The following is a 57,671-nucleotide window of genomic DNA, read 5'->3' as shown; positions in this document are numbered from 1 at the left end:
TGTTGAATACGCCTCCCACTACCGATTGGAGGTTGGTAATGCGGATCGGCTTGCCGATATTGGGGATATTGAGCCACATGTTGTCGCCGACACGCAGCGTGCTTCTGCCTTTTTCACTGGCCGGCGCCAGAAATAAAGAGGCAATTTTATCAACGCCTTTTTTGACGGTGAAAAGCGTGAACTCTTTTTTCCTCCCATCCGGTTCGATATTGATGAGTTTCCGGTAGGATTCGTAGGATTCAGGAGAAAGGTTGCGGTCCACCTGTTCCAGAAGCTTCCTGCCGTCAACGGCAAATGCGGGACAGGCGACCAATACGATCAACAGGCAAATCAAGAATAATTTTTTCATGATATTCTCCTTTGAATTAGACGTGCCGCAAGGCCTCAATCGGTTCCATTTTAGATGCCTTAATGGCGGGTTGCAGACTGGCTGCCGCAGCCACGGCGATGACGATGATCGATACAACCACCAGGTCGGATGGCTGGACGTACGGCTGCAGAAGGAGGCCTTCCTGCTGGGCAAAGTCAATGCGGATGTGGAGCAGATTAATGATAAAAATAATAGCGCACCCCAGAAGGTCACCAATAACGGCGCCGATGATACCGAGGCAGAAGCCCTCGATGATAAACATGGAACGGATTCGGCCCGGCAGGGTGCCGATGGCAGCGATCGTGCCGATTTCCCGGATCCGCTCATAGACGGCCATAATCATGACATTCATGATGCTGATGAGAACGATGGCAATGAGCATGATCTTGATAAAGAAAGTCATGACGTCGATCATGCGGGCAATATGAAAGAAAGGCGAAAGCTTTTCCCAGGCATGAACTTCAAAAGCAGGCTTCTTTTCTTTGTTGACTTCACCGGCCAGTTTATTCTCCAGGTGTTTAACCGTCTTAGGCAGCAGACTGAAATTCTTCAAACGGACAGCCACTTCGCTTACCTCCGCTTCCGGCATGCGGAGGACTTCGGCGGCATCCTCAATGTGAATATACCCATCGCGTCCGCCGGGGCCGGTGGCGCTCTCCAGGATGCCGGAAACCCTAAACTGCTTGCCATTGACGGAACCATCCGAGTTTGTCGCGATAATGACAATGGTGTCGCCCAGTTTGACCTTCAAACCTTTGGCGAGAAGTATGGGAACCAGTATTTCACCCCGGCCGAGGGTTTTTTTGCCTTGCGATATGCGTGATGTTAGTAAAGGGACGGTGCGAAATTCCTGATCGGGATTTATACCATTCAAGCGAATGTTGGTCGTCTCTACAAAGTTGCTGAACATGCCGCCGAATTTAAGTCGGGGTGAAAAAGACTCCACAGCCGGTTCCGTCTTGAGCGTTGCAGCCACTTTTGAATAGGCTTGTGGTTTCATGTTCATATTCAGGGGCAGATTATCAATAGAAGCAACATATCCTTTGCTGTGGATCTGGAGATGCCCAAGCATGGAATCGGTGATCTGCCCGATCATCATGGCCTTGAAAGAGCCGGTGACGGAGACAAAAACAATGACGAAAACAACGCCGATTGTGATCAGCGATGCCGTCAGCAAAGTTCGTCTTTTATAGCGGATAAGATTGCGGACAGCGATTTTAAAAAGGTTAAACATGGCTTTGTCCCCCCTTGATCTCTTTTCCGGTCAGACGCCCGTCTTCCAAACGGAAGATGACTTCCGCCTCGCCGACAATCTTCGTGTCATGGGTGGAGAAGATAAAGGTTGTTCCAAAATCATTGCGCATTTTCTTCATCAGACCGATGACGGCATAGGCCGTGTGAGAATCCAGATTAGCCGTGGGTTCGTCGGCAAGAACTAGGGCGGGATTGGTCACCAGTGCGCGGGCAACAGCCACGCGCTGTTTCTGCCCGCCGGAAATCTGATGGGGATACTTGTGAGCCTGGTCTGTCATATCCACAGCAGCCAGCAGGCGGGCGATTCTTTCTTTGCGCTCCTGTTGTGCAATGTTTTGGACCATGATCAGGGGATATTCGATATTTTCATAAACCGTCAGCACGGGAATCAGATTAAAATCCTGAAAGATAAAACCGAGATGCTTACCCCGGAAAGCCGCACTCTCTTTGCGTCCAAGACCTGCGACCTGAGTATCGGCAATACAGAGGTTTCCCGCCGTTGGCTTATCCAGGCAGCCAATGAGATTGAGAATGGTCGTCTTGCCGCTTCCCGAAGGTCCTACAAAAGAAACAAACGAGGCGGGTTCTATTTCAAAATCCAACTCCTGAAGCGCGTGAACCACCACGTCTTCCGTCTGATAATCCTTGGTGATGCCCCGTGCTTTAATCAAACCCATTTTCTTCTCCTCCCTGTGCCAATTTATAATATTCCAGCATACCTATAATACTCATTAAAAAATAATAAACAATTGCCACCATGACCATTAAATTTACTAAAAAATATCGACGGCACTGGCTTGCGGGATTGGAGTTTAAGCCGTCGTTTTGTAATTACTGTAACATATAATACCATAACCGGCATAAGGGGCCGTAACGTAATGGATAGAAATGTAACAGTCTTGCCACCCGCATGGGTGGTTATTTCTTAACGGCCCCTAACTAAAAAAAGGGGAGCTTTGGGCTCCCCTTTCAAAGGAGGAATGGTGCATTGGCTATTGACACATACCCATTCCTAAACCGGGTCCGGGTCCATGGCCGGGTCCAAATTCACCCTGGCCTCTCATGCCGCCGCGGGGGCCGAATCCGGGGCCTCTGCCCCAGCGGGAATTCGCCAATTTTTCATTCTGCTCCGGCGTCAGAATCTTGCGGATTTCCAATCTCATGGCTGTTGCTTTATCCTGCATGTCATCACGCAATGCTCGAACTTCTTTCTGAGTGGCAGTAATCTTTTCCTTATCAGGATTGGCCGCAAGCCAGAGCCTGCGTAATTGAACGGACTTATCAAACATCTGTTCCCGTACTGATTTTGTTGCCTTGTAGTTGGCATCTTGCAGAGCTTCAATCCGGGCTTTCTGTTCGGCAGTTAAATTGAGCTTCTCGAAACCTGCATCGCGACAATACCCGTTCCCTCTGCCGGGACCAAAGCCTGGTCCCCAGGCGAAAACCTGAGACGTTAAAAGCAGGCTCACGACAACGGCCATTAGTGTTAATGTTAACTTCTTCATAATCAATCTCCTTTCCAGAGTCTTATTGAAATATTTCTTGTACAGTTATTAAATTACCCACATTATTGTTTGTTAATTTGCTCAATCCGAAGGTCATGCATGCAGCCAGTAAATAATCCAGCAGCAACTTTTTCGGAACAAGCGAATCGTAACGACCCAATAGCAATCCTGCGACGACGCTCAACAATATCAAGGCTATTTTTTTCATAATCAATCTCCCGGTGGAGCGGTTTCCTGAATCTCTTTTGCCTTGGTTCTGAGCAAGGCCTGTGCCATTGTATGTAAGTATATGTAATTAATATAATAGTTGCCATGCAAAGGAAATATTGTTTGCGTTTTACACACGTTGCGTGGATAATATATATCCATTTGATGTATCCAGATGGTCAGAATGTAACCAATTTATGAATGGAGCGAAAAAACATGGCAGATAAGGCTAAGAAAAAGTTCCGTTTTGACATCTCCGTCTGGGTGGCGATCAGCGCGATTGCTGTTTTAGCCGTCATTCTGAGTCTGATGATTTTCATGCAGTTCCAGCAGGGAAAAAATCAGGCGGTAACGCTTTTTGTCGAAAAAGGCGCGACGCTGATCCGGTCCTTTGAGGCAGGGCTTACCGACCGTTTGGACCGGGATGAGGATATGTTTTTTCTTCAGAAATTGCTCATGGAAACCGCGCAGCAGCCGGATATTGATTATATGATTGTGACGGACAGCAAGGGACAGATTCTGGCCGACAGCGATCCTTCCATGCTGGGAAGATCTTACGGGTTGGATCTGGATATGAAAAAGATCGCCGGGAACCTGGAAATTCGCTGGCGGCAGACGGCCAATCCCGAGGGGGCCGATACTTTTGAGGTTTACCGGGGATTTTCCCCCGGGCAGGGAAACGGTGGAAAAGGAGAGCGCCGTCCAGCGATTGTTTTCGTCGGTTTTCACATGGGGAAAATCGAAAAGGCATCGCGCGAAGATACGGTTCGGACGGTAACGAGGGCGCTGATTTTAATTCTGATCGGGTCGCTGGCTATTGTGTCGCTTTTCCTGGTGCAGGCGTATCGTCTGGCGCGTTCTTCACTCTCACGCATGACCGTTTTTTCAGAAGCGTTGGTGAAACACATGCCCATTGGACTTCTGGCGGTGGACAAGACCGGCAGAATTATTGCCTGCAATGAGCAGGCAAGCGGGTTTCTCACCGTTTCCTGTTCCGACGCGTTAGGAAAAGAAGCGGGGCATTTGCTGCCTGCGGCATTTTCCAGGGTGCTGGGCGGAATTAATGAACAAACCGGCCTTATGGAAGAGGACATCGTTCTTTCATCGGAAAAAGACGGTGACCGGATGTGGGAAGTTGTAGCGGCGGCCTTTGCCGACGATGATGTTCAGGAGGGGAAAATCCTGCTGGCCCGCAACGTGACAATGATCAGGCAACTGGAGCAGGAAGTCGCCCGCAGCCGGCACTTGAACGCCATCGGATCGCTCGCGGCGGGCGTGGCGCATGAAATCCGTAATCCGCTCAGTTCTATCAAAGGCTTTGCGGTTTATTTCAAACAAAGGCTTTCCGGCAATAAAGAAGACGAAGAGACGGCGGACATTATGATTGCCGAAACCGAAAGACTGAACCGGGTCATCAGTCAGCTCATTGAATTTGCCCGGCCGCTCGCCTTAAAAAGAGAACCGGCGAACCTGGCGGAGCTCGTGCGGCATACGGTCAGGCTGGTTGAGACTGAAGCCCGGAAGAATGCGGTCGAGATTGACATTAAAGCCGGCGAAACCTTGCCGCAGGCGGATATTGATCCGGACAGGGTAAAGCAGGTGCTGCTCAATATCTTTCTCAATGCCTTGTCGGCCATGCCGGCAGGCGGCAGACTATCAGTGGAGCTGTCGGCGCAAAAAGATTTGATGGACGTGACGGTTTCCGATACCGGTTCAGGCATCAAAGAAGAGGACCTGCCGCGGATTTACGATCCGTATTTTACGTCCAAACCGGCGGGCACGGGACTTGGGCTGGCGGTTGTGCAAAAAATTATGGACGCGCACGGCGGCCTGATTCAAATGGAGAGCAAAGCGGGAGTCGGCACAAAAGTCATGCTGCGCTTTCCTTTATCGGCCAAGGAGGGGATGAAAAAATGAAAAAAGGACTGGAAATTTTAATTGTGGATGACGATCCGGCCCACCGCGTCATGCTGAAAAAACTGCTGGGCGGCTGGGGCTATCATGTGGCCTGCGCGGATGACGGCTCCGTCGCCATTGACGAAGTCCGCAGACGGTCTTTTGATCTGATCCTGATGGATATCCGCATGATGAAAGTTTCGGGTATTGAGGCGCTGGATCAAATAAAAAAAATCAGTCCCGCCATTCCGGTAATTATCATGACGGCTTACGCGTCCGTGGAGACTGCGGTCAGCGCGCTGAAAAAAGGCGCTTACGATTATCTGACCAAGCCGCTGGATTTTGATGAACTGCAAATCGTGATGAAACGGGCGACCGAGCATAGTTTGCTGAAAAAAGAAAATGAATATCTCAAGGAAAGACTGGGTGAAAAATTTGACCGGCAAAACATGATCGGCCGGAGTCCTTCCATGATTAAACTTTTGGAAATTGTGGAACAGGTGGCCCCGACGCAGGCGACGGTTTTAATTACCGGGGAATCGGGGACCGGCAAGGAAGTGATCGCCAACGCCATTCATGCCAACAGCAACCGCAAGAACGAGCCTTTTGTGAAGATCAACTGCGCAGCGCTTACCGAGACGCTGCTGGAATCGGAATTGTTCGGGCATGAAAAAGGCGCGTTCACCGGCGCGGACCGCAAACGGGAAGGGAAGTTTCTGCAGGCCGACGGCGGCAGCATTTTTCTGGACGAGGTAAGCGAGATGTCACCCGCGATGCAGGTTAAACTTTTGCGGGTTATACAGGAACGGGAGCTGACGCGCGTGGGCGGGCAGGAAGTGCTCAAAGTCGATGTCCGCGTGATTGCCGCCTCCAATAAAGATCTGAAAAAAGAAATACAGCAGGGGCGCTTTCGTGAAGATTTGTTCTACCGGCTCAATGTGGTGGCTTTAAATGTGCCGTCGCTTCGGGACCGGAAGGAAGACATTCCGCTTCTGGCACAGCATTTTCTGCGGGTATTTGCCGAGAAGAATTCCAAAAACGTGAAAAACTTCACGCCGCGGGCCCTGGCAAAGCTTGTGCAATATCCATGGCCGGGCAACGTCCGGGAACTGATGAATGCCATCGAACGGGCTGTGGTGCTGTCGCGAAATACCTATCTGGACGAAGACGAGTTAACCCTTTTGATGGCGGATGACGGAGATCCAAACGGCAGGGTTCAAAGCGGCGTCTGCGACCGATCGGCAGGGACTTCCGGCAACCTGCCGCTGGAAGAGGTTGAAAAAAGAAGCATCCTGGAGGCGCTTAACGACTGCAGCGGCAACAAAAGCGAAGCGGCGCGACGCCTGGGCATTACCCGCAAAACATTGCGCAAGAAGCTGGAAAAGTATGAAACTAAATGATAATTTAATGGCAAAAATAATAAGGATCCTTACGTACTTGCCAGTAAATGGATACAATTACAAAGTAATTTAATGTTGTATTTCCTGAATTTTCTATAGGAGTCGACCATGAGCGATGGCTTGGAAAAAAGAAAATTTCAGCGCCTTGAATGCCCTCTGGACGTTGCCATTGGGATCGTACCGGTTTTGGGAGCGCCGGAGGGTCCGCCGCCACTCCATGTTAAAAGCCGGAATATTTCGAAAGGCGGCATCTGTCTCGAGACGAAGTCTATCGAGATTGCCGGCATCAATTTGCTGGCAGGACACCCTTTTGCACGGAAGAACCGTTTATACATGAGCATGGAACTCATCGAGCATGAACAGCTGTTTGAAGCAACCGGAGAAGCCCGCTGGTACGACATATCCAGTGATATCCCGGAATCCATCTATCGGGTGGGCGTCGAATTTATCGATATTAAGGACAACGGAAAAGAACAGCTTTTAAGATTTTTAAAAAAACATAAAAGCGGCCGGGGGTATTTTTTTAAATTGTTTAAATAAATTTAATCCTTGATATTTTGTGATCATGAAAACCAAAAGCCAGGCCGGTATATCATAGAATAATCATCTCACTGCAAAGAACCGTATCCACAGCGGCAGATTATCACCACACCGGTTTTGCAGATATCCATCGCAGGCCGGCTGCGGCAGGGAAAGGGCCTAACGCTTTCCGCCTTGCGCCATCTTTAATGCCTTGCGGGTCGTTTCGTAATCAGGGTTCAGGTCAATCGCCCGGCGGAAATGCAAAATAGCAAAGTCTGTATTTTCTGAAGCCATCGTTATTTACCCTGACGTCCGGATCCCGCAGTTTATCGCTTGCCTTTCTGGCAGGTACTTGGCGGTTACCGGATTTTGCCGTCTCTCTCAGATCATTAACCGGCGGGTTGAAAAAAATAACAAAGGGCCGCTCCCATTGGAGAGCGGCCCTTTGTTGATAGCTGAAAAATCAGGGGCTAGAAGGAATATTGGAGGCCGGCGTTCCAGACAGTGTGTGAATTGCCGCTATAGTCAGGAACAAAGGCTGCACCGGCTTTGACCAGAAAGTTGTCCCGGATGCGGGCGCTCAAGCCGCCGGCCAGGGAAACCGTTGACATATAACCACCGGTGCCGATGCCGATGGCGAATTTTTTGCCTGCGTCCACCTGGGGCAGTGCGGCCAAACCGGCTACCATGGCCAGGCCTGCGCTCAGTTGGCGAACATTGACGGCGTCATATGGGGCCGTGCCGTCATCAACTCCATGCACCCGCACCGGCTGGCCATTCGTACTGTTCGCGAATGTGGCGCCGTCGTCGTGCAGAGTCATTGAGGTGGAATTTCGTCCGCCCGACATGGTCGTTTGAGTTTCCGTCACCACGATACCATGGGTGTTGCCGTCGCCGTTGGTGAGGGTCAGTGCTGCGGTGGACTGGGCGGCGCCTGCCGTCACGATATTGGACAGCTTACCGTTGGCATCGACGACTGTCTGGGTTCCGGCAGAGCCCTTCATCACAATGGCGGTGCCGGCGGTGGTCCCTTGCGCGCTGCTCAGGTTGCTGGTGCCCGTCGCCCCGACAACGGTTGTATTGGCCGAGTTGCTGGATACATAGTCCAACGTGCCGTTAATGTAGACATTGCCGTCCACGAACAAGTTGCCATTTACTTTGTTCTGGTAGGTTTTTCCATTCAAAATACCGGTCGGCGACAAGGCTGTCTGGATGGTTGTGTTAGCGCCAATGGTTTGTGCGGTGTTGTACACCGTCATTCCACCGGAGTTGGCGCCGGACGTCGTGCCGGTGGTGCCATTGGTGCCTAAAACCGCGCCAGCCTTCAGACTGGCCTGGGTATTGGCGATGGACAGTGTGCTGTTGCCGCTGATGGCCGTGACGGTGTTGGTTGTGCCGATCGTTGAATTGCCGATGGTGACCGCACCTGAACTCGTGCCGGCATTGATGCTGGTTGCGTTGGTGTTAGCGCCGCCATTAATGCTGGTGATGCCGGTGATGGCAGTAGTGGCGCCGCTTATTGAAACACTCCCTGCGGTGAGGCTGGCGGCGTCGGTCCCCGCATCGACGACGATAACCTGGCCGTTATTGCCGTATGTCGTGGAATTAGCCAATGCGGGGGTTGCCATAAACGGTCCCGCCAACATAATCATCGCCAAAACCGCAGCCGCCGCATTATGAATCACTTTCTTTTTTATCATCTAGTATCCCCTTTTCTTATGTAAAAATTATTTAAATGTGACATTTTGTTCTGCATCGTTTCGCATGGTCGGCTGAAGCTGGAAACCTCTTATAAGGTGCGACCGGCCCTGCGCAGGCCGGGATCAAGTTTTCCGGCGAGGTTTTCAAAGGCATGCATGTCGAGACGCACCACCATGTTCAATTCACCCTCCGTCAGGTTATAACCCTCCTGGCGGCAAAGCTTTTCCAACGAGGCGGCAGCCTCGGTCCGGAAACGGTCATCCGTAATAAGGCGGCCCAGTAATTTCTCGACGGAATCTTGCGACATGAATTTTCCTCATCATCATAACAGTCCTGTCCCCAGCGGGACATTTGTGCCGGATTTAACCCTGCTGTTCCGGATAGAAGGGCATAGGACGTGCCAAAGCAAAAATTTCAGTAATAACGGTAATTAATGATCAAAGATGTCGGGAAGGAAGTGTCCGATATTGGACAGGTTGTCCGAAATGGGACATGCGGAAGAAGCTGGGATTGCCTGTCACCCATCACGGGTATGGGAGTCAGTAGAATATCTTGCGGGTGGTCTTCAGCAGTCGGGCGGCAGCGGACTTGTTTTGGTTGGTGCGGTCCATCGCCCAGGCAGTCAGCCGCCCGTGGACGGCGTCGAGGGAGAATTCATCGGCGGCAAAATCAAAGTGGACGACGATGCGGTCGCCGGCAGGCATTTTGTCATGGGAGACCAGCCCCAGATTCAAATGTTCCGGCTGAATCAGTTCGCCGTTGGTGACGATGGCCGCATATTCGAGGCGATTGCGCAGTTCGCGGATATTGCCGGGCCAGTCGTAGGCACAGAGGTCATTCAACGCCGCGCTGGAAAGTCCCGGCAGATGCTTCCCCTGCTGGTTGCGGAAGATCCCGAGGAAGTGCTCGGACAGCTGGGGAATATCCTCCCGCCGTTCCCGAAGGGGGGGAAGGGCCAGAGGAAAGGTATTGAGGCGGTGAAAGAGATCCAGGCGAAAGGCGCCTTCACGGCAGCGCTCTTCGAGATTGCGATGGGTGGCAATGATGACGCGGAAATCAGCGGCAAGCGGCGTATCGGCGCCGACTTTTTCATAGACCCGCTCTTCCAGCAGACGCAAGAGTTTGGTCTGGAGCGCCAGGGGCATATCGCCGATCTCATCGAGAAACAGGGTGCCGGTGCGGGCGCGTGCGCATTTTCCTTCCCGTTCCCGGTCGGCGCCGGTGAAGGCCCCCTTGACATGCCCGAACAACTCGCTTTCCAGCAAAGTTTCCGGAATAGCCGCGCAGTTAACCGGAATGAAAGTGGTCAGATCCTGGCCGGAAGCCAGGTGAATGGCCCGGGCCAGCACTTCTTTTCCGACACCGCTTTCACCGTAAATGGCAACGGTGGTGCGGGGATGGGCCGCCACCTGCTCGGCTGACTTCAGGACGATCCCCATTGCCGGCGAAACGCTGCGGATGTTCTGAAAGCTGAACTTTTCCTTTTGGGCCGCGAGCATCCGCGCGTGACCGGCCCGTATCCTGGTATTTTCCAGCAATCGGCCGACCACGACCAGCAACTCTTCGCGATTGAGCGGTTTAAGCAAATAGTCGTCGGCTCCTTCTTTCATGGCCGCTACGGCGCTCTCCACGCTGCCGTGAGCGGTGATCAATATGAAAGGCAGCTCCGGCCACCGGCGATGAACAGTCCGCAACAGCTCGATGCCGTCCGCATCCGGCATGACCAGATCGGAAATAATCAGGTCATAGGGCAGGCGGGCCAATTCCTGCAGGGCCTCATCGGCTGATCCTGCGCCTGCGGACTGGTAACCGGCGTCGGCAAGAAATTCCGTTACCAGGAACCGAAAGCTTGCTTTATCATCGACGACCAGTATCCGCAGTTCGCTGTTCATATCATCCCCTGTACCCGTGACTTAACGTTCCTTATGTCTTATCCATATCCTGTAAGGCCGGATCCGTCAATCCTCTCCCTTGTCGGAAGGGGAGGCATCCTTCATGACGGTCTGTAAATGTTTTATCACCGACCGCAGCTGTTCCGGGCGGGCAGCCCGGGCATTTTGCTGCAGCCAGGCTGCCAGATCGGCCGGTTCCCGGTTTGCCAGATATCCGCACAGTCCTTTCAGGGTGTGGGCAGCCCGGGCAAGCTCCAGGCGATTGTCACATTCCAGGGCGGTTTGCAGACAAAGCAGTTCCTCATCAATATCCCCAAGCAGCATCGCGCGGTATTGGCGGACGCGCCCAGGATTGTCGCCCAGATCGCCGCAGGTCTTCATGTTCAGCAGCGGTTCCTTTCCGCATGACGCGGTCAGGGCCGGTCCGCCGTATGCGGCGATGACTCTGGCCAACTGCTCGGGGATGACCGGTTTGGTCAGCACCGCGTTGATGCCGGCATTCAGGCAGGTCTCCCGGGTGGCGGCATCGGTATCTGCCGTGATGGCGACAATCGGTACGGGCGGTTCCGATAATTTCTGTTCCCGGAGCCGGATCTGCCGGGCCACTTCGATGCCGTCGATTCCGGGCATACGGATGTCCATCAGGATCATGCTGAATCGCCGCTGTTGCGTCAGCTGAAGGGCCTGGAAGCCGCTTTCCGCCAGGGTCACCTGATGCCCGCAGGCCGTCAGGATATCCTCCAGCAGACGGAGGTTATAGGTGTTGTCTTCAACCACCAGGATTGATCCGGGAGTCATTGCCATGACCTTGGCCGGAGCAGGGTCATCCGGCGCTGCCTGGGTTTCGTGAAGCGGCAATTCAATGGTGAAGCAGGAGCCGATTCCTTCCCGGCTGTCCAAGGTGATGTTGCCCTTCATCAATTCCGTCAGACTCCGGACGATGGCGAGCCCCAGGCCGGTGCCGCCGAAGGTACGGCTGATCGTCGGATCCAGCTGGCGGAAGGGCTGGAAGAGTTGGGCGCGGTTATTTTCCGGAATGCCGATACCGGTATCCCGGACCTCAAAGCGGACCAGCGGATTTCCGGCGACGGCGGGACCGGACAAGCAGACGGTGCAGGTGACCGAACCGCTTTGGGTAAACTTGACGGCATTGGACAACAGATTGACGAGAATCTGACGCAGTCGGACCGGATCCCCGAGAACCCAGACCGGCACATTTTCCGCGATAACGATTTCAAAGGTCAGATTTTTCTGGCCTGCAAGCGTTCTGTACGGCTCTTCCAGACCCGTGACAAGTTGTCGCAGGTTGAACGGCACGGTTTCCATCTCCATCCTCCCTGCCTCAATCTTACTCATGTCCAGGATATTGTTGACCAGATCCAGAAGTGAGCGCGACGATTGTTCAAGGATGGCGTGATACTGGCCAAGTTTCAGGGGGTCCGTTGCCTGGCGGGCCAGGGTGCTGAATCCGACCAGGGCGTTAAGGGGGGTCCGGATCTCATGGCTGACCAGAGCGAGAAATTCGGATCTGGCCTTAAGCTCGATTGCGGACTGCTGCGCCTCCAGCACCAGCCGGCGCGAACGAGCGTTCAAGATCATGGCAAAAAAGCCGCCGACGATCAGTCCATTGGCGATCAACAGCTGCCGGCCCATGGTGCTGGTTGCGCTTGCCTGACCGCCGCTGCTGAAAATCCAGAACAGGTATAAAACCAGCGTCATCGCGGCAAAGAAGATTTGCAGCACACGCCGGCTCGGCAACTGTTCCCTGTGGAGGGTAAAGGCCATGATGACAAAATACGGCCAGATAATCCTGAACAACAGGCCGTTGGCAATCATGGCAATGGAGGCGTACCCCAGGGCCATTGCCGCCAGTTGCAGGGGAAAGGCCAGCAGGAACAGGTTGAGACCGCGCATCAGTAAAGGCTGCGGCTCATAGGGTTTGAACAACGCCCGGCAGAAAAGCACGGTGGTGAAGTTGACGCCGCAGTAGCTGACAGTGCCGATCCAGGCCGTCAGTTGAGGAATGGCTGCCGGAACTAAGGGGGCCAAATAGCCGGAAATGGTGATGCCGTAAAGGGTGTACACGGCTTGATAAATGGCAAAGAGGCCCAGGATCGGCAGCCGGTCCAGATAATAGCAGTGGAGCGCCCAGAGCAGCAGCAACAGCATGGGGGTCACTAAAAGGACCGCCAGCAAATCCACCCGGTGGTCCAGCCGCTCCGCCTCGTCCGGTTCCAGGGCTGCTACACTCAACTGTGACGGGGGGTAGCTATTGAGGCGAACATAGTAGGTCGCCTCAGGGCCCGTGATATGGACGACAAACCCCAGGGTACTTGTGGCGCGATCCCGCTCCTTGTATGGATGGTTGATTCCCGTTGCGCGGGTTTTCCACCCCTGCGGAGCGCCTGCATCGGCCTCATACAAACGGACTTCGTTGAGCCAGGGCTGGCGAATGAACAGCACGACCTCGCTGCCTTTGGCAGGCGCCTTCACCCGCAGGCGCAGCCAGTGCACGGAATGCGTGAAGCCCGTGGACAGCGTGGGTCCGGTCGGCGTAAACTCACGCCCTGCCACATCGGCGATCGTCAGGGTGCCGGTCGCATCTTCCAGCGTGGCGCGGGAAATGACCAGATCACCCGCGGCAACCAACGGCGCAAAGACGAGTCCAATCGACAAAGCCAGGATCGCCATCATGCATCTCAGGAAAGCCTTTTTTAAAATGATCATTCTCTCTGAATCACCTTCCTGCCCGGGCTCTGGTGAGGCGGTCCGGGTTCATTAAACAACCGGGAGCGGATTATTAAGTGGAGAGCCGTCTTGCTTCATACGGCTTCTCGGGGGATTCCCGTAAAGAAATGTTCCGAAAGAATCTCGCCCGAGGGGGCATGGATAGGCGCCTACTGCACCACGTCCTTCTTGATAGATACACAGCCAATGCCTGCCGGCATCAGAAAAATCTTGATCCCTTCCCCGCCATCCAGGATGGCAATTGCTTTTCTTATCTTTCCGGTCTCTTTCAGCGTTTTAAACTGATTTTCTTTAACTTTAGCGCATGATTGCGGCCAGTAAACGACGGAATCGTATGTCGCGCCGCAGCCATTGGCCTGATTGGGGGCGAAGCTGGCGGAAACGTAGGCAACCCCTCCCTCGACAGGAATTTCCATGGCCAGCGGAATCAGCCGCGAGTCGGGCTGCGCGGGCGGAATCATCAGCACGGCTCCGGCCTGCTCGGTGAAGCCAAGAAAATTGACGACCTGGTTGATGCGTCCGGCGCAGTTGAATACGCCTTTCTGCACTGCGGCCTGGGTGACTACGCTGGTTGTTGCCTGAACCGCTGCCTGGGCAGGCGCACTGCCGGGAGGCCGCTCAGTTGCCTGCTGAGCGTACGCAGCTGCCGACAACGCAGAAACTACGATAATCGCCAACATTACCTGACGAAACATGTTAACTCCTTTTAAAAAGAATGTATTGTTGAAAATATGGTGAGTTTGCTCGGATTGCAGCCTTTTTGACTATTGTCTGTCGAGCAGGCTTATAGCTCTTTCCGATAGTCACTATATTGCCTTTCAGGCCCTGGTTTCATATAGGAGACGGGGAATAAGTGCAAGTATAATGAGAAGAGATTACCGGGGGTTCATCAGCTTTGCGTTCAAGCGTTGCAAACGATGCGACAGAGAGTTTCTTTCATCTTCTGAAAAATTATGGTTATCCGTCAGTGCGTTTTCAATAAGGGCTTTAGCCTGATGATAATCCCTTTCGCGGTGTTCCAGGTATTTGGCCAGCTCTGAAACGGCGTAAAATTCGACAGGCTCACAGGAGCACATCTGCTGCCAGAGGCGTGCTGCTTCATCTATTCTCCCGGTACGTTTGTATAATTGGGCCAGCTTCTTATTCGACTGAAGAGAAAATTCGGGACAGGTGTCCTCCTGAAAGATGTTCAATATTTTCTGCGCGCCTGAAGCATTCGCGTGCTTCAGATGCAGGCGGGCCGCAGCAAGGTAGTCGTCGGCGTGCGGATGCTGAGCCAGAGCCTGGGCGTTTAGAATTTCCACCAGATGGGCGGTGAGTGTCGCCATGGAAATCACGTCCAGACGGTTGTGTTCAAAGATGTTGGAAAGCAAACGGGGATCCCGTTTACGCAGCCAGTCGAAGTAGCGCTGCGGAATTTCCCATCCGGGGATATCCCCTTCACGGTGGACGCCGAGGACTTGCTCTTCGAGTGTGACCAGGCGGCAGTTTTCCAGACGGTGTCCGAGAATCCGGCGCGACGGATGCAGTAAATCCAGGTGAGGCAGGCCCGCCAGGTCGCTTGGCATCCTGTTCATGATGAAGCGGGTGGAGAGCAGGTTGACATCGAAGGCCTTGCCGTTGAAGGTGACCAGGAATTTCTTTCGTGCGGAAACCTCTTTCAGATAGGTCAGAGCCGCTTTCTCTTCGCCAAAATCACGGGCCAGGATCTGCCGAACCTGAAAATGGCCTTCCTCGAACCAGCCCAGACCGATGAGAAAAGCCATGGTGCCGGTACCGCCGGCCAGACCCGTGGTTTCCGTATCCAGAAACAGGGCGTCCGATGAGTCGTATCCGCTGATTAAAGGATTGTTGGCCAGCATGGCTGCCGCGGACATGTCAAAATCAAACGCCTCGCGAATGTTACGGTGGCCGTGACGGCTGCTGTCTCGCACCACGTCACTGACCAGAAAAAAACGGCCATGTTCATTTTCGATTTCCGAACCTTCCAAAATATCGATCAGTTCCCGATTGCCGCGCGCCCGAGCTTCATCCTGCGCCGCTTTGCCTCGCGCCGCCGCGCGGGTGACAACGCTGTCAATCCTGCGGCGCAGGTCATCCAGCTGCGATTGCCGCTCTGATGATCCAGGAGCGGTCTGTGCCGGATCTTTCTTGGGCGGCGCAACATCTTCGCCGGTCAGACGTTTTAATTTATCAATCGATTTCATAGGGCAGCTTTTCAAGACTTCTCGCGTTCGTTCGAAGTGACATAGTCTTTTTTTCTCACCACTGACGCCTTACCTCTTAACCGGTAACAACAGCTCAATAATCTTCGGGACGATTTCTTTGGCAGTTTTGCCGACTTCCAGCGTCGGGCCGACGCACGACGGGCAGCCATAGGCGCAGGGACATTTTTCAATCAGACTTCCGGCGGCCAGAAGCAGATTGGCGTGTTCGCGGTAGAGCAGTTCGGAAAAGCCGATGCCGCCCGGATAGGCATCAAAGATGAAAATCGTCGGATCGAATTCATCAATGCGCGCGCCGGTTTTGTTATCCGTCATTTCCGGACGGCCGGCATTAAACGATGTGATCACCCGTCCGGTTTTCCCCTGGCTCACAAACCACTCACCGCTTTTATCCCCCAGCGACCGGTCAATGTCGTGCGTGTCCGCCATCAGAAACATGGCCGACAGGTGTTGCAGGGTATAAGCCAGCGCCGACAGGCCGTCAATAATTTCCGCAGGGGTGAATTCCAGTTTGCGCAATTGGTCCCGCGGAATGGTGAACCAGTAGCTTGTGGTGTGCATGTCTTTTTCCGGCAGATTCACATCGCCGTAGCCCAGATTCTCCGACGTGTAGAATTTGATTTTTTTATAGCCCACAACTTTGCGCACCACCTGTACTTCGCCATGCTCCACGATGGCGCCTGCTTCGGTATGATTTTCAAAAGAGTCGATGACCCGCACATTGGTGTAGGTCATGGCGTCGGTGTAGTAATCGGCATCGACTTTCCGGACGTAGGCTTTCTTGCGCTCCAGATCGAGCTTGTCCACATGATACTGCTCGGAGGCCAGCATATAAATGGCTTCATCATGTACGGCGGTGAAGGCGCTGTCCCAGTCGACCTCGGCTATGACTTTGTGGTTGCCTGCGTCGCTTACATCCACCACGACCACATTTTCCGGATTGATCGCCCGCAGGCTCACTTCATCCGCCGGATAGCTTTCCGCTGCCCAGTGCCAGCGGTCGGAGGTACGATGCAGCACGCCTTTTTCTTCCAGATACTCCAGAAACTCTTCCAGGTTTTCGCCGCCGAATTTTTCTCCTTTTTCAAAGGGCAGCTCAAACGCCGCGCTTTTAATATGGTGCAGCAGGATGAGTAGGTTGTCGGGATTGATGCGGCAATGTTCGGGGGAAAGCGCAAAGAAATAATCGGGATTTTCCATAATGAACTGATCAAGCGGATTGCTCCTGGCAATGAGGATCGCCAGAGACCGTCCCGTGCGACGGCCTGCGCGCCCCGCCTGCTGCCACGTGCTGGCAATCGATCCCGGATAGCCCGCCATGATACAGGCTTCCAGATTGCCGATATCAATGCCCAGCTCCAGGGCATTGGTGCTGATCACGCCCATCACCTCGCGTGAACGCAGGCCGCTTTCAATCTCCCGGCGCAGATTGGGCAGATAGCCGCCGCGGTAGCCGGTGACAAAGTGATCGTCCAGAGGTTTTGTTTTTACAAATTTATCCTTCAAGTATTTGGTCAGTATTTCGACATTGAGGCGGCTGGTGGCAAAGACAATGGTCTGAATATGGTTGTCGATGAGGTCGGATGCGATCTTGCGCGCCGGCGTCATGGCGCTCTGCCTTATGCCCAGTTCGCGGTTGACGATGGGCGGATTATATAAGACAAATGTTTTGGCCGCCGTGGGCGCGCCGCTTTTGTCGAGGAGCGCCACCTGGCGTTCCAGAATTTTTTCCGCGTGTTCGCGCGGGTTGGCTACCGTCGCCGAACAGCAGACAAACACGGGATTGGCGCCGTAGAAACGGCAGATCCGGACGAGCCTGCGGATGACGTTGGCAAAGTGCGAACCGAAAATTCCGCGGTAAATATGCAGTTCGTCGATGACGATGTATTTCAAATTCATGAAAAGTTTCTGCCATTTGGTGTGATGCGGCAGAATCCCCGCATGCAGCATGTCGGGATTGGTGACCACAATGTGCCCCTGCCTGCGAATGGCCTGGCGCGCGTCATCCGGCGTGTCTCCGTCATAGGTAAAGGTCTTGATGTCGGCCGCGAGATCGGTGATCAGACTGTGAATTTCATGCATCTGATCCTGAGCCAGTGCCTTGGTGGGAAAAAGATACAGAGCGCGGGTTTCCGGTTCATCGAGAATACTCTGCAGAACAGGCAGATTGTAACAAAGGGTTTTGCCGCTGGCCGTCGGGGTGACCAGCACCACATCCTGGCCGCTACGGATAAAGCGTACGGCCTGTGCCTGATGCTTATAGAGTTTCTCCATGCCGCGCGCCTGCAATACGGAAAGCAACCGGGGATTGACCCACGCGGGGTAGTCTTCCCATTCCCCTGCTTTTGCGGGAATGTCGATAATCGCCGCCGCGTTGGACTTGAAGCTTTTGTTTTTCTTCAGGCGGGCGATCCATTCATCCAAAGTCAGTTTAGCCATAATATTTCTTACCTTTTTCAATCCGGATTTGCATTATAAATAAAAAACAAAATATCACAACAATCAGATTGGCAGAAAGTCATTGCAATAATTATATTAATGGTTTATCAATGATCCGGTTGGCGCACTGCGTCTGATGTATTCAAACCTTTGAGGAAAGGGGAGTTGCCATGTCGCTTTTTTCCATTGATCCGAAAAAGTGTAAGCGTGACGGTATCTGTGCGGCGGAATGTCCTGCGCAGATTATTATCCAGGCTGATAAGAAATCGTTCCCGTCACTCCTTGCCAATGGTGAAGAATTCTGCATTAATTGCGGACACTGCGTGGCGGTCTGTCCTCACGGGGCGATAGCGCTTGCCACCATGCCGCTTGCCTCCTGCCCGCCGATTAAAAGAGACCTTCTTCCCCAGGCGGCTCAATTGAAGCATCTTCTGCTGGCCCGGCGTTCCATTCGTCAGTATAAAAAAACACCCGTTTCCCATAAAATTCTTGCCGAGCTGATCGATACGGCGCGCTACGCGCCGACCGGCAGCAACAAGCAGCAGGTTCATTGGATGGTCTTTCAAAATCCTGATGAAATACATCAGCTGGCGGCAATGGTGATTGATTTTATGAAAATGATGATTCCTGTGACCACGGACGAGCCGGCGGTCAGGCGTTTTCAGCGCGTGGTCAACGCCTGGGACAATGGGCGGGACCGTATCATGCGGGGGGCGCCGCACTTGATTGTGGTGCACAGCCCCTCTGATTTGTCTTTCCCCGAAGCGGACTGCGCGATTGCCCTGGCCTATCTGGAACTCTATGCTTATACCAGAGGATTGGGAACCTGCTGGGCCGGTTATTTTACAGGAGCAGCCGGTCTGCACGAGCCCCTGATCAAGGCATTAAAAATACCTGCCGGCCACCAATGTTACGGAGCCGTGATGCTGGGATATCCGCAATACAGCTATCACCGGGTACCCCTGCGCAATGAGGCGCTGATTACATGGCGTTGATTTCGCAAAAATATTCAATCTATTCAAGGAGCGGGCTAAACCAGCAAGGGAGAAAACAGCAATGGGCAGTTACGTCGCGGATAACCTGATTACCGGCGAGCAGGTCGTTTATGAAACAAAATTACACTGGATTACTTTCGTGTCTTTAAAAGGCATTCTGACATTATTTATTGCTCCGCTCATCGCTTATTTTACGAGCGAGTTTGCCATCACCAATAAACGCCTGATGATCAAGACCGGATTTATTTCCCGCAATACCTTTGAAATGAATCTTTCCAAGATTGAATCCATCAATGTCAACCAGAGTATCCTGGGGCGCATTCTGGGATATGGAACAGTCATCATTATGGGTACGGGCAGCACCAGAGAGCCGTTTGCCGCCATTCGGGATCCTCTGACGTTTCGCAGGAAATTTCTGGAACAGCAGGGGTAAAACCGATGCTGACCAAAGAAGACATCATCGCGGAAGCTGAACGCCTGGGGTTTGCCGATATCGGTTTTACGGACGCTTCGCCGTTTGCCTCTCAGCAGGACTATCTGCTGGCCCATCAGAAGGAATACGACTGGGCGAGTCAGAAAGGTATCAAACTGCTTGCCGGATGCGATCCAAAAAACATTCTTCCCCGGGCAAAATCCATTATTGTCCTGCTGTCCTCATATTTTGAAGAATCTTTCCCTCGGCAAATGGAACGGCACTTCGGGCGATGCTATCTCGACGACGACCGGATGACCAAGGACGGACTGGCCTTAAAAGTGAAAGCGTTCCGGAAGTTTCTTCAATCGAACAACATTGAATCCAAAGTGCCCTTCAATCTGCCGCATCGGCTGGCCGCGGCGCGCGCCGGACTGGGGACACTCGGTAAAAACTGCTTTTTCTATTCCGGCCGCAAGGCCCGGGGCAGTTCCTTTGTTTCTCCCATCGCCCTTGTGGTCGATGCGGAATTCCGCCCCGATGAACCGACCATCGGCATCGGCTGTCCGGACTGGTGCCGCAGCGCCTGTATAGCGGCTTGTCCGACCCGTGCCCTCAAAGGCGGCGGGAAAATTGATCCGCAGAAATGCATCTCGTATCTGACCTATTATGGCGAGGGCCTGACACCGCTTTCACTTCGCGAACCGATGGGACTGTATGTCTATGGTTGCGACCGCTGCCAGAATGTCTGTCCACGCAATGAGCCCTGGATAACGGAAGCAAAACCCACCAATCCCCGCGTCGGGGCAAAGGCTGATGCCTTTGACCTTTCCTGCCTGCTGCATATGGACAAAGCTTACTTTGAAGAGAAAATCCGGCCGCACATGTTTTACATGTCCGCTGATCAGCTCTGGCGCTGGCAGATGAACGCAGCACGCGCAATGGGCAACAGCTTGGATCCCGCCTATCTTGCAGACCTGAAACGCGCCTTGAAGGAAAATCCCGACAAACGGGTTCAATCCATGTGCATCTGGGCATTGGAACGGATTGAATCAGGCCGGCCGTAAGCAGGTATTTGTTTTCCCCAGTTCAATATTCTACATGAATGAAAGGCTGAAGCACGGATGGTTTGCCGCACTTCAGCCTTCAGACTTGAACTTTGAACTTTGAACCTCTTATTTTGTCTGCTTGACCACGCTCATGGCTGTAGCGATTAAGGATGAAACGTCCCCGAAGTTGGCCGGCAGAATCAGCGTGTTTCCCTGTTTGGCCAGATGGCCGAATTGCTCGACCAGTTTTTCCGCTACGCGCAGTTGCACCGCTTCCATGCCGCCCTGCGCCTGCACCGCGCCCGCCACCGCTTTCAAACCGTCCGCCGTCGCGTCGGCGATCGCCCGGATGGCCTCCGCCTGGCCGTTCGCCTCATTGATCTGCTTTTGACGCACCGCTTCCGATTCCAGCACGACTTTCTGCTTCTGGCCTTCAGCCACGTTGACCGCCGACTGCTTTTCACCTTCCGATTGCAGAATAACCGCACGTTTTTCCCGTTCGGCCTGCATTTGTTTTTCCATGGCGTTCAGAACATTCTCCGGAGGCCGGATGTTTTTGATTTCGTAGCGCAGGATTTTAACACCCCACGTTCTGGACGCGTCATTGATTGCCGAGACAATAGCTGAATTAATGGTGGTTCGTTCTTCGAAGGTTTTATCCAGATCGATCTTGCCGACTTCGCTTCTCATTGTCGTCTGGGCAAGCTGGGTAATAGAGAACAGATAATTGCTGATGCCGTAAGACGCCATTTGCGGATCAAAGACCTGAATAAAGATGACGCCGTCTACGCCGACCTGGACGTTATCGCGTGTGATGCATATCTGTTCGGGAATATCCATGGCCTGTTCTTTAAGCGTATGCACGTATGCCTTCCGGTCAATGAAAGGAATAATATAGCTGATGCCGGCGTTGAGCACCCGGTCGAATTTCCCCAGTCGCTCAATGACGTAAGCGCTTTGCTGCGGGACGATGCAAACTCCCTTGGCAATAATAATCACGGCCAGTAACGCTAATACAATCAGAACAACTTCCATGATTTTTCCTCCTTTTAATATTAAGCAATAGGTTTGACCTTGACGCGAATGCCTTCAATGGCTTCAATTTGGACGAAAGCGCCTGCGGGAATGGTCTGGGGCGCGTCGGAAAAGGCAATCCAGTCCGAGCCGCGGTATCGAATGGTTCCTTCGCTGCCTGCCGGTATCGGTTTGACCACTTCCACCTTTTGTCCCGCATAATCCGGTGGTAAGTCGGCATTTCCTGCAAAGAGTTTTTTTGCCGTTTTGCGCAACAGAAGGAGCAGCAGCAGCGATGATGCCGAAAAGACAATCAACTGGCTGCTGAAAGATGATGTGACGCCGATCCAGGTGGTGAACGCAACGATCAGCGCGCCAAGACCGATAAAGCACAGGATAAAACTGACCGTCGCTAATTCTGCGATCAGAAGAAGCAGACCAATTACTGCCCAGACCAGGCTGGGTGAAAAAGACCAATCAAGCATGTCCCCTGCCTTTCTGCGGGCTTAAATTTTACGTCCCGCCGTTTTCAGGTAGATATTTAACAGGATAATCCGTTTAAGCCGTTGTTCAATAATAACTGTAACATTTTAATTCATAACCGGCATAAGGGGCCGTAATGAAAATGGATGGAAATGTAACAATTATTTTTTAACGGCCCCTAAGCGGAAGGAAGTATAGGAAGAATCATGCTGAGAGTCAATAAAATATTATTTTTCCCGGTGTTTTGCGCCTATTGACAATTGCCTTTCCTTTTGGTAACTACATTACCGTCAGTAAAATGTATTTAACCATACGTGATCAGCGAAAGGCATCTGACTGTCCGGGGAGTTTAGCGAGTGATTCCACAGGATCAACACAAAATGGTCTGTCAGCTTCGGCGCGACCGGGAAAAAGCCTTACGGATTCAGAGCATTCTGGACGCCGCCAAAAAGGTCTTTACATCCAAGGGCTATTTGAAGGCGACCATGGATGAGATCGCGCTTGCCGCCGAAGTCACCAAGCCCACCATCTACCTTTATTTCAAGGCTAAAGACGATCTCTTTTTTACACTGATGCTGCCATTGGTTGATGATATCCGGCAACAACTGTTAAAAGTCGAAAACAATCTTCTGACAGGGAAAATCGGTAACGGAACCAGTCTGATCACGGCAATTTTCAATGCTTTTTATCATGCCTACGAAATATTGCCTTCGACCTTCCGGATCATGCAGCTGTTTCAGCAGCAGGGACTGATGGGCGAATTAAGGCCGGAAGTCCGCAGCGCTTTGAATGATCAGGGGCGCACCAACTTTATCATCTGCAGGAAATTACTGACTCGCGGCATGGAGATGGGTTACATAAAAAAGGTGAATGTCTACGAAATGGCCGATGTGATCTGGGGTTCGCTGGTCGGTATTATTCAACTGGAAGATGCCAAGTTTTATGATCGCAAGACGAAACGCCTGACAGAAAATACACTCCGTCTGGCCGAAAGGCTGATCGCGGAGGCAATGACTATAAAAACTGAGGAAAGATAAAATGACAGCGATGAACACAGACAGACTGATCAAGCGGGTGAGAGCGGAAGGGCGGTTGTCCATGACCGAGGCGGAATCCAAAAAGCTGCTGGAGTGTTATGGTGTGCCGGTTGTTAAAGACAGGATTGTCCTCAATGTGAATGATGCCGTTTCGGAGGCCCGAAAAATGGGGTTTCCCGTGGTTGCGAAAGGCCACGGCGCAAAACTTACGCACAAAACCGAACGGGGGCTGGTGAAAACCAATCTTAAATCCGCTAAAGAGGTCCGCGAGGCTTTCCGCGCCATCAGAAAGTCCGCAGGTGCGGACTGGGAGGGCTGCCTGATTTCACTTTTTATTCAGGGCAACCGGGAATTCGTCGCCGGGCTGTTCCGCGATGCCCAGTTCGGGCCGGTGGTCATGTTTGGTCTGGGCGGTGTGTTCACGGAAGCCTTAAGTGATGTGACCTTTCGCATCGCCCCGGTAAATGAGATCCAGGCGCGGGCCATGCCAGGTGAGATAAAAGCCGTCAAGCTTCTGGAGAATTTCCGGGGTGAAGCGCCTGCGGACCGGGAGCAGTTGCTGCGGGTGCTTTCAGGGCTGTCCCGGCTGGGGATGGAGCATCCGGAAATAAAAGAAGTGGACATCAACCCCCTGATCATTATGCCGGATGGTCGCGTCCATGCCGTGGACGCTCTGGTTGTGCTTGATGACGGTGAGACTGCACCTGCCGCGAGAAGTTATAACGAAGGCGCGATGCGCAAGCGGTCCGCTGAAATTCGTTCAGCCCTCGATGCAATGACCCATGCAAAATCCGTTGCCGTGGTGGGCGCCACCCGTCCTGAGGCAAGTGGATTTTCCGGGATGTTTGGTTGCATGAGAAATTTCGGTTATCAGGGAAGGCTGTATCCCGTCAATCCGAAACTGGATGAAATCGACGGTTTAAAGGCGTATCCCAACCTGACATCGCTCCCGGAACCGGTTGACCTGGTCATTATCTCCATTCCCGGGCCGCGCGTTGCGGAGATTCTGAAAGAATGTATCGCCACCGGTAACAAGAATATTCATATTTTCAGTTCCGGCTTCAAGGAAACGGGTGAAGAGGAAGGCATCCGGCTGCAGCAGGAAATTGAAACGATTGCCCGCGAGGGCGGACTGCACGTGATCGGGCCGAATTGCATGGGCTTCTACGTTCCAAAAAACAGGATGCTGACCTGGGAAACCGCATCTGCGGAGAGCGGACCTGTTTCCCTGATCAGCCAGAGTGGTGGCAATGCCCAGGATTTTTCAAATTATCTGACCGATCATTATAAAATTCATTTCAGCAAGTCCGTCAGCTACGGCAATGCGCTGGTCCTGGACAGCACTGATTTCCTGGATTATCTCGCTCGTGATGAAGAAACTGAAATCATCACCATGTATCTCGAAGGTGTAAAAGACGGACAGCTTCTGCGCGATATCGTAACGAAAATCAACCGCCGGAAGCCCGTGATCATCTATAAGAGCGGTCTGACGGATTCGGGAGCCCGGGCGGTGGCTTCGCATACCGGTTCTCTGGCCGGCGGAGAGAAGATATGGAAGGCTTTTTTCCGGCAAACGGGCGCCACACAGGTAGACTCTCTGGAAGAAATGGCTGATGTTGCTCAGGCGTTTCATCGTCTGGGAAAAATCCGCGGGAGGAAAACGGCCGTCCTTGGCTTCGGCGGAGGCATCGGCGTCTCTGTCGCGGACAGTTGTGCCAGGGCAAACCTGACGCTTCCCGCTCTTTCCGAAGCCCTGACCCGCAAATTGAGAAAACTGATCCCACCCGCCGGGGCCATGATCCGCAATCCGATTGACGCGGCCATCGCCTTTGTCAATTTGCCTTTGATGAATGAAGTGCTCGATCTTGTTGCAAAAAGCGGCGAAATTGATAATTTCATCATTTCCGTTCCCTTTGACTGGCTGTTCAACAAGGCGCCGGGAGGCGCTTATATTGAGACCATTGCCTCTTACCTGGCAACTGAAGGGAGAAAATATATTCATGGAAAGCCTATGGTTGTGGTCTGGCGTCAATATGAACCTTCCGGTGAAATCAGGAAATGGATTCCCGTCTTCGAAAACATTTTGATGTCGGCCGGTATTCCGGTTTACGAAGGCCTTCCCAAGGCGGTCTCTGCGCTGGCTAAAATAGCAGAATATTATGAATATCAGCGTGATAACAAATAGAATCGTTCTGTAGCATCCATCTTGTTTCCCGGGATGAAAAAGAAATGCCGGCATGGCTCATTTTTTATTATTTTTATTGACTTTCGGTCACGATTGGAATTATAGTCATCGTACTGGAGTACTCAGCTAGTGCTGCAATACCTCTTTAAGCTTGGGATCAGCAGAGTAAACGGACGATTTAATCGTTTGAAATATCAAAACATAAAAGAAGGGAGTTAATTATGGGCAATTTATTGGTAAACACTCGCGATCAGCAGTTTGCAATTTTTGAGCAATACGGGATGGACAAAATTTTTGCGTCTGAAGAATACGGAGGGTATTCCAAAGATGATATTCTGATGATTTTGAATGAAGCCGAAAAGATGGCTGTCAACGTCATCTTCCCGACTCTCAAGGACAGCGATCACGAAGGTTGTACATATAAAAACGGTGTCGTCAACGTTCCCAAATGCTTCCATGAAGCGTGGAAGATATACAGAGAAGCCGGCTGGATCAACCCGATGGATTCTCCCGATGTCGGCGGTCAGGGGCTTCCCCACATGGCCGGCTGGGCCTGCTATGAAATGATGAGCGCCGCCAACTACGCTTTCGGTATGTACGGCGGACTGACCCACGGCGCCGCCAACATGATCAATACTTACGGCACCGATGAACAGAAACAGAAATACATGATGAAAATGTTTGCCGGCGAATGGGGAGGCACGATGTGCCTGACCGAACCGGGCGCAGGCTCTGACGTCGGCGCTTTAAAAACCACCGCCAAGCGTCTTCCCGATGGGAAATTCCTCATCACCGGCACCAAAATATTCATTTCTTCCGGTGAAAATGATCTGGTCCCCAACATCATTCATCCCGTTCTGGCCCGCATTGAAGGCGATCCGGCCGGCACCAAAGGCATCTCCATTTTTATCGTTCCTAAAATCCGCGTCAATGACGACGGATCCCTTGGCGAACCCAATGATGTAAAGTGCGGCGGTATCGAGCACAAAATGGGCATTAAAGGGTCGGCAACCTCCACGCTGAATTTCGGTGAAGACGGACAGTGCATCGGTGAACTGCTCGGTGAAGAACGCTCCGGCATGAAGGTCATGTTCATGATGATGAACGAAGCCCGTCTGGGTATCGGTATGCAGGGCGTCTGTCTGGGTTCGGCGGCATTCCAGCACGCGGTGGCTTATGCCAAAGAACGTATTCAGAGTGTTCCTGTCTGGGAAATGAAGAATCCGGCCGCCAAAGCCGTTTCCATCATCAGCCATCCTGATATCCGCAAAAAGCTGATGTGGATGAAATCCCATGTCGAAGGCATGCGCTCCATGATGATCTTTATCGCGTACTGCATGGATATGAGCAAGATTTCCAAAACGGAACAGGAGAAAGCGGACTGGGAAGGCTATATTGAACTTCTCACCCCGATCATGAAAGCCTATTGCACGGATAAAGGTTTCCTCATCTGTTCGATGGCGATGGACGTTTACGGCGGCTACGGCTACTGCTCCGAATATCCGGTGGAACAGTTCACCCGCGACGAAAAAATCGCCACCATTTATGAAGGCACCAACGGCATTCAGGCGCTTGACCTGGTAGGCCGCAAACTCGGCCAGCGCAAAGGCGCAAATGTCATGAATATGGCCGGATTGATCGGGAAGGGCATTGCCAAGGCCAAAGCCATTCCGGAATTTGCTAAAACCGCTGCTTATCTGGAAGAAGCTTCCAACGCACTGTTTGATGTGACCATGTTCTTCGCCAACGCCGGCAAAGCAGGCGATTTCCTGGCGCCTATTTACAACGCCTGCAAGTTCCTGGAAATCATGGGCGATGTGGCTGTCGGCTACTTCCTGCTCGACGCGGGCTGCATTGCTCAAGAAAAACTGAACGCCATGTATGAAGCAAAAGGCCTCACCACCATCGGCAAGCAGAAGGGTCTCCAGAGAGAAGATCCGGATGCGGCCTTCTATGCGGGCAAGGTTGCGTCGGCTAAATTCTTCGCCAACGAAAACCTGACCACCGTCAAAGCGCGCTGCCAGGCCATCAAAGACGGCGACAAGAGTGCCATTGAAATGACGGATCTGGGATTCACCGTCTAGTCCAGATTTGAATTCTAATCATTAATCAAAAGGGGTTGCGAATTTTGCAACCCCTTTTTCTTTTAGGTGTTCATATCAGGCCGTGTTTAGATTTTTTCTTGCAATGATTCTTCAAAGTTGTAAGATGACCGGCAATTTACGAATAAATATTTATTAACACGGGGAATACTTTATCAGGCGTCGTTCTATGCGTGCATTGGTGTCCAGGTAAAGTAATATCAGAAAAAACACCAGAAAGAAAAAGATCAATATGGCTGTTAAAAAATCGGAATGATACGGTTTTTTTAACACATAAGGAGGAAGAAATGAAAAACATAGATATGAAACTGGAAGGCAATATTCTGACGATCAAGGTTGATATCGCCAAAGAGTTCGGTCCGTCGGCATCGGGAAAGACCATCATTATTGCTTCAACGGAAGGCAATATTTCCATTCCGGAGAAGGATGAAATCAAGGTGGGGTTGAATGTTTATAAAAAGAAACAGGCAGTGGCATGAAAAACCTCAGTCCAACAATAAATTTAAGGAGGCACCTGATGTCAACAGCAATTTCCTGCTTCAAAAAAAGTCCTTTGATCCTTTCTCTTTTTTTCTTCATATTTCTGGCCGCTTCCCATGCTTCCGCTTTCGACTGGATTGTCACCTTTCCCGCGGATGTGGAATACTCTAAATGCAAGATCATCGCTTATGACAGCAAGGCCAATTTCCAGGAATTCGAGATTACCAGAGGGGGCAGCTATGCCTGGCATTCGGGAAATAACGGAGCGAACCCGATTTCCTATATCGATGGGCGCTGCCAGGTAACAGCCTGGGGGTCGAGTTATTTTACGCGCATCAAGGGACGGACGTGTACGGGAACGGATTATCAGGATTCGATGCAGGGCGGCATATCCTGCTCCAATAACGTGTCTGTAAAAATCTGCAAAAAAGGGAACGGCATCGGCGAGTGGTCGCATGGTTTTTGTCCGAATTAAAAGCAAAGGAATCCTGGTTTATTCCAGACAAAGTTGACTTGTTTACTTCCTGATTTCGTCAGGTGTCCTTGTTTTCCGCATATGGGAATTTTTTCGACATTGCAGAAAATAAAACAGTTGGCGGCTCTCATCATGTTTTTATCAGCATTCAATAGTTAAATTTTAGAAGCCGCGGGGAAGGTGAGTGATGGCATACGATAGCGGTCTGGCGCAGAGAGTCCGGGAGATATTGGAGGAAGAGCCGGGATTTGACGAGAAGAAAATGTTCGGTGGATTGTGCTTTTTGCTTTTCGGCAACATGGTTTGCGGCATTATCAAGGATGACCTGATTGTCCGCGTCGGCGCAGACAAATACAAAGAGATGCTCAAGATGCCTCATGCCAGAAAGTTTGATCTGACCGGCAAAGCGCTGACCGGCTGGGTGATGGTTTTAGCCGAAGCCCTGGACGATGACGACGATCTCAGGGATTGGCTGGAAAGATCCGTATCTTTCGTACGGAGCCTGCCGCCGAAGTAAGTTACATACACAAACAAAGGAACGGTTGTCCGCACATTCCGGACAACCGTTCCCTATACTTGATGGCTACAGCCTGTTCTCCTTCTTTAGTACACCTGCTTATACAGTGCCGCTACCTCACCGGGGTCTGAAACGGGTCGAGCGTTGAAGAGGGTTGCCGTATCACAGATGGCATGGAAGGCGGCCATGTCCAGGCCGTCTTCGGGCACTTTGACGTCGCGCAGCCGCAGGGGGTGGCCCGTCTCTTTCATCAGCTTCTCAATGGCATCCGCCGCTGCACCTGCTGCCGCTTTATCATCCATCCCGGCGGTGTTGACCCCCATCGCCTGAGCGACCATCGTAAGCTTTTCGGCGGCGAAGTCGATATTGTAGCGCATGACTGCGGGCAGGACGATACCGCAGGCCGCGCCGTGAGGGACATTATAGAGAATTCCCATGGTATGGGCCATGCCGTGAGCCAGCCCGACCTGGGCAATGGTGAATGCCCAGCCGGCCATGGTGGCGGCAATCTGAAGCTTGTTTCTGGCCGTTTCGTCTTTGGGGTTGGCCACAACCTTTGGCAGATTCTCCCGGATCAGGCGGATGGCCTGAAGCGCTTGTCCGTCACAGATGGGCTGGGCCATGATGCTCGTCAGGGCTTCCACGGCATGGGTCATGGCGTCCATGGCGGTTGTTACCGTCAGTCCCGGAGGCAGAGTCAGTGTGAACTGGGGATCGAGGATCGCTGTATTGGGGATAATCCGGGGATCGGCCAGGAAGACCTTCCTTCCGGCCTGCTTGCTCTTGATGACCGCGATGTTTGTTACTTCACTTCCTGTTCCCGAGGTGGTGGGAATGACGATATGCGGCGTCTGCGGCCCCTGGAGGCGGTTCAGAGCAATGTGATCATTGCACTTGCCGCCGTTTTTCAGGGTTACACAAACCGCTTTGGCCGTATCAATGACACTCCCGCCGCCGACGCTGACGATACAATCCGCTTTGAGTTCACGCGCCATGGCTGTTGCGGCATCCACTATTTCCAGATCCGTATCCTGGGCGATATCGTCGAAAACACCCACGCAGAATTCCACCAGGGCATCCTGAACCTTCTGAGCAAGCCCCGCCTGCTTGACGCCCGGATCCGTCATGATCATGGCCCGCTTGCAGCCAAGGTTAACCATCTCTTTGTAGATGGCGGAAAGCGTTCCGTGACCGGAGATGACGTTGGTCGGACAGTTATACTGGACGAAGGCCAGCTTGATTTGGTCGGAGAGGCAGGACATGGTAAAGTTGCTCTCCACTGCGGGGAATGAATTCACATGAATGCGCTTGACCTGGGTGTATTCGGCGAGCCCCGCCGCCCCCAGTTCTCTTCCCACACCGGATTGTTTGTAGCCGCCGAACGGACAGAAATCAGCGAAGATATGATAGTTGTTGATCCAGACCGTCCCTGTCCGGATCTTTTCGGCTACCCGAACGGCCCGGGCATTGCTGCGGGAGAAGACGCCGCCTCCCAGACCGTAAACGGAATCGTTGGCAATGGCCACTGCTTCTTCATCGCTGTCGTATTTGATGACGCAGCAGACCGGTCCAAAGATTTCTTCCTGGGCGATGCGCATGGAATTCTTGACATCGGTAAAAATGGTGGGGGCATAATAGTATCCGCCTTCCAGACCCGGCATCACCACACGCTTCCCGCCGGTCAGGAGCATGGCGCCTTCTTCCTGCCCCAGTTTGACGTAGCTTTCCACGGTTGCCAACTGCGCGGCATTGGCCAGCGGCCCCATGTGGCTGTCGGGCATCAACTGGTAGCCCACCCGGATTTGTTCCGCTCTCTTTTTCATCTTTTCGACAAACTCATCATAGATCTTTGCCGGGACCAGCACACGGGTTCCCGATTCGCAGACCTGTCCCTGATGGAAGAAGGTGCCGAAGCAGGCGCCGTTGACCGCCAGATCGATATCGGCGTCATCAAGGATGATGTTAGCCGACTTTCCACCCAGCTCCAAAGTGACTTTCTTTACCGAATCAGACGCCATTTTCATAATTTCCCGTCCGACCTCCGTGCTGCCCGTAATGGCTATTTTGTCAACATCGGGATGCGTGCAAAGGAACTTGCCCAGCGACCCGCCGGGACCGGGGAGAACGTTGATGACGCCCTTGGGAATGCCTGCTGCCTTGGCCGCCTCGGCGATGATCAGCGCCGTGAGGGGCGTGGAGGTTGCCGGTTTCAGGACAATGCTGTTGCCCATAATGATCGCGAGGCCGATCTTCCAGAAGGCCATGCTGGCGGGGAAATTCCAGGGGACGATGCCCACGCAGACGCCGATGGGTTCACGGCGGATCCACTCCCGGCCCGGGGCGAAGACATTGCCGGAATAGGGAATCTCCTCCTGCCAGGGGAAATCACGGCTGGCATAATAGCCCAGGTTGCGGAGCATTCCGGAACCGAGCATGCCCCAGAACTTGGAGAGTTTGATGACGTGCCCGGCATCCTGGGATTCCGTTACGGCCAGGCGCAGGGCCTGCTGGGCGACCTGGTCGGCAAAATCATAGATTTTGTCCGCCCGGGCAGCGGGACTGAGATTGCTCCAGATGCCGCTGTCAAAAGACCTTCTTGCCGCGGCAATCGCCGCCTCTACATCCGCCCGGCCCGCCTTGGCCACTGTGGCAAAAGGAGCACCTGTTCCCGGATCAATCGTTTCAAAGACCTCTCCGCTGGCCGCTTCGACAAATTCCCCGTCAATAAACAGTTTGTAATGATCCATTTCCAACCCTCCCTTGTTTCAATTGATTTTCCATTGGTCAGCATCCGTCGGCGACAACAAATGAAATCTGCTCAGTCTCAAACGGATATTTTCTTGACTATCCATGATCAGTATGGCTGTATACGTTGCCATAAAATGACTGTCAATATTAAGTAGTGTTTTACTAATAATACCGTTTTACGGTAAAACACTTTCCTGTTTCCGCTGGACGTAAGAGAGAAGGGTGGGCCATGACAGCGCCGGTATTTTTTATATTGTTTAAGAGGTTATCATAATGCAAGCAAAAGATAAAGCCGCGAGCGCGCTTCTGGCCGCTTTCCCGACACCGGAAGCCTGGACGGCGTTTTCTCAAAACAGCGACAATGCCCTGATCATGGACACGTTTGTCAATTATGCCGCCCGTTCGGGCCTGATTGAGGCGCCGGATGTTCCGTCTCTGGAGGATTTTGTCATCCGGCAGATGATTCACAGGCATGCTTTCAAACTGCCCAAACACATGGACTTTGAAGAACTGCTGGACAAGAAAGACGACCTGTTGAAACTCAACATCTCGCTTCGCGCGATGACTGAGCGTATTAACAAGCTGCTGGCTGAAAAACAGATCGCGCTGCCCAAAGTCACTAATTCCATGCTGACCCGTCTCAGAAAGGAGCCGGTGGATACCGCTTACAAACAAAATGTTTTAAGAAGCCTGGCCTTCTGGCTCGGTCACGAGCGTCCGGAGATTGCAGCCGACTGGCATTTCGAAACACTGCTCGCGGTCTGCCGGGAGGGCAGACAGACCGAAAATTACCGGGAAGGCGCGCGTATCGGTTTTGCGCTCTACAGCCGGGGCGATGTCATTGATCACGAGATACTGGGATGGCTGAAGAAGACCGTCAAGACTTACATCGACCAGTCCATCAGCCAGTTTTCCTACGGACGCTGGGGTAAAGTAAGGGCGCATGATATCACCACGCTGTATGTGGATTTTCCCAAGGAGACGTCCGAAGGCGATCTGGTCGCCTACCAGCAGTGCCTTAGGAGCGCCGTTTCGCTGGCTCATCAAATGGCGATCCGCTGGGCGTTGTCCGCTTATTCCACCAAAAACCGCTTTCTGTCCATTGCAGTTGTCGTCGGGGAATACGCCAGCATCGACAATCATCTCCTGCCGCTCTTGAACGCCAAGCTTCCCGACGATCCGGTGATCCGCCTGTCGGATGTGGCGCGCCAGTGTGTGCTGGTCAATGACATCCGTGTTGTTCTTTGCGCGGCGCCCACGGAAACAACGCTGTTCAATGGTGAGTCCCTGTCGATCTGGTGGATTGAAGCTTTCTGGAGCACCTTATATTTCGACTTCGTTTCGGATCTGCTGGACGATCCCATCCTGCAGAACAATCCGGCTACTGTGAAAAAACTAAACCTTCTGCTCTGGCGGCTGCCGGACGAATCCGCACCTCATGAGAAACGGGATGAACCCAACGCGGTAACCACTTTTTTCAAATTCCCACACAATTCTCTTCTGGGGCTGGAAATTGCCAAGACCCTTTATTACCGACGGCGGTTTGCTGAGGCCATCGAGATATTGCGGGTCGTTTTGTCGATTAATCCGGCCGATTTAATTGCGCGAACGCTCCGGATGGTCCTTTTGCGCAATATCGCGCTTTCCGCGCCCGCGTATGAAGCCGCCGCCGGGTTATTCCGGCAGGCAAAGAAGGAAGCCCGCTTCATCGAGGCCAACTGCGCCTGCGAGTCGGAGGATTTTTACTGTGAATATGCCGTTGTTTACATGGCGCAGGCCATGAATGCTTTACGCCACGCCCGTGCGGATCGCTCGATTAGCGCCGATAAAGAGAGGCTTAGCGACTTGAAACATCTGGTTTATGAATGCCTGGACGCGGCGGAGGATCTTTTTGAAAACGCCATCGCGGTTTCACCCTCCGGCATCCGCTCTTCTTATTTGTTAAACAGCGTCCGGATGCTTGCCGCCGTTTTGAAAAATGACGAGCAGATTTTTGTCAATCCGCGAAAGCCGATTGCGGGACCATCGCGAATCGGCCGGGAGACAGCCGTCAATGTTCACTGGCAGATCGGATTCCGAAGGAGTGATCTGCCTGAAGACGCGCTCAATGATGTAACGGAAAAACTGATGATCGCCAAGCTGAAGATTCATGACGACGCCATTTCCCTGCAAAGCTACCGGCCGACGATTTATTTTTGCAATGCCGTCTCGTTGTGGGATTTTCTGCCGGTGCGCACGACGACCGCAATGAAGACCGCCAGGCACAATATACAGCTTGCTCGTGAAATTGCCGAAAAGGCAGGTCAAGACGATGTGTGCATTTACTCCTTTACCCGAACCTACGGTGAAATGATTTCGGCGGATGAATTTATCGGGCACATGAATAATTGTTTGCGGGTCATGGATTCCGTGATGGAAAGCGAAGCGGGGGACAGGAAAGGCAGGGCCGGTGCTTCCGATAAAATTGCCTGGACCAATCTGATGACGTTGAATTTTTAAGAGGAAGCGAGCATGACATCTTCGTCCTGGCGTCAGAAAATCACCGGTTTTTTCGGCCTGAACAAGAGCATTGTGGCGCTCTTGCTCATGGTAGTTCTTGTGGGCTTAGGGGAAAGAATGGCCGAACGTTTCCTGCCGATTTATCTCATGGCGTTGGGCGGCGGCGCTATGACCATCGGGATTCTCGGGGGCCTCACCAATCTGGTCGGTGCTTTATATTCTTTTCCAGGTGGTTACCTGAGCGACCGTCTGGGGCATAAAAAAGCCTTGCTGATCTTCAACCTGATCTCGCTTATCGGTTACGCCATTGTTATTATCTTTCCCTACTGGCAGGCGGTGATTATCGGCGCTTTCTTTTTTCTGGCCTGGTCGGCCATCTCACTTCCCGCCACCATGAGCCTGGTCTCTGATGTTTTGCCGCAGGACAAGCGGACGATGGGCGTTACGCTCCACTCTCTGGTCAGAAGAGTGCCGATGGCGCTGGGGCCGATTTTCGGCGGCCTGCTCATCGGCATTTACGGCGAAAAAAGCGGCGTAAGGCTGGCTTTTGCAGGGGCTTTTTTGCTGGGCATTGTCTCCATCCTTCTTCAGCAAAAAATGATCGCTGATGCGCCTTCAAAAGGAAGGGCGGAAAAACGGCCGTCGCGTCTCTGGCGGCATATGAGCCCGCCTCTGCGCAACCTGCTGGTTTCGGACATTCTCATTCGATTCGCCGAGCAGATTCCTTATGCGTTTGTTGTCGTCTGGTGTATCAAATACAATGGTGTTACCGCCACGCAGTTCGGACTGCTCACGGCCGTTGAGATGCTTACCGCCGTTTTAATCTATATTCCGGTTGCCTGGTTGGCTGACCGTTCTACAAAAAAACCGTTCGTTGTGATCACCTTTTTTAATTTTACCCTTTTTCCACTGATCATTTTATTTGCTCAAAGCTTCTGGATGATGGTGTTGGCTTTTATCGTCCGGGGATTGAAAGAATTCGGAGAGCCCACGCGCAAAGCATTGATTATGGATCTGGCGCCGGAGGGGAAAAAGGCGGGCATGTTCGGACTATATTATCTGAGCAGGGATATTATTGTCTCGGCGGCGGCTTTTGGGGGCGCATTTTTGTGGGAGATTTCCCCGCAGGTCAATTTTCTGATGGCTTTCGCCTGCGGGCTTATGGGTACGATTTACTTCTGGATTTTCGGCAAGGATTTAGGAAGCGCCACTTGACAGGCAGGTTCATACCCCTTCCGGGCACAAGCGGTTGTTTTTCCCTTTTTTCAAAGGGGGAGAGAGAGGGGATTATTCGGCAAATTCTTCTGCATAAAAGTCGCCCCCCTCTTTAGCAAAGGGGGGCGATACACTGAACCTTTGAACCCCTTAAGACCTGTCTTTTATCTTATCAATATTCAAAGTTGCCTGTTTGAGCAAATCGGCAATCTCAGCTTGTTGAGAGGACGACAGGGTTTGAAATTTCCCCATTTTCCCACCCACATCGTCGAGCTTTATTTTCAAGTCGGCTAAAAGCGGTGACAGATTAATCTGGGCAACTGCTGCGACAGACGGCTTGATTTCTTCGATTGGTCTGCCTGGTTTCAACCGGATTTCTTCCAGATAATCCGGTATGGTTACGGAAAAGCCGAATTTTTCCCGGATTAAGGACGCCAGATTATCCTGTGCGGAAGATTCACCGTGCACCAGAAAGACCTGCATCCCTTTGTTTTGAAACCCTTTAAGCCAATCCAGCAACTGATCCTGTCCAGCGTGAGCGGAAAAACCATTGATGGTGAATACTTTGGCCGCAACGGCGATGTCTTCATTGAAAATGCGTATCTTCTTCGCGCCGTCAACAATTTTACGGCCCGGGGTGCCTTCCGCTTGGAAGCCGACAAACACAATGCTGGCGCCGGATCGCCACAAATTATGCCGCAAATGATGTTTGATTCTTCCCGCATTGGCCATGCCGCTTGCGGAAATCACAATGGCCGGTTCCCGTGTTTCGTTGATCCGGACGGACTCTTCGGTTGTGACGGATAATTTCAGGTTGGGCAGGCGCAGTGGATCTTCACCGTTCTTCAAAAGGATTTGCGTTTCCCCGTCCAGATAGGAATGGTAATGGTGAAAAATTTCCGTCGCCTTGATGGCCAGCGGGCTGTCCAGATAGACCGGCATGTCCTTGGGTAATTTGCCGTCGCGTAAGAGAAGATGAAGCGAGTAAAGAATTTCCTGTGTTCTCTCCACTGCAAAAGCGGGGATGACTACCTTTTCACCATTTTTATAACTGTAGCGGATGGCGGAGGCGAGTTCTTCAAGACTTTCCTGTTCGCCTTTATGGTTGCGGTTGCCATAGGTTGATTCCATGAACAGATAATCCGCCTCACGCACCGGACAGGGATCTTTCATTAAAAGTTGTCGGGGACGGCCGATATCGCCGGAGAAAACCAGTTTTGAGGTTTCGCCGTTTTCTTCAATGAACAATTCCACCATGGCTGCCCCCAGAATATGGCCGGCGTCCTGAAATCGGACGCTGATACCGGGGCCTGGGCTGAATGTTTCGTCATATTTACGGGTTTTAATGTGCGGGGTTACCGCTTCGGCGTCTTTGACTGTGTAAAGTGGCACTGCATCGGTTTTCATTCCCGTGCGGGCATATCTTTTGTTTTTTCCGGCGGCTTCCACTTCCTGAATGTGCGCGCTGTCCAGAAGCAGTATGTTGAGCAGATCACCGGTTGGTTCAGTGGCGTAAATGGGCCCGGAAAATCCATGCTGCACCATGCGGGGCAGCAGTCCCGAATGGTCAATATGCGCATGGGTGATGATAAAAAAATCAATCCGCGCAGGATCATAAGGGGTGGTATCCAGGTTGCGTCTTTCAATCGTGTCGGAACCTTGATGCATGCCGCAATCAACGGCAAATCGCGCCTGATCCGTTTCAATAATAAAGCATGAACCGGTGACCGTTCTTGCGGCTCCGAGAAATTTAATTTTCATGAGATATCCTTAAGTAAGGTAATGAGGTAAAGGGAATGGCATAGGTTATTACGGGTAAGTGTTAATGGGTCATGGGGTAAAGGTTACCGGCTGGACGCGTTTTCCGCTATCCCTAACCCATTACCCCTGACCGTGAACCATTGAACCACTTGCGCCCCGCGGGGCGCAAGTGCCCTTCAGGGTTCGAACCTCGATCCTGTTTCTCTTATTCTTTTCCCGCTTTTTTCAGCTTCTTGGCTTCCTTCTTTTCTTTGGCTGATTTAACCGGCTTTTTTTTGGCATCTTTCTTCACATCTTTGGATTTTGACATAGTTTCATCCTCCGTTTAAATTTTTATTTATATCGCCCCTTTGCTGAGCAGGCTTCTTTCGATATTCAGGATGGCCTGGCCCAGAGAAACTTCCATTTTCTGATCATCAATACGAAATTCCACGCTGACGTACTGAATGTTCTTGTTGCCGGTGTGAATATCCGGTGGCCGGACACTGCGGACAAGGGCATCGATATCAAAAACCGAGTTGCCGATAAGCAGTTTGAATTTCACAGGGTCGTTGGGGCGGAAGAGGTAATTTTTTGAATAAATAAATTTTGCGCCGCCGATGGAAACGTCCAGCAGGTTGACCTTTTCTTCTTTTAGATACAAGCGCAGATCTGTTTGCGACGGGGGGGTGACGCGGAAATACATCCGAAAATCGACTGGCTCCAGATCATTAAGTTTTTTTATGACAAGTGCTTCAGCAGTTTGTCCTGATGAGATGGTGTAATTGGCAAGCAGGTCATACAGGAGTCCGGAAAAACCGAAGCGCAGCAACCGGTTTTTGGAATGGGCTAAGAAAGTGGTTAAAACCCGCCGTTTCAAAAAATGCGTGGTAAGTGCGGGTGATGTCTGTGAAACCGTAATAAATTTACTTTCGCAATCGTAGACAACCGCTTTCATGTAATGAGCGTTTTTATTATCAATTTCATTTTCAAAGATAATGTCCAACGGCATTCCGGGTCTAAGCTCTGGTTTATGCATGATATCATATCCGTTTTCATGGCAAATAGTGTATATGTTACTTAATATCAGAATATTGTCAGATTTCCTATATGAAAATGAAATGAAAAGAGGATTAAAGATTCAGCGGTTCAGGGTTTACGGTTCAATAGCAAAGGATGGATGTACTTGGTTGATCGAAAAAGTAATTGTTGCCTTGCTTCCCGCTTGCGCAGACATAGCGTCGCTATGTCATTGATGGCAATTTACCCGGAGCCATGCACCCGTTTGTTAATAGGAGAAACAAAGTCCATCATTGTAACGCGATTAACCGCTGAACCATTGAACCGTGAACCCTGAACCGTGAAGATGTGTCAAAAACAACACGGAATGAACTTGGGGATACTATTTTAGCCTCGATTTTTGATAATTGATGCAACTGCTATGGTAAAATATATGACAGGCCATGCAACTATTATAATTCTGCAATGACTGAGGATAGCTCTATTTTCTATTAGTTATTTCCGATAGATAATATTACTTTTTTTGAAAGAGGATGTTTTAATCGATATTTTAAACAGTGATATTCCCTTTTCGTTGATTTTTACGAAGCTATTTTGAAAATTTGGCACCGGTGTTGCTGGTAAGACAAGCGAGCAGTGCGAGTGCTTATTGTCAGGAAATAAATCTTGACAATGAGAACGAGCTGATGCTAGGTTCGCGACGTGTATTTTGCGTTTCGTAATGCTTGAAAGCAGAATATGCGACGGAATAGAGGCGCCTTTTTCAAGAAATGCCCGTTTTGAGAAGAAGGCGGAAACTTTTTGACTCTAATGAATTTTAGGAGGAAAAAATGAAGAGATTTTGGTTAGTTTTGCTGTCACTGGGGTTGATCGTAGCCTTCAGCACGTCAGCGATGGCCGTTGATGTAAAATTCAACGGTGAGTATTATGCGGCTGGTATATACCAGAAAGCAACCGATTTGCGTGACGGTGTTGGTCCCAGCGCCGCAATGTATTATCAGAGACTGCGTCTGGGTACAGAGTTTATTGTTTCTCCGGGCCTGAAGCTGGTTACCCGTGCGGACATCATGGAAAGATCGTGGGGAGCAACCAGAGCAGCTGGCAACTATCCCGCTGCCGCAAACAACAGTGACGTCAACTCATCTGGAAGCACGCTCGAAAATGAGAACATCGCTTTTGATCTGCTTTACGTTCAGTATGTTTCTCCCATCGGTATTTTCAGAGTTGGTTATCAGGATGATGGCGCTTGGGGAACCGTGTTTGGCGATACCATGCAGCCGCAGCCGAAAATCACGTACTTGTTTGCCAAAGGTGGATTGGTTGCCGGAGGTTATATCCTGAAGTATAAGGAAGCCAGCATAACCGGAAAAGCCCCTGCTAATACAGCAGGTTTGGGCAATATGGCGGACAACGACGTCGATATGTATGCCGCGTTTGTCAATTATACGTTCAAACAGGGCGCAGCCGGTCTGTTGTTCAAGCATTATCGCAACGCTTATTTTAAAGGACTTCCTGCTGCTCTTGGTTACCAGTACAGTCAGCAGTTCACCGCTGCATTGCCCTATGCCAAAGTGAAATTCGGTCCGGTCAGTGCTGAAGCTGAAGTTATTTATGTTTTTGGAACGCATGCAAAATATGACCAGGGTGCGGTTGGTGAAAACGTCGATTACAATATGTTGTCCGCTTATTTGAAAGTCGGTGCTGATTTCGGTATGGCTTATGTCAATGTGACCTTAGCCAAAGCGGCTGGCGACGACAAAACAACTCCGGCGATCAGAGAAGGCAGCGGCAACGGCGGAACTGACTGGAACCCCTGCTTGATCATGTTTAATTTTGATCGTTATTACTGGGCCGGCAAACTTACCGGTCATAACGCAAGCCAGAACCCCAATGTCAAGGATACCGGAACATTATCAACCAATGACGCCGGCATGACCAATGCCTGGTTCGCTTCGTTAAACGGCGGTGTGCGTCCGATGGATAAACTGGACATCAACATGGCTATTTCCTGGGCGAGAGCAATTGAAAATCCGGCAATTACCGCTTGGTACAGCAAAGAGTACGGTTACGAATTTGACTTGACCGCAACTTACAAGATCACCAACAACCTGTCCTATATGCTGGGCGGCGGTTACTGGTGGGTTGGCGACTATTATAAAGGCGCCTTAGAGACGAACAAAGTTCAGAACGATTACCTGCTCATCAACAAGCTGACCTTGACCTTCTAGGAATCAGTTCGTTGTTGTTCCAAAGTTAGTACTAATCCCCGGGAGGGCAACCTTCCGGGGATTTTTTTGTCTGGTGAAAAGGGTTTAGGGGTTCATGCCCGCAGGGGTATGAACCTTTTAACCCTTGATAATTGTCGCATCCACCGCGACCGGTTTTCCCTGACAGACCACCAGCGGATTGATGTCGATCTGTTCGATGTCCGGACGAGCGTAAGCGAGATTGCCCAGGTTCACCAATATTTCGGCCATTAGTTTCATGTCCAGCGGTTTTCCGCCGCGGAAGCCCTGTAGAAGCTTTTTCCCCGAGATGCGCTGGATCAGCTCTTTTGCTGTTAACAGGGAAAGCGGCGCGGGAGCGAAGACGACATCCTTTTGCAGTTCGGAAAAAATGCCACCCAGACCGAACATGACGCAGGGGCCGAATTGCAAATCACGCACCATGCCGACAATTAATTCGTATTCAATGGGCATCTGCCGCTGTAATAGAATTCTTCCTTTGCCTTTCATTCGTTTTGTGAGATCGGCAAAAGAGGATTTGAGAGATGCAGCTGATGTGATGCCCAAATAAACCAGCCCGGACTCCGATTTATGCACCTGTCCTTTGGCTAATCCCTTGAGAACAACGGGGTAGCCAAGCTGGCGGGCGGCGGCTGCCGTGTCGGCGGCCGACAAGACGATCTTTTCTTCAACCACCGGTATGCCGCAGGTTTTCAGCAGACGCTTGCTGTCGTATTCATCCCAGACGCGTTCGGGGCAGGATGAAAGAATAGATGCGGTTGCAGACTTCAGCCGGTATTTCCCCGTATGAATCAGCGGGGATGTTTTCTTGCGCGGCGTATACCGCGAGGCACAGGCCAGGCATTCGACCGCACGGTACAATTCTCCGTGCACAGGAATGGAGTGCTCCTCGGCCTCACGCTTGAAGTTTCGAAGCGCGTCACGTCGACCGATGACCCAGAGGATCAAAACTTTTCCCTCCCGATCCGCCGCCTCCTTGAATATTTTCAACTGATTGTAGTTGGGATAAAGGCCTACGAAGAAGTGTAGAAAGATGACATCCACTTTCGGATCTTTCACTACGGCTCTGAAAGCACCTTCATAGGCGGCGATAGGGCCTTTCAGCGCAAAGGCGGGAAACATGTCCACAGGATTGGAAGCGGGCAGCCAGTCGGGAAATACTGAAGCGAGCTCTGTTTTTGTGGACGTAGAAAGTTCCGCGACCCGAAGTCCCTGCTGTTCGATCAGATCGCATGACAGAATTCCTGCGCCGCCACTGAACGTCAAAATAGCTGTCCGGCAATTTGCGGGGGTCTGTCTGATCATGGCCAGCGCGCGGGCGATTTCCATCATCTGCTGAAAATCGCGCGCGATGGTCACAGAGGCAAGCGACAAAAGCGAGTCCTGCAGCCTCGCGTTGCCGGCCAGACTGGAGGTGTGGGAAAGTGCCGCTTTGGCCCCTGCCATGCTTTTGCCGCCTTTGAGCAGGACGATCGGTTTTTTTGCCCGGTCCGCCAGTTCCAGAAATTTGCGCCCCCGCACAATCGACTCCAGATAAAGGGCGATGGCGTCCGTCTCGTCGTCTGCAAGCAGGTATTCCAGCACATCGCATTCGTCGATGTCCATTTTATTGCCGATGGAACAGGCTTTCGCTACGCCAATTGCCCGCTCGCTCATCAGATCGGCCAGAAAGCCGGCGGAAAGCATGCCGCTTTGCACCACCATGGAGATACGTCCGTCAATCAAGCCGTCTTTGTAAATATTGGGATGCATGAATGTAAAAAAGAACTTCTTCGGGATATCCACCAGTCCCATGCAGTTGGGGCCCCAGATGCGGATGCCTGCTGCGCGGGCTACGGCCAGGCAGCGTTCCTGAAGCAGGCGGCCTGTCTCGCCTGTTTCGGCGAAACCGGCGCTTTCGATGATGACGCGTTTGATGCCTTTTAGTCCGCAGGACGCGAGTGCTTCGGGTACGGCGGGGGCGGGAACGATAATTATCGCGAGATCAACCGGACCGGGAATTGCGTCCACTGTCGGATAACAGGGCAGGGACTGAATGTTTGAAGCATTGGGATTGACGGGATAGATACGGCCCGTGTAGCCATAAATCAGATTTCTGACGATCTGGCCACCCAGGCTTCCTTCACGGGAACTGGCGCCGATCACGGCAATGGATGCAGGTGAGAAAAAAGTTTTCATGGGGACTTGCTCCAAAAAATAACATTGAATAAATCATGCGGTCATTTTGATACCATATTAAAATAATCTGTCAACGTTAAGTGCGGGGGATAAGAGTGACAAACAACGAACGACAAAAGACGAGATACGAGATACGAGATACGAGATACCGTTTCAGAGCCTTTCATCATTAAAATTGATATTTTAAGTATAATAATGTAAATAAAGTGCCATGAAAAATAGCGATTTTTCCTCCAATGTTTATGCCGGGATGGCGCTCATTGCCGATCCGATTCACTCGTATGCTTTTTTTACGGTTCCGGTCGAATCACAGCCTGCGGAAAAAACGGAAAAAGATATCATTGATTCTCCCTGGATGCAAAGGCTCAGGCACATTTATCAACTGCAGAGCGCCCGCTGGGTTTATCCGGCGGCGGAACATACCCGTTTTCAGCATTCGCTGGGAACCATGCATGTCGCGGGAGAATTTGCCCGCCACCTGTATCCCAGCCTCAAGAGTGTCTGCAAAGACACACCGTCGTTGAATTATGTGGAAGAATTGCTGAGACTGGCCGGACTGCTTCATGATGTGGGGCACGGTCCGTTCGGCCATTTTTTTGATGAACATTATCTCTCCGCCTGGGGACTGACCCATGAAGATATGGGCTGTCAGATCATTATCAGGAAACTGGGCAAGGTGATTTCACAAATTTCACGCGGGCCTTCGGGGGCATTTGCGCGCGGGGAAAAATTAGACCCGCAACAGGTGGCCTACCTGATTAAAATGCCTGACATCCGTCAGGAGGTTGGGCAGCCGCGCTGGCTGAAGTGGCTCCGGCAGTTATTTTCCGGCATTTACACGGTTGATAATCTCGATTACGTCCAGCGTGACGCTTATATGACGGGTTTTTCACTGGACATGGTCGATATGCCGCGTCTGCGTTATTACACTTTTTTCACCAAAGACGGGCTGGCCCTTCATCAGTCCGGCATTTCGGCCCTCAGACGATTTCTTAACGCCCGGCTGAATTTATACAGCAATGTCTATTTTCACCGTACGACGCGCGCGTTGGATTTGCATTTGCAGGAGATTTTCGCCGATACGCTCCATCTCATGTATCCGGTCTCTCTGGTAAAAGATCTCGACGCCTATTTGCGCTGCGACGAGTGGTCCTTGTTCAGCGAAGTGCAGGGATGGCTTTCCGTCAAAGACGCCCGCAAGCGAAAACTGGCGCTGGAATGGCAGAAGATTCATGCCCGTGTTCTGAAGTGGAAAATGTCTTTTGCCGCCGAGATATCCATCGATTCGATTCAACGCGGAACGGTATTTCCGGACGCACAAAATTATGAGGCCAAGATCAAGACCTTTCTCCCCGCAAAACTTAAAAAGCTGCCGTTTCGCGTGGATGTGGCGACGCAGGATCCGCGGCCTTTAAATCCGATGGCAGTACCGTCCAAACTCATCAATATCTTCAATCCGGTGACGGGGCTTGTTTCCTCCGAACCGCTGGCCGAGATTTACCGCTTCATTCCCGCGCGTGTCCATCATTTCCGGGTCTTTGCGCTCAACCATGACCATGATGAAGAACTGTCGAAGGCGGCGGAAGCGGCATTGGGCAATATCGACAAATTCATCCCGACGAACGTGTAATATGGTTGATCAATCCGAAACCACAGATTTGACTTTATTTATCCGCACGTCCGGCGAAGAGATCGCGCCATGGAACCGTCAGCGCATTGTGGATGCTCTGTTGCGCGAAGCGGACATTGATTATCTGCTGGCCGCGGAAATTTCCAAGGACGTCGAAAAGCAGATCGTCGCCTCCGGTATCGGTCTTTTAACAACGTCCCTGGTTCGTGAACTGGTTAACGCCAAACTGATTGAACGCGGCCTGGAGAAGGAACGACGGCTACATGGCCGGCTGGGATTTCCCCTCTACGATGTTCGTCAACTCATATTGCACCAGAACAAGGAAAACGCCAACACGCCTCATTCTCCCGAGGGGACCAATCTGCTTTTTGCCGAAGGCATTAAAAAGGAGTTTTCGCTTTACGACGTCTTTTCCATCGATATCGGAGAAGCGCACACGGCGGGCGATTTGCATATTCACGGGCTGGGTTATATCGATAGACCCTATAGTTGCTGCCAGTCGCTTGAATACCTGAAGTTGTTCGGACTAAAACTGCCGCACGCGATTAATTCCGCCAAACCCGCCAAGCACGCGGAAGTGCTGCTGGCGCATATGGTGCGGTTCAGCGCCGTCCTGCAGGGGCACTTCACCGGCACGATCGGTTGGGACGCCCTGAACATTTCTTTCGCACCGTATTTGCGCGGCAAGAGCGACAAGGAAATCCGGCAGTTTGCGCAAATGCTCGTCTATGAATTTTCGCAATTGTCCGCGACCCGAGGCGGACAGGCGCTCTATACCGACATTCATCTTTATTACGATATGCCCCAAACCTGGGCCGATCTCCCCGCCATCGGCCCCATGGGAAAACCCACCGGGGAAACCTATCGCGACTATACGCCGGAGGCGCAGCGTTTTGCCTACGCGATCTTTGAAGTCTTTAAAAAAGGTGATGCGGCGGGCAGACCTTTTATTCTGCCCAGGCCGCTTCTCCATATCAGCGAAGCGTTCTTTCACGAGCCTCGCGCCGATGAATTGCTCCGTCACGCCTGTGATGTGGCGGGCGCTCAGGGCAATACCTGTTTTGTATTTGATCGTGCCGCCGCGGCGCTTGCCACAGGCTGCTTCAACAATGTTTTCCTGCCCGAGGCGTCCGCGAGGGGAGAACTTGCCAAACCGTGGCTCATGCGGCAGGCGGCCGTGCAAAGCGTGACGTTGAATATGCCCCGCCTGGGCTACAAAGCTCAGGGTGATGAAACAAAGCTCTTCAACGATTTGAGCGAATTGATGGCCAGGGCGGCCAAAGCGCATATTCAAAAGAAAGACTTTCTGGAAAAACTTCTATCTTATGCGGAACAGGGGCCGCTGGCCGTGCTGGCGATGAATGCCGACGGCAGCCCTTTTTTAAGAATGAACCGCTCTTATTACATTATTGGGCTGGTCGGGTTGAACGAACTGGTCCGGATATTTCAGGGCAGTGAATTGCATCAGTCTCAGGATGCAATGGCTTTCGGACTGAGAGTTGTCGGCTTTATGCAGAAGGAAGCCGATCATTTGAGCGAGGCGCTCGGGGTAAAATTTGTTCTGGAGCAGACGCCTGCGGAAACCACGGCCTATCGATTTGCAAGGCTTGATCTGAAACATTATTCGCCTGCCGCCGGTCGTTTTGTTCAGGGTGATATCGCCTCCGGAGCTATCTATTATACGAACTCCACGCATCTCAATGTCGCGGCGAATATCGCGCCGCTGCAAAGAGTTATTGAGGAAGGAAAGTTTCATCAGTTTATGGCAGGGGAGGTCATTACCCATTTGCAACTGGGTGATGCTGATCCCGGTCCGGAGGCGCTCGCCCGGTTTGTGCGCTCAGTCTTTGACCGGTCCGACAATCGCCAGATGGACTTCACGCCGGAGTTCACGTCGTGTCTTTCCTGCGGGAAGACCGCGCGCGGACTTGATGAAAAATGTTTTTATTGCGGTTCGTCTGATGTTGAAGGGATCGCGCAGCTTACCAAATATTACAGCAAAATCTCCGGCTGGAACAAAGGTAAGCTTGCGGAACTTCGTAACAGAATGATCAACAGCGATTTTTAGATCAGCCATGCATTAAGAAGATTGGCATGCAAAAGGAGGTTGAAATGTTTCGCTACCTGTCCATGATCATTTGCCTCACGCTTTTGAGTGTTTTATGTCTGGGTGCAACAGCGGAGGCGCAGAAAATGCTGAGTATCCAGGTTAAGGAAGGGCAGCTGCGGGCCACGCCGTCGCATCTGGGTAAAATCGTCGCCAGGGCATCCTATGGCGAACGGGTGGCCGTGCTCGATGAAAAAGGAGACTGGAAGAAAGTGTCCGTCGCGAGCGGAAAAGCTCAGGGATGGCTGCATGCCACGGCGTTGACGAATAAACGGATCGCTTTAAAAGCCGGACAGAGCAATGTGGGAACTTCCGTTTCCGGCGATGAGATTGCCCTGGCGGGCAAGGGCTTCAGCGAAGAAGTGGAAGCCCAGTACCGCAAAAGCAATAAAAATCTTGATTACAGCTGGATCAACCGCATGGAAGCCATCAAGGTCTCTCCCGAACAGATGGAGAGTTTTATTGCCGGCGGACGTCTGGCGCTGCGCAGGGAAGGAGGCAGGCCATGACTAAACAAAGCTGGCAAACAGGGCTGGTCCTGCTGACTTTGATTATCCTGGCAGGTTGTGCCGCCGTGGAAACGGCAACGACCGTGGCCACGACGGTGGGGCAGGCAACCGGAACGATCAGCAGGGAACAGGGCGAATCCATCCGCAAAAGTGCGAAGGCCGTCGCAAAGAGCCTGGAAGATTTTACGCCTGAGCAGGAATACTATATCGGACGAACGGTCGGCGCGGTGGTTCTGGGAAAGTATCGGGCCTTGCCGGACTCCAGGGCTAATGCGTATCTTAACGTGCTGGGACAAACGCTGGCACAGGCTTCCGACATGCCTGAACTGTTCGGCGGGTATCATTTCATCGTTCTGGATTCCGACGATATTAATGCCTTTGCCACACCGGGAGGGCACATCTTTATTACCCGCGGACTGGTTCGCTGCTGCCGGACGGAAGATGCGCTGGCCGCGGTTTTAGCGCATGAGATCGGCCACGTTCAATTAAGACACGGCATGAAAGCCATTGAGAAAGCGCGAACGACGGAAGCCCTCTCGATTTTAGCTCAGGAAGGCGCGAAATCCTTCGGCGGCCGGGAAGTCGCGCAATTAACTCAGGCTTTCGGGGGAGTCATTTCCGATATTACCAACACGATGATCAATAAAGGCTATTCCCGATCTTATGAATATCAGGCCGATGCGGCGGCGGTGTCCATCCTTCAGCGGCTGAGTTACAATCCCGGCGCGCTGGTCGATATGCTGAATGTAATGGCCCAGCAAATAAAACCGGGCGGATCTGATTTTGCCAAGACGCATCCTTCGCCGCAAAATCGTATTGCCGAATTAAAAGATGAAGGGAAAGCTTTGGGAGGCGGCGAAACACCCGCCATCCGTAAGGAGAGATTTACCAAAGCAGTAGGCCATCTACTGTAGGAATAAGAACATGGATCTTAAAAAAATATTCCGTTTCGGCAAATCAAAGCTTGTGCAGGGCCTGCTGGCGGGTCTGATTGGCGTTGTGTTTGCGATGGGCTTTTTTCTGCCGGGCTTTCTTTCCCGCTGGGAGGCCAAGACCTGGGACTGGCGGGTCAATCTCCTGGCAAAACCGTCCGCTGCCACCCCGAAGATCCGCTTGATTCTGCTCGATCAGAATAGTCTGGACTGGGCCAAAGATGAAAACAGCCTGTCCTGGCCCTGGCCCCGCGAAGTGTATGGCACCATCATCCAGTTTTGTAAGCGCGCAGGCGCAAAGTCGCTGGCCTTTGATGTGCTTTTTACGGAACCCTCCAAATACGGCGTGGCGGATGACCGGGCCCTGGCTTCCGAAATCCTCGGCTTTAAACATTTTGTAGGCGCTGCTTTTCTCAGTAAGAAAGAGGGCAGCGAAAAACGCTGGCCTGAATTTGCTCCGCCCCCGGCATTGAAAATTGCAGGACTGGAGAAATGGCTGGCGGATTCAGGACATCACGCCTTCGTTCGGGCCTCTTTCCCCGTGGCGGAAATATCCGCCGCCGCCGGTGTTTTAGCCAACGTGCACCTGAATCCGGATGCCGACAGCGTTTATCGCCGGGCGGCCCTTTTTGAAGTCTTTGACGGCAATATTTTACCATCGCTGGCTCTGGCGAGTTACTGGACCGCAAAACCGGATACGGCTTTGAAAATTTATCCGGGAAGCTTCATGCTGGGCGACAGGGCAATACCTATCGATGCCGCAGGCCGGGCCATCCTTAATTTCCGCGGCCCGTCGGGAACTCACAAAGCTTACAGCGCCGCGTCGGTCATTCAGAGTGAACTGCGGCTTCAGCGCGGAGAAAAACCTGTTATCGAAAATATCGATGACTTCAGAGACGCCTATGTGCTGTTCGGATTCTCGGCGCCCGGCCTCTTTGATCTTCGTCCCACGCCTGTTTCCGGCGTCTATCCGGGCGTGGAAATTTCCGCCACGATGCTCGACAATATGCTGGCCAATGATTTTATCCGTCCTGTTCCCCCGGCCATGGTGATCATTCTGACCCTGCTTATCGTCCTTTTGGCCGGATGGGCGACAGCTTCGGCATCCGGCATTGCCCGAAGTGTGCTGGTCTATGTGTTCTTTATGGGTCTGCCGGTGGTCCTTTGTCTGATCGCTTATCGCCTGGGCTTCTGGCTGCCGCTGATGGTTCAGGAGGCGGGGGTTGTCGCGACACTTTTCAGCGCGGGGCTTATTTATTACACAACCGAGGGCCGTCAGAAACTGTTTATCAAGAATGCCTTCAAACAATATTTGAGTCCCGCGGTTATTGAACAAATCATCGCGCATCCCGACCGTCTGAAACTGGGCGGCGAGCGAAAAGTGCTTTCCATCTTCTTTTCCGATCTGGAAGGCTTTACCGGCATCTCCGAAGGGCTTGATCCCGAAGCGCTCACCCGTCTGCTCAATGTGTACCTTACGGCCATGACCGACATTATTCACGAGGAAGGCGGCACGGTGGACAAATACGAGGGTGATGCGATTATCGCCTTCTGGAACGCACCGCTTGAACAGCCTGATCATGCAGTTCGCTGTGTCCGTGCCACACTGCGCTGCCAGGCGAAACTCGCCGAAATGCGCCCTGCTCTTCGGGAAAGCCTGGGGAAAGATTTGAAAATGCGCATCGGTGTCAACACCGGTTATGCCGTGGTCGGCAACATGGGTTCCCATTCCCGGTTTGATTATACGATGATCGGAGACGCCGTCAATCTGGCGGCGCGCCTGGAAGGCATCAACAAGCAGTTTGGCACCTATATGCTGATTTCGCAATCCACCATGGAACAAATGGCCGGCGCCTTCCCCGTGCGCGAAATTTCCCGTGTCGCCGTCGTTGGCCGTAAAGAGCCTGTGGTGGTTTACGAGCCGATGCTGACGGATGATATCGATCAACAGAAGAAAAAAATGATGGAGCAATTTTCTGAAGCACTGGCGTTGTTCTATCGGGGCGACTTTGCTAAAGCCCGGGCGTTATTCTCCGACATGGCAGGCAGCGATGCCGTAGCAAAAGCTTATATAACCAAATGTGATGACCTTATTGCCAGTCCACCGCAGAACTGGCAGGGTGTTTGGGTGATTACCACAAAGTAGGATGAAGACCGAAGGCTGAAGGCTGAAGGTCTAAGCGGAAGGCGCAATGTGCTGACTGTTGCTAAAGATTCTTAAAGAGTGGTTTATGAAGCGTTTATTGAAATGCAAAGACATTGTGCGCAATATCTTTGCCTCTATTTAGTCCTTCGGCCTTCAGCCTTTAACCTTGAACTTTCTTCCCCACATGCAGCCAGGTGATGCCGAAGGTGAGAGGATATTTTTGCACGTCAACCATGCCCGCTTCTTCCATGAGTTTTGCGAATTCGCCGGGGGAGGGGAAGTTCATGATGGAGTCGGCCAGATAATAGTAGGCGGCGGGATTCTTCGAAAATAGTTTTGCAAACGCGGGCAGCAGATAATTCAAATAGACATAGTAAATCAGTTTAAAAAACCGGTTCTGGACAAACGTCATTTCCAGCACCATCACCTGTCCGCCGGGGACGGTGACGCGCAGCATTTCGGAAAGCGCTCGGGTGCGGTCGGGAATATTCCGGATGCCGAAAGCGATGCCCGTCACATCGAAATGGCTGTCCTCAAAAGGCAACTGCAACGCATCACCCTGCATGAGGGTGATTCTGCCGGCAAGGTTTTTCTTTCGCACTTTTTCTTTTGCCGCTTCGACCATTTCCGGAACAAAATCAATCCCCGTAACTTTTATTCCCGGATGCATTTCGGCTGCGGCAATGGACAGGTCTCCCGTGCCGCAGGCGACATCCAGGTAGCGGTTTGTCCGGAAGAAACGCATTTTTTTTGCGGCAAATTTTCGCCAGGCTACGTCGCGCCTGAGGCTTAGAAAGCGATTCAAAAAATCATATTTGCCGGTGATGGTGGAGAAGATCTCCTTCACCATGCGAATGCGTTCCTGATCCGTGATTGTTTTTATCTGAGGATATTTTTCGGGTGCTGATTCTCCCATGAAGTGATTTGTCCTTAAATTCTAATATCTTTTAGCGGGTTTGGTCTTACGCTTGTTGAAAAAGAAGGATTCACGGGTTTTGGCCCCTCCTGCATAGCGCTTTCCCTGATAACCGCCGCGGCTGCCCCTTTCGGCGTAATCGATTCTCACGCGCCGCTGGGCATACTTCTCCTTGCCTGCCCGGGCGATCAAAGCTTCGGCAAACTGGGGTTCCACTTCAAAGTACGAATTGCAGAGCTCCACGTCCACATTGGCAATGCGCAGATGGGCGATGTTGGCCGCCTCCAGCAGATACGCCGTGAGCTTTTTGGCATTGAATTTTTCCATCTTTCCCAGATTGACGGAAAGGCGCGCCATGCCGCCCGATACGGATTTAGCGTGAACAGGCTGGGCCTTAACTTCTTTTTTATGAGATACGTTGATGTCGGTTGCGTTGCGGTAGTAACTCAGGAAGCGATTGAACTCCTGTGAAACGAACCGCGCAACGATGTCTTCTTTGCTGAGCGTTTTAAGCTGTTCCAGCGCCGCAGGCAGGAACGGGTCGATGTCCGCGTGCTGAATTTCCGTATTTTTGAGTTTTTCCACCAGGTGCAGCAGCTGCTTTTCGCAGACTTCGGCGCCGGTGGGAATTTTGACTTGCTGAAATTTTTTGCCGATCTGTTTTTCGATCTGGCCTACGCGAAACACTTCTTTGATATTGACGATGACAATCGAAATGCCCGTTTTGCCCGCCCGTCCGGTGCGGCCGCTGCGGTGGGTATAGTTTTCAATATCGTCAGGCAGATTGTAATTGATGATATGGGTCAGATCGACCACGTCAATCCCGCGGGCGGCGACGTCGGTTGCCACCAGCATCTGTAAATTTCGCGAACGAAAACGATTCATGACGGAATCACGCTGCGCCTGCGAAAGATCGCCGTGCAGCGCATCGGCATTGTATCCGTCTTTCATGAGCATGTCGGCCACTTCCTGTGTCTCCGTTCGCGTACGGCAGAAGATAATGGCATAAATGTCGGGGTAAAAATCGGCAATGCGTTTGAGCGCAAGATACCGGTCCTTGGCATGCACCACGTAATACTGATGAGAGACGTTTTCCGCGCCGGTATTGCGCGTGCCGACGGTGATTTCCATCGGTTTCTTCATGTAGCTGTGGGCGATGGCTTCAATCCCGCGCGGCATGGTGGCGGAGAAGAGGAGTACCCGTTTCTCCGCGGGGGTGGAGGCCAGCACACCGTTGAGTTCTTCTTTAAAACCCATGTTGAGCATTTCGTCCGCCTCATCGAGCACCAGCCATTTGATGGCGGAGACATTCACTTTTTTCCGGTTGAGCATATCCAGCATCCGCCCCGGTGTGGCCACAACAATCTGCGCGCCTGCGGCCACCTGATGAATCTGCGTGACAATATTGGCGCCGCCGTAAATCGGTACGACATTCAGGTTGTCGATATATTTTGCCATATTGCCCAAATCATCCGTGATCTGGAGGCAGAGCTCTCTGGTCGGGGCCAGAATCAACGCCTGGGTTTTCTTGGAAGCGGTATCGATCTGTTGAATAATCGGAATGCCGAAGGCCGCGGTCTTGCCTGTTCCCGTGTGGGCCAGGGCGACCAGGTCCCGGGTCTGATTCAGCAAAAAGGGGATGACCTGCTGCTGCACGGGCATTGGTTCTTCAAAACCCATCTCGCTTATGGCCTTCAATATTCTTTTGTCGATCTCCGATTCGCCAAATGTCGTCATTTTCGTGTTCATGTTTAACCTTGCTTTCTTCTGTTTTTCTCGCACAAATATTTCTTATAAGTATATCTTATCCGTGTTTTCCACAAGAAACATTTTTATCCGGGCTCCGGAACCATCACTTCGCAGTTCCATATTTCTTCGGAATTTCCAAAATTCTTCGGCAAGGCTGAATGCATGATGATGAATGATCCCGCGCCTCTTGTTGCCTCATCGGCAACGTTTACGGGTTCGCTGAAAGAATAACAATCAACGCAGGGAGGACGGTTTAAAAGCACCCATGCGGGCGGCAGAATCGCTCACCTGCAAATTAAATTAAGAAAAGCCCGGATTGGTCATCGCCCATCCGGACTTTCTTTTATCCTGACCGGATCTTCATAGAAAGAATCCGTTGCATATCATTATGACATACATGAGTACTCAAATTCCCATAATGGAACATTCCTATTCTCACAATGAGACGATGTGGTGAAGTCATCATCCATCCCGTCTGAGCATCACGCAAAAAATCTTTATATTCAAATATTTACAATTTTTCTTTATGACCCGAGGTCCTGGCACGTTAAATGCGATAATCAGAAATTGATGATTTCAGTCCCGCCCTATCCGCGGGACATCGCAAAACACCTGGTTTTTCCAGGTTCTTAAAAAATGTCTAGACACAAGGGCTTTGTTCAAAGCCCAGGAAATTTATGAAACAACAAAGCACCGGGTCATGATGAAGTCTGCGTCGATTTGTCGGGGCGCAGGAAAGTCCATCATACGGAAAACGCATTAATCCGGCCGCTCAGACAGGTTCGCAGTTGCCACATCATGTGGCTTACTATTCAGGAAAGGAGGTCTGGAGCATGCAGTACCGCAACGGGTCGTTTCGTCTTTTCATTTCATGTCATTAACCTGTGACACGGATAACAAAGCGGAAGGAATATTAATAAGAATCATACTGAGGAGGGGTTTTATGGAAGTTGCAAAAACAGTAGAAGAAGTTAATGGCATTGAAGTTGTTGATCCGGCAAAGCACACAGGGAAAGTTGCTGCGGTCGCGTTTGCCGGATATACTTTCGATGCCGTTGACATGGTAATTACAGCATTGGCCTTGCCCTTGATCATGAAGGAATGGGGCCTGAATATGATGCAGGCAGGAACGGTTGTGACTGCGCTGCTGATCGGCGCCTGTTTCGGCGGATTTATTTTCGGGCCGATCGCCGATAAATTCGGCAGAAAAAAAGCATTGATGTGGTGCATTGCCTTTTTTTCCGTTACGACAGCGCTTGCGGGATTTGCGCAGGATCACATTCAACTGGCCGTCCTGAGATTTGTCGCTGGGCTCGGGCTTGGCGCGGAATGGGCGCTGGGAACAACCATGATTGCGGAATTCTATCCCGTTGAAAAAAGGGGAAAAGCCAGTGCCTGGATGATGATTGGCTGGCCTGCCGGTTATTTTATTGCCCTCGGCCTGCAGGCCGCGCTGGTGCCGCTTTTCGGATGGCGGGCTCTTTTCTTTGCCGGCACGGCAGGCATGATCCTGGCCGCTTATATCTGGTTGTATATTCCTGAATCTCCCGTCTGGCTCCGGGCTCAGGCAAAAAAGAAACTGGGCGCTTCGACAGCAAACCCGGTTGCCGCGGTGAAACTGATGGACCTTTTCAAACCCGCCAATATTAAAATCACGTCGCTTACCACCACCATCTGTTTATGCGCCCTGATGACTTACTGGGCGGTCAATACCTGGCTGCCGACACTGCTGCTGCAGGAAAGAGGCTTGAAACTGAAAGGTGTCATCCTTTATCTTGTCATGTTCAACATCGGCAATGTCATCGGATTTATCTTCGGAGGACGGATCGGTGATAAACTCGGCAAACGCAATGTAATGGTAGTCAGTGGCGTTCTTTCCGCAATCATGTTTTATGTCTGGCTGGGCATGACCACCGACATGACGCTGTTCCTGTGGCTGGGCGTGCTTTACCACGCGGTCGGAGCCACGTTCTGGGCCACCTTGCCGGCTTTTATCGCCGAACAGTTCCCGACCAACATTCGTGCTTTTGGCACGTCCACCTCTTATTCCGCCGGCCGTTTTGCTTCGACATTGATACCGATGGCCCTGGGCGCTGCGGCAATGAAATACGGACTTTCGGGCGCTATTGCCTTTATGGCCGTATTTTATCTGATCGCCTCGGCCGCGACATTCATGTTGCGGGACAGGGCAAATATTGAAGCGTAGTTTTTAATCGAAGAATTTACCATCGGGCCGGTTTGAGTTGGAGCGCGTTTGCTTGCAGTCAAACCGGCCTTTGTTTTTAGAATACAGGGTTGGACATCAACGATTTATTCGCTGAACAAATATCCCACAAATTACCCGCCGGGCATTTATGGTCTTTATTACCTTGAAATGCCGTGTGTCAAAATTTCAATCCAATGATTTTAAACATTATTTTACTTTCGATTATTTTCAAAAGAGTATAAAATTAATTAAATATCGGAAAAAGTCTACTAAGTATATTAAATGTTAAAAGCTATTGTCAGAACATGAGAAAATCATGAAGCTAAGTGATACCATTCTAGATGATGAACTATTTAGAGAAATTACTCACTTCTTCGTTGAAAAATCATCAGAGTCAGAAGAGGGTGATAACCCTGAATTCATCAAGTTCTACAAATTGAGTTTAGACAAGGTTTCTAAAGAATCGGTTGAAACAATTATTCAAATGAGTGGCTCACCTATTGAGCGAATATTTTTAGGATCTTTGCTACTTGGTTCCATAAAGTGGTTTCCATATGGTATTGTGATTCACCAAACATACAAAGATACAAATTCTGAACTTACTGAATTTCGTGATTATCTGGATAAATTTTTTGAATTCATCGAGTGGTACAAAATGAAATTCGGATCATTCAGCGCAATTGATGAATACTTAAATGAGCAGGTTAAATCAAAAAAAATGGATAAAGCAGAACGTGATTTTATTAATCGTCTAATGTTTCGATACGTGTATCTTTCACTTAAGGATAGTTGGCACATGACCCTGCAACCTAAATTTCCGGATATTATAATTAATGGTAGATCAATTAGGCCAGATTTATTGTTGTGGATGCCATCTGATACAACTCGGAAATATATCGTAGAATGCGATGGATACGAATTCCACAGTAATAAGGATACTTTCATATCTGATAGAGCAAGAGATCGAGAAACACAACGTCTTGGATATTCTACTCTAAGGTTTTCAGGTTCCGAGATTGTTAAAAACGTTTCTGGGGTAGCTACAGAAGTATTACATATGCTTGAATCAGATGCGGAAGTATCAGAACTTTAACAAATGCATACCCCCGACTTTACCCGCCGCTACGCTTTGGGCAAAGCGAGTGATGTCAGCGTTGCACCTCTCAAGTCGTAATTCACAACATCATTCATAGGCACACACCTCTTGTAAAATATGCCTCAAAAATACTTCCTCACCCTTGCCATCTCCTGAAAATTGAAGATGGCGATCCGGGTGAGGAAGCATGAAAGAGGAGACTAGTACCTACTTGCATAAAAAGATGTCATTTCGAAGAAACGAAGTGACTGAGAAATCTTTAAAATCGTTGAAAAGATTTCTCCCTCCGGTCGAAATGACAGAAGGCGAACTTATGCAAACAGGCGGCTAGTGTTTGTTACATCTCCAGATACCCTGTTGCTCTGCTGCTTTGATCAGCTCATCGCGGGTATCGGGATGGGCGATGCTGATCAGGAGTTCGGCGCGTTCACACGTGCTCTTGCCCTTGAGATCCACCGCGCCATACTCCGTTATCACATAATGCGTCATCGTGCGGGGAACCGTTACAATGCCGCCGGGGCTCAAGGTGGGAACGATGCGGGATTTCTTTTCGCCGGTTTTGCTTTCTTTGAGAGAAGACAGGCAAACGATGCCTTTGCCACCTTCTGATTTAAAGGCCGCATTGATGAAGTCCAGCTGGCCGCCCGTGCCGGTGATGTGGCGGATGCCGGATGATTCGGAACAGACCTGTCCGTAAAGGTCAATCTCGATGGCGTTGTTGACGGAGACCAGTTTATCGTGCGCGGAGGCGACATTTACATTATTGGTATAATCCACGGAGCAGCTGGCCGCTGACCGGTTCATGTGCAGGAAGTCGTATAATCTCTGAGAACCCAGGGCAAAGGTATAAACCATTTTGCCCTGATCAAAGGCTTTGCGGCGGCCGGTCATCACGCCCGCTTCAAACATGTCGATATAAGAATCCACCAGAACTTCCGTGTGACATCCCAAATCTTTCAGATCGGAGTGGGCAAGCATTGCTCCCACGGCATTGGGCATGCCGCCGATGCCCAGCTGAATAACCGATCCGTCTTCAATCAGTTCCATGACATGAGCCGCAACGGCTTTATCCACGTCGGAAGGCGGAATGAAAGGCACCTGGATCAACGGTTTGTTGTCCGTCTCGACGATCATGTCTACATCCGATATATGAACCGCTTCATTGTTGCCGCCCAGACAATAGGGGGCTTTGTCGCAGACCTCGACGATCATCTTGGTCGCCTTCTTGACAAAACAATAGGTGTCGGAATTGGAAACGCTGAAGTTGAAGTAGCCATGGTCGTCCATCGGGGCCACTTTGATCATGACCACTCCCGGCTCAACATAGCGTCTGATGAGTTCCGGACCTTCCTGGTAAAGCATCGGAATATAATTGCACAGGCCCTTGTCATGCAGGATGCGGTCGCCGCCGCTGAAATGCCAGGAGTGATACATAAAGTGATCCCGCGTCTCGTCGCAGGCGCCCACCTGCGCGAGTCCCGGATACGTCACCCCGTAAACTTTCACATCCTGCAATTCGTCTCTTCGTTTTGCCAGATAGGGATCCAGAAAGGTCGGCGACATGGCAAAATGCCCGTAATGGACTTTGTCGCCCGATTTTACAACATTCACCGCTTCTTCCGGAGATACCACTTTGCTCTGATACTCATTCATCACACCCATTTGTCTTCCTCCTATTGCCCCTTGGTATATTTGATTGCTGATTTATTCATTAATCTTAGCCAGGTTTTTTGCCCATTTGATCTTCTGCGGCAGATTGCCCAGACGCTGATACATGACCCGTTGGCTCTGAGGGGGACCGGCGCCGTGCATGCTCTCCACCAGGC

General features: G+C 51.6%; 45 protein-coding genes (2 of these 45 only partly in view). 22 read left to right on the top strand and 23 right to left on the bottom strand.

Annotated features, from left to right (window positions below):
• The 5 genes from CVU71_08040 to CVU71_08020 form a co-directional block, all read right to left on the bottom strand.
• A protein-coding gene (locus tag CVU71_08040) for an outer membrane lipoprotein-sorting protein (GenBank protein PKN19447.1) crosses the window boundary here: on the bottom strand, positions 1-349 show its 5' portion. It extends 383 nt beyond the left edge of the window; 349 of the gene's 732 nt are visible here — the first part of the coding sequence; the start codon lies at positions 347-349; the stop codon falls past the left edge of the window.
• A 16-nt stretch (positions 350-365) separates the two neighbouring features.
• Entirely contained in the window at positions 366-1,604 is a 1,239-nt protein-coding gene (locus tag CVU71_08035) for an ABC transporter substrate-binding protein (GenBank protein ID PKN19446.1), read from the bottom strand.
• Positions 1,597-2,301, bottom strand: a complete 705-nt coding sequence (locus tag CVU71_08030; protein ID PKN19445.1) for an ABC transporter — start codon at positions 2,299-2,301, stop codon at positions 1,597-1,599. Before CVU71_08030 ends, CVU71_08035 begins: the two co-directional genes overlap by 8 nt.
• A 315-nt stretch (positions 2,302-2,616) precedes the next feature.
• Positions 2,617-3,129 carry a hypothetical protein gene (locus tag CVU71_08025; protein PKN19444.1) on the bottom strand — a complete coding sequence of 171 codons (513 nt, stop codon included), beginning with the start codon at positions 3,127-3,129 and terminating at the stop codon, positions 2,617-2,619.
• A 22-nt stretch (positions 3,130-3,151) separates the two neighbouring features.
• Entirely contained in the window at positions 3,152-3,337 is a 186-nt protein-coding gene (locus CVU71_08020; GenBank protein ID PKN19443.1) for a hypothetical protein, read from the bottom strand.
• A gap of 200 nt (positions 3,338-3,537) precedes the next feature.
• Between CVU71_08020 and CVU71_08015 the strand changes: the two genes are divergently transcribed.
• From CVU71_08015 to CVU71_08005, 3 genes are all read left to right on the top strand, one after another.
• Complete coding sequence (locus tag CVU71_08015; protein ID PKN19442.1) at positions 3,538-5,253, top strand: hypothetical protein; 1,716 nt, start codon at positions 3,538-3,540, stop codon at positions 5,251-5,253.
• Positions 5,250-6,632 carry a two-component system response regulator gene (locus CVU71_08010; protein ID PKN19441.1) on the top strand — a complete coding sequence of 461 codons (1,383 nt, stop codon included), beginning with the start codon at positions 5,250-5,252 and terminating at the stop codon, positions 6,630-6,632. Before CVU71_08015 ends, CVU71_08010 begins: the two co-directional genes overlap by 4 nt.
• A 108-nt stretch (positions 6,633-6,740) precedes the next feature.
• Positions 6,741-7,172: a hypothetical protein gene (locus CVU71_08005; GenBank protein PKN19440.1), complete on the top strand. Its 432-nt coding sequence runs from the start codon at positions 6,741-6,743 to the stop codon at positions 7,170-7,172.
• 452 nt (positions 7,173-7,624) lie between these two features.
• Here the strand turns inward: CVU71_08005 and CVU71_08000 are convergent, their stop codons facing one another.
• The 7 genes from CVU71_08000 to CVU71_07970 form a co-directional block, all read right to left on the bottom strand.
• Positions 7,625-8,854, bottom strand: a complete 1,230-nt coding sequence (locus tag CVU71_08000; protein PKN19439.1) for a hypothetical protein — start codon at positions 8,852-8,854, stop codon at positions 7,625-7,627.
• A gap of 89 nt (positions 8,855-8,943) precedes the next feature.
• Positions 8,944-9,162 (bottom strand): hypothetical protein, encoded by a 219-nt coding sequence (locus tag CVU71_07995; GenBank protein ID PKN19438.1) that lies wholly within the window; start codon positions 9,160-9,162, stop codon positions 8,944-8,946.
• A gap of 232 nt (positions 9,163-9,394) precedes the next feature.
• On the bottom strand, positions 9,395-10,747 hold the full coding sequence (locus tag CVU71_07990) for a sigma-54-dependent Fis family transcriptional regulator (protein ID PKN19437.1): 1,353 nt from the start codon (positions 10,745-10,747) through the stop codon (positions 9,395-9,397).
• Positions 10,748-10,813: 66 nt separating this feature from the next.
• Positions 10,814-13,474 carry a hypothetical protein gene (locus CVU71_07985; protein PKN19436.1) on the bottom strand — a complete coding sequence of 887 codons (2,661 nt, stop codon included), beginning with the start codon at positions 13,472-13,474 and terminating at the stop codon, positions 10,814-10,816.
• A gap of 170 nt (positions 13,475-13,644) precedes the next feature.
• Positions 13,645-14,190 (bottom strand): hypothetical protein, encoded by a 546-nt coding sequence (locus CVU71_07980; protein PKN19435.1) that lies wholly within the window; start codon positions 14,188-14,190, stop codon positions 13,645-13,647.
• A gap of 180 nt (positions 14,191-14,370) precedes the next feature.
• A complete protein-coding gene (locus CVU71_07975) occupies positions 14,371-15,702 on the bottom strand; it encodes a hypothetical protein (GenBank protein ID PKN19434.1) in 1,332 nt (443 codons plus the stop codon).
• Positions 15,703-15,771: 69 nt separating this feature from the next.
• Complete coding sequence (locus CVU71_07970) at positions 15,772-18,159, bottom strand: helicase (protein ID PKN19433.1); 2,388 nt, start codon at positions 18,157-18,159, stop codon at positions 15,772-15,774.
• A 170-nt stretch (positions 18,160-18,329) separates the two neighbouring features.
• Here CVU71_07970 and CVU71_07965 point away from each other — a divergent pair, with 170 nt between their 5' ends.
• The 3 genes from CVU71_07965 (at position 18,330) to CVU71_07955 (ending at position 20,633) form a co-directional block, all read left to right on the top strand.
• A complete protein-coding gene (locus tag CVU71_07965; GenBank protein PKN19432.1) occupies positions 18,330-19,154 on the top strand; it encodes a ferridoxin in 825 nt (274 codons plus the stop codon).
• 61 nt (positions 19,155-19,215) lie between these two features.
• Positions 19,216-19,587, top strand: a complete 372-nt coding sequence (locus tag CVU71_07960; protein ID PKN19431.1) for a hypothetical protein — start codon at positions 19,216-19,218, stop codon at positions 19,585-19,587.
• A 5-nt stretch (positions 19,588-19,592) separates the two neighbouring features.
• Positions 19,593-20,633, top strand: coding sequence for an epoxyqueuosine reductase (locus tag CVU71_07955; protein PKN19430.1), 1,041 nt, complete (start codon positions 19,593-19,595; stop codon positions 20,631-20,633).
• A 108-nt stretch (positions 20,634-20,741) separates the two neighbouring features.
• Here CVU71_07955 and CVU71_07950 read toward each other — a convergent pair whose 3' ends face one another.
• Both CVU71_07950 and CVU71_07945 read right to left on the bottom strand, forming a co-directional pair.
• The gene (locus CVU71_07950) at positions 20,742-21,650 is read right to left on the bottom strand and encodes a paraslipin (protein ID PKN19429.1); all 909 of its coding nucleotides are present in this window, start codon (positions 21,648-21,650) and stop codon (positions 20,742-20,744) included.
• Between the two features lie 20 nt (positions 21,651-21,670).
• On the bottom strand, positions 21,671-22,114 hold the full coding sequence (locus CVU71_07945; GenBank protein PKN19428.1) for an NfeD family protein: 444 nt from the start codon (positions 22,112-22,114) through the stop codon (positions 21,671-21,673).
• 378 nt (positions 22,115-22,492) lie between these two features.
• Here CVU71_07945 and CVU71_07940 point away from each other — a divergent pair, with 378 nt between their 5' ends.
• The 6 genes from CVU71_07940 to CVU71_07915 all read left to right on the top strand — a co-directional run bounded on the left by CVU71_07940 (position 22,493) and on the right by CVU71_07915 (position 28,908).
• Positions 22,493-23,149 carry a hypothetical protein gene (locus CVU71_07940; protein ID PKN19427.1) on the top strand — a complete coding sequence of 219 codons (657 nt, stop codon included), beginning with the start codon at positions 22,493-22,495 and terminating at the stop codon, positions 23,147-23,149.
• A 1-nt stretch (position 23,150) separates the two neighbouring features.
• Positions 23,151-25,334, top strand: a complete 2,184-nt coding sequence (locus CVU71_07935) for a CoA-binding protein (protein PKN19426.1) — start codon at positions 23,151-23,153, stop codon at positions 25,332-25,334.
• A gap of 221 nt (positions 25,335-25,555) precedes the next feature.
• Positions 25,556-27,418, top strand: a complete 1,863-nt coding sequence (locus CVU71_07930) for an acyl-CoA dehydrogenase (GenBank protein PKN19425.1) — start codon at positions 25,556-25,558, stop codon at positions 27,416-27,418.
• 305 nt (positions 27,419-27,723) lie between these two features.
• Positions 27,724-27,915 carry a hypothetical protein gene (locus CVU71_07925; GenBank protein PKN19424.1) on the top strand — a complete coding sequence of 64 codons (192 nt, stop codon included), beginning with the start codon at positions 27,724-27,726 and terminating at the stop codon, positions 27,913-27,915.
• Positions 27,916-27,953: 38 nt separating this feature from the next.
• On the top strand, positions 27,954-28,391 hold the full coding sequence (locus CVU71_07920; GenBank protein ID PKN19423.1) for a hypothetical protein: 438 nt from the start codon (positions 27,954-27,956) through the stop codon (positions 28,389-28,391).
• Positions 28,392-28,578: 187 nt separating this feature from the next.
• Positions 28,579-28,908, top strand: coding sequence for an RNA methyltransferase (locus CVU71_07915; GenBank protein PKN19422.1), 330 nt, complete (start codon positions 28,579-28,581; stop codon positions 28,906-28,908).
• Between the two features lie 86 nt (positions 28,909-28,994).
• On the opposite strand, the gene CVU71_07910 is transcribed toward CVU71_07915, so the two are convergent.
• A complete protein-coding gene (locus CVU71_07910; GenBank protein PKN19421.1) occupies positions 28,995-31,655 on the bottom strand; it encodes an aldehyde dehydrogenase in 2,661 nt (886 codons plus the stop codon).
• 274 nt (positions 31,656-31,929) lie between these two features.
• Between CVU71_07910 and CVU71_07905 the strand changes: the two genes are divergently transcribed.
• Positions 31,930-34,155, top strand: a complete 2,226-nt coding sequence (locus CVU71_07905; GenBank protein ID PKN19420.1) for a hypothetical protein — start codon at positions 31,930-31,932, stop codon at positions 34,153-34,155.
• Positions 34,156-34,167: 12 nt separating this feature from the next.
• Positions 34,168-35,370 (top strand): MFS transporter, encoded by a 1,203-nt coding sequence (locus CVU71_07900; GenBank protein ID PKN19419.1) that lies wholly within the window; start codon positions 34,168-34,170, stop codon positions 35,368-35,370.
• Positions 35,371-35,520: 150 nt separating this feature from the next.
• Here the strand turns inward: CVU71_07900 and CVU71_07895 are convergent, their stop codons facing one another.
• Together CVU71_07895 and CVU71_07890 are read right to left on the bottom strand one after the other, a co-directional pair.
• Positions 35,521-37,131 carry an MBL fold hydrolase gene (locus CVU71_07895; protein ID PKN19418.1) on the bottom strand — a complete coding sequence of 537 codons (1,611 nt, stop codon included), beginning with the start codon at positions 37,129-37,131 and terminating at the stop codon, positions 35,521-35,523.
• Positions 37,132-37,468: 337 nt separating this feature from the next.
• On the bottom strand, positions 37,469-38,149 hold the full coding sequence (locus tag CVU71_07890; protein PKN19417.1) for a hypothetical protein: 681 nt from the start codon (positions 38,147-38,149) through the stop codon (positions 37,469-37,471).
• An 811-nt stretch (positions 38,150-38,960) separates the two neighbouring features.
• Here CVU71_07890 and CVU71_07885 point away from each other — a divergent pair.
• On the top strand, positions 38,961-40,358 hold the full coding sequence (locus tag CVU71_07885) for a hypothetical protein (protein PKN19416.1): 1,398 nt from the start codon (positions 38,961-38,963) through the stop codon (positions 40,356-40,358).
• 117 nt (positions 40,359-40,475) lie between these two features.
• Here CVU71_07885 and CVU71_07880 read toward each other — a convergent pair whose 3' ends face one another.
• Entirely contained in the window at positions 40,476-42,554 is a 2,079-nt protein-coding gene (locus CVU71_07880) for a CoA-binding protein (GenBank protein ID PKN19415.1), read from the bottom strand.
• Positions 42,555-42,765: 211 nt separating this feature from the next.
• On the opposite strand from CVU71_07880, the gene CVU71_07875 reads away from it, so the two are divergent.
• The 5 genes from CVU71_07875 to CVU71_07855 all read left to right on the top strand — a co-directional run bounded on the left by CVU71_07875 (position 42,766) and on the right by CVU71_07855 (position 49,878).
• A complete protein-coding gene (locus tag CVU71_07875; protein ID PKN19414.1) occupies positions 42,766-44,184 on the top strand; it encodes a metal-dependent phosphohydrolase in 1,419 nt (472 codons plus the stop codon).
• Between the two features lies 1 nt (position 44,185).
• Entirely contained in the window at positions 44,186-46,252 is a 2,067-nt protein-coding gene (gene nrdD, locus CVU71_07870; GenBank protein ID PKN19413.1) for an anaerobic ribonucleoside-triphosphate reductase, read from the top strand.
• Positions 46,253-46,314: 62 nt separating this feature from the next.
• On the top strand, positions 46,315-46,800 hold the full coding sequence (locus CVU71_07865; protein ID PKN19535.1) for an SH3 domain-containing protein: 486 nt from the start codon (positions 46,315-46,317) through the stop codon (positions 46,798-46,800).
• Complete coding sequence (locus tag CVU71_07860; GenBank protein PKN19412.1) at positions 46,797-47,714, top strand: peptidase M48; 918 nt, start codon at positions 46,797-46,799, stop codon at positions 47,712-47,714. Before CVU71_07865 ends, CVU71_07860 begins: the two co-directional genes overlap by 4 nt.
• Before the next feature lie 10 nt (positions 47,715-47,724).
• Positions 47,725-49,878: an adenylate/guanylate cyclase domain-containing protein gene (locus tag CVU71_07855; protein ID PKN19411.1), complete on the top strand. Its 2,154-nt coding sequence runs from the start codon at positions 47,725-47,727 to the stop codon at positions 49,876-49,878.
• 160 nt (positions 49,879-50,038) lie between these two features.
• Here CVU71_07855 and CVU71_07850 read toward each other — a convergent pair whose 3' ends face one another.
• The 3 genes from CVU71_07850 to CVU71_07840 all read right to left on the bottom strand — a co-directional run bounded on the left by CVU71_07850 (position 50,039) and on the right by CVU71_07840 (position 52,806).
• On the bottom strand, positions 50,039-50,794 hold the full coding sequence (locus tag CVU71_07850; protein PKN19410.1) for a bifunctional demethylmenaquinone methyltransferase/2-methoxy-6-polyprenyl-1,4-benzoquinol methylase UbiE: 756 nt from the start codon (positions 50,792-50,794) through the stop codon (positions 50,039-50,041).
• Positions 50,795-50,815: 21 nt separating this feature from the next.
• A complete protein-coding gene (locus CVU71_07845) occupies positions 50,816-52,543 on the bottom strand; it encodes a hypothetical protein (protein PKN19409.1) in 1,728 nt (575 codons plus the stop codon).
• A gap of 83 nt (positions 52,544-52,626) precedes the next feature.
• Positions 52,627-52,806, bottom strand: a complete 180-nt coding sequence (locus CVU71_07840) for a hypothetical protein (GenBank protein ID PKN19408.1) — start codon at positions 52,804-52,806, stop codon at positions 52,627-52,629.
• 608 nt (positions 52,807-53,414) lie between these two features.
• Here CVU71_07840 and CVU71_07835 point away from each other — a divergent pair.
• Both CVU71_07835 and CVU71_07830 read left to right on the top strand, forming a co-directional pair.
• On the top strand, positions 53,415-54,749 hold the full coding sequence (locus CVU71_07835; protein PKN19407.1) for a hypothetical protein: 1,335 nt from the start codon (positions 53,415-53,417) through the stop codon (positions 54,747-54,749).
• Between the two features lie 316 nt (positions 54,750-55,065).
• Positions 55,066-55,842, top strand: a complete 777-nt coding sequence (locus CVU71_07830) for a hypothetical protein (GenBank protein ID PKN19406.1) — start codon at positions 55,066-55,068, stop codon at positions 55,840-55,842.
• 330 nt (positions 55,843-56,172) lie between these two features.
• Here the strand turns inward: CVU71_07830 and CVU71_07825 are convergent, their stop codons facing one another.
• Positions 56,173-57,507: a butyryl-CoA:acetate CoA-transferase gene (locus tag CVU71_07825; protein ID PKN19405.1), complete on the bottom strand. Its 1,335-nt coding sequence runs from the start codon at positions 57,505-57,507 to the stop codon at positions 56,173-56,175.
• A 42-nt stretch (positions 57,508-57,549) separates the two neighbouring features.
• A protein-coding gene (locus tag CVU71_07820) for a 4-hydroxybutyryl-CoA dehydratase (GenBank protein PKN19534.1) crosses the window boundary here: on the bottom strand, positions 57,550-57,671 show its final stretch. It continues 1,318 nt past the right edge of the window; the window shows 122 of its 1,440 coding nt (coding positions 1,319-1,440); its start codon lies off the right edge, out of view; the stop codon is at positions 57,550-57,552.

Source organism: Deltaproteobacteria bacterium HGW-Deltaproteobacteria-6 (assembly GCA_002840435.1).
Classification (GTDB): domain Bacteria; phylum Desulfobacterota; class Syntrophia; order Syntrophales; family Smithellaceae; genus UBA8904.
This window is presented reverse-complemented; position numbering and strand designations above follow the sequence as displayed.

Coding starts and splice junctions, on each gene's coding strand:
- CVU71_07825 (PKN19405.1), bottom strand. CDS start 57,507: ATGGGTGTGATGAATGAGTATCAGAGCAAAGTGGTATCTCCGGAAGAA.
- CVU71_07940 (PKN19427.1), top strand. CDS start 22,493: ATGGTCTGTCAGCTTCGGCGCGACCGGGAAAAAGCCTTACGGATTCAG.
- CVU71_07895 (PKN19418.1), bottom strand. CDS start 37,131: ATGAAAATTAAATTTCTCGGAGCCGCAAGAACGGTCACCGGTTCATGC.
- CVU71_08005 (PKN19440.1), top strand. CDS start 6,741: ATGAGCGATGGCTTGGAAAAAAGAAAATTTCAGCGCCTTGAATGCCCT.
- CVU71_07955 (PKN19430.1), top strand. CDS start 19,593: ATGCTGACCAAAGAAGACATCATCGCGGAAGCTGAACGCCTGGGGTTT.
- CVU71_08030 (PKN19445.1), bottom strand. CDS start 2,301: ATGGGTTTGATTAAAGCACGGGGCATCACCAAGGATTATCAGACGGAA.
- CVU71_08025 (PKN19444.1), bottom strand. CDS start 3,129: ATGAAGAAGTTAACATTAACACTAATGGCCGTTGTCGTGAGCCTGCTT.
- CVU71_07985 (PKN19436.1), bottom strand. CDS start 13,474: ATGATCATTTTAAAAAAGGCTTTCCTGAGATGCATGATGGCGATCCTG.
- CVU71_08035 (PKN19446.1), bottom strand. CDS start 1,604: ATGTTTAACCTTTTTAAAATCGCTGTCCGCAATCTTATCCGCTATAAA.
- CVU71_07980 (PKN19435.1), bottom strand. CDS start 14,190: ATGTTTCGTCAGGTAATGTTGGCGATTATCGTAGTTTCTGCGTTGTCG.
- CVU71_07945 (PKN19428.1), bottom strand. CDS start 22,114: ATGCTTGATTGGTCTTTTTCACCCAGCCTGGTCTGGGCAGTAATTGGT.
- CVU71_07860 (PKN19412.1), top strand. CDS start 46,797: ATGACTAAACAAAGCTGGCAAACAGGGCTGGTCCTGCTGACTTTGATT.
- nrdD (PKN19413.1), top strand. CDS start 44,186: ATGGTTGATCAATCCGAAACCACAGATTTGACTTTATTTATCCGCACG.
- CVU71_07950 (PKN19429.1), bottom strand. CDS start 21,650: ATGGAAGTTGTTCTGATTGTATTAGCGTTACTGGCCGTGATTATTATT.
- CVU71_07890 (PKN19417.1), bottom strand. CDS start 38,149: ATGCATAAACCAGAGCTTAGACCCGGAATGCCGTTGGACATTATCTTT.
- CVU71_07865 (PKN19535.1), top strand. CDS start 46,315: ATGATCATTTGCCTCACGCTTTTGAGTGTTTTATGTCTGGGTGCAACA.
- CVU71_08015 (PKN19442.1), top strand. CDS start 3,538: ATGGAGCGAAAAAACATGGCAGATAAGGCTAAGAAAAAGTTCCGTTTT.
- CVU71_07975 (PKN19434.1), bottom strand. CDS start 15,702: ATGAAATCGATTGATAAATTAAAACGTCTGACCGGCGAAGATGTTGCG.
- CVU71_08020 (PKN19443.1), bottom strand. CDS start 3,337: ATGAAAAAAATAGCCTTGATATTGTTGAGCGTCGTCGCAGGATTGCTA.
- CVU71_07910 (PKN19421.1), bottom strand. CDS start 31,655: ATGGATCATTACAAACTGTTTATTGACGGGGAATTTGTCGAAGCGGCC.
- CVU71_07880 (PKN19415.1), bottom strand. CDS start 42,554: ATGAAAACTTTTTTCTCACCTGCATCCATTGCCGTGATCGGCGCCAGT.
- CVU71_07905 (PKN19420.1), top strand. CDS start 31,930: ATGCAAGCAAAAGATAAAGCCGCGAGCGCGCTTCTGGCCGCTTTCCCG.
- CVU71_07875 (PKN19414.1), top strand. CDS start 42,766: ATGAAAAATAGCGATTTTTCCTCCAATGTTTATGCCGGGATGGCGCTC.
- CVU71_07830 (PKN19406.1), top strand. CDS start 55,066: ATGAAGCTAAGTGATACCATTCTAGATGATGAACTATTTAGAGAAATT.
- CVU71_07850 (PKN19410.1), bottom strand. CDS start 50,794: ATGGGAGAATCAGCACCCGAAAAATATCCTCAGATAAAAACAATCACG.
- CVU71_07915 (PKN19422.1), top strand. CDS start 28,579: ATGGCATACGATAGCGGTCTGGCGCAGAGAGTCCGGGAGATATTGGAG.
- CVU71_08010 (PKN19441.1), top strand. CDS start 5,250: ATGAAAAAAGGACTGGAAATTTTAATTGTGGATGACGATCCGGCCCAC.
- CVU71_07925 (PKN19424.1), top strand. CDS start 27,724: ATGAAAAACATAGATATGAAACTGGAAGGCAATATTCTGACGATCAAG.
- CVU71_07855 (PKN19411.1), top strand. CDS start 47,725: ATGGATCTTAAAAAAATATTCCGTTTCGGCAAATCAAAGCTTGTGCAG.
- CVU71_08000 (PKN19439.1), bottom strand. CDS start 8,854: ATGATAAAAAAGAAAGTGATTCATAATGCGGCGGCTGCGGTTTTGGCG.
- CVU71_07960 (PKN19431.1), top strand. CDS start 19,216: ATGGGCAGTTACGTCGCGGATAACCTGATTACCGGCGAGCAGGTCGTT.
- CVU71_07970 (PKN19433.1), bottom strand. CDS start 18,159: ATGGCTAAACTGACTTTGGATGAATGGATCGCCCGCCTGAAGAAAAAC.
- CVU71_07885 (PKN19416.1), top strand. CDS start 38,961: ATGAAGAGATTTTGGTTAGTTTTGCTGTCACTGGGGTTGATCGTAGCC.
- CVU71_07990 (PKN19437.1), bottom strand. CDS start 10,747: ATGAACAGCGAACTGCGGATACTGGTCGTCGATGATAAAGCAAGCTTT.
- CVU71_07900 (PKN19419.1), top strand. CDS start 34,168: ATGACATCTTCGTCCTGGCGTCAGAAAATCACCGGTTTTTTCGGCCTG.
- CVU71_07995 (PKN19438.1), bottom strand. CDS start 9,162: ATGTCGCAAGATTCCGTCGAGAAATTACTGGGCCGCCTTATTACGGAT.
- CVU71_07920 (PKN19423.1), top strand. CDS start 27,954: ATGTCAACAGCAATTTCCTGCTTCAAAAAAAGTCCTTTGATCCTTTCT.
- CVU71_07845 (PKN19409.1), bottom strand. CDS start 52,543: ATGAACACGAAAATGACGACATTTGGCGAATCGGAGATCGACAAAAGA.
- CVU71_07935 (PKN19426.1), top strand. CDS start 23,151: ATGACAGCGATGAACACAGACAGACTGATCAAGCGGGTGAGAGCGGAA.
- CVU71_07835 (PKN19407.1), top strand. CDS start 53,415: ATGTCATTAACCTGTGACACGGATAACAAAGCGGAAGGAATATTAATA.
- CVU71_07965 (PKN19432.1), top strand. CDS start 18,330: ATGTCGCTTTTTTCCATTGATCCGAAAAAGTGTAAGCGTGACGGTATC.
- CVU71_07930 (PKN19425.1), top strand. CDS start 25,556: ATGGGCAATTTATTGGTAAACACTCGCGATCAGCAGTTTGCAATTTTT.